Source organism: Labilibaculum manganireducens, assembly GCF_002843385.1.
In the GTDB taxonomy this organism is placed as follows: domain Bacteria; phylum Bacteroidota; class Bacteroidia; order Bacteroidales; family Marinifilaceae; genus Labilibaculum; species Labilibaculum manganireducens.
In genome coordinates this window covers 1-48,456 of record NZ_MVDE01000038.1, presented here as the reverse complement: position 1 = coordinate 48,456, position 48,456 = coordinate 1, and the positions used below count along the sequence as shown (strand labels likewise).

Sequence of the window (48,456 nt, the reverse complement as noted above, 5' to 3'; positions counted from 1 at the left end):
CTACTAGGTTTATTTTATTAGGAAAATGGAATATGGTCTATTTGGTTACTTACACGATGTAATCGTCACATATTGATTTATCGGTCATTTCGTTTACACCACCTTTGATGTTCTGTAATTCTTCCTGAGATACTATTTCAAAATTTTTCATTTTTATTTGGTTTTTAGTTAGAGTTCGAATTGTTTTAGTTTTTATGGATTACACCCCTTTATTCCCCTTTTTTGAAAAAGGTAACCCTGGAAACACAATTATTTTTTAAAAAAATAAAAAAAATGCCCTATATTTAGGTGTTTGTTAGCCTTGATGATTGGTTTAACTGATTATTAGTGAGAATATTACAAAACCAAACCTGAGCGTGAAAAATTTTCTAAAAAAGATTTTTATTTTTCTTCTTTTCCCTCCTTTTCTTCTCTTTCTTTTTAGTGGGAGCATGGTTTCTGAGTCAAATTTAGAATTAGAAAAGCATGAAACTTCTGAAATAGTCAACCCCGATTCTTTACTACAGAAGCAATTTGATCGGGCAGTTGATTTCTTACGAAAAGGTGAATTTGATTATTCAATTCAGTCTTTCGAAAATGCAATTTTGACTATTAATCAAGGAGGATTAGTAGATAAAAACCTTGTTTATCGAACCTATGTGAATTTTGGTGTCTTATTAAACAGAGTGGGAGATTGGAAAAAATCTTTAAATTTTTATGATATTGCCGAGAGTTTTACCATCACTGAGTTTGGGGATGATTCAAATAAATTGATTCCTATTTATGGGAATAAAGGAACTATTTTTAATAATTATGGAGATTTAGTTAAGGCACAAAATTATTACGAAAAAGCACTATCGTTATTGGAAGTAGAAGGTAACCCAAAATGGTTATCTCAAACATATAATAATTTAGGTGTGATTTTGTATAAAAAAGCTAATTATTCTGAGTCATTAAAATATTATTTAAGAACGTTAAATCTGAAAAAGGAAAGTAACTCACAATACTTTTCATCTACTTTCAATAACATTGCTAATTGTTATAAAAAGTTAAAGAGGTATGATGAAGCAGATTTATATTATAAAATGAGTATTGAGGAAATAATCAAAACAAATGGTACTGATTATTATTTATTAGGTGATTATTATTTAAACTATGCAGTTTTTCAGAATGAAATTCAAAATGATAAAAATGTTTTACCTTACCTAAATTTAGCTTTAGATATTTACAGGAAGAATTTTGGTGATAAACATCCGGATACAGCGCATTGTTTAAAGAATTTTGGTGATTACTATTTTAAGAAAAAAGATCATTTAAACGCACTACAATATTATCAAAAAGCACTTATTTCTGAATTGGATAATTTTAATAACAGTACGGTTTACATCAATCCTACCATGGATGAACTCGATCCGCAGCTTTCCATTTTAGAAATTTTAAAACCAAAGGCAGTCACTCTTCGCTATTTATACGATAAAACCAATAGTATTTCAGATTTGGATTTCAGTTTACAAACCTATGATCTTTGTTTGGATATTATTGATAAAATTAGAATTGCCTATCAGGACGAAGAAAGTAAATTTGCTCTTTCAAAAAATGAAAAAGAAACGTATAATCAGGCAATTGAGATAGCTGTAAAATTGTATCAACTTACAAAAGATGTAAAATACAAAGAGAAAGCTTTTATATATTCTGAGCGTTCAAAATCAGCTAGTTTACAGTCTTCACTAAACGATGTGAATGCAAAAAATTTCGGTGGTATTTCAACAGAATTGCAGGAGAAGGAAACAAATTTGAAGTTGAATATTGCTAAGTATCGTGAGTTGGTTCATGACGAAAGAAAAAAACAAACACCAGACCGGGATTCAATTAGCGGATGGCAAAATGTACTTTTTAATTTGAATGAGGAATACAATCAAATGGTTCTTCGTTTTGAGGAGGATTATCCGGAGTATTACGCACTGAAATACGATACCAAAACCATCGATATTGAAGAATTACAGAGCAGGTTAAGTGATAATGATTTACTGATTGAATACTCAATTTCTGATTCAGCACTTTTTTCTTTTGTAATTACAAAATCAAGTTTTGAAGTTGAGCGGGAGAAGATTGTCAAAGATAGTTTTGATTATCATTTGGAGGAGGTTCGTAATTGTTTGAAAACGAATGATTTTGCGAATAATAGTGTTGCTTATTATCAAAAATATACAAAATCAGCTTACTTACTGTATCAACATTTATTGAATGGTAAAGACAGCTTGTTGACCGGTAAAAGTCTTCTCATTGTTCCAGATGATAAAATGGCCTACATTCCATTTGGTGTGCTTTTGAAAAAGGAAGCGGATACTACGACGATGAATTATAGAAATCTTGAATATTTAATAAAATATAATTCAATTACTTACCACAATTCAGCGACTCTTGGTTTCAAAAATCATTCGAGCAGCTATGGATTTTCTTCAAACAAATCGATTTTAGCTTTTGCACCTTCCTATAACGATGTTAATGATTCGATATTATATACTGAAAGAGCTTACCGGGATAAATTATATCCTTTGCCTGGAGTAAAGGAGGAAGTTATTAATATATCAAAAGTGATTCATGGCGATTTGTTTATTGATGATATGGCGACGGAAGCTAATTTCAAGGCGAATTCGGGTGAATACGATGTACTTCATTTGGCAATGCACACTATCATTGATGATGAAAATCCGATGTATTCAAAACTTGTTTTTACACAAAATTCCGATTCTTTACAAGATGGCCTTCTAAATACGCATGAAATTTACAACATGAATTTTAATGCAAGAATGGTTGTTTTAAGTGCTTGTAACACTGGTGATGGTAAGTTATTGAAGGGAGAGGGAGTAATGAGTTTAGCACGTGGTTTCTTCTATGCAGGTTGTCCAAGTGTAATTATGACTTTATGGACAGTCGAAGACAAAACCGGATCAAATCTAATGAGTAATTTCTATACTTTTTTATCTCATGGATTAAAAAAGGATGATGCTCTTCGTCAGGCTAAATTGGAATATTTAAAAACAGCTGATGCATTAAAATCTCATCCTTATTTTTGGTCTGGATATGTTACTTTAGGAGACGTTGATCCTTTGTATGATGACGGTCTGATTCATAGGCTGATGTACTTTGCTTTTGGTTCTGTTGGAATAATTTTATTCTTATTTTTCCGTAAAAAATTCAAAGGTAAAGCAGTAGCCTAGGAGCAGGTTGTTTTAGTTATCTTCATTGTATAGTGATATCTGTTTGTTCTGTTGAGATATGAATTTTGGCTCTATAAATTTTAATTATTCTGTGCAATTTTAAAGTCAGAGAAAACAGCAATTATTTCTATTAGAACTATCATCGTTCCCAACCAGGGTTTTATTAGTTCTTGTTAAGAGTTTACTAAAAAGTTAAATACATAGGAAAAGCCACCCAATTTTATTGGATGGCTTACTTTATTTTGATGAATGATGAAGTGATCTATTCCAGCCTGTTAATGATTTCTAAAGCTTTTGTCTTATAGAAACTGTTTCCCTGGGCAATTACATGGAATTGCTTAAGAGCTTTTTCTTTCTCGTTGGTCATGAGGTAACAAAAACCCAGATACCATTCAGATTGCTCTATAAACAGGTTATTCTTATGCTTTAGTACTCTGCTAAAGTTTTTATTCGCTTTTGCGTACTCATTTATTTCGATATTTGAAATACCCGAATAAAAATTACCTGTGATGTTCGTGCTGTCTTTATCCAATATTTTTTTGAATAAAGTTAAAGCAGTTCGATAATCTTTAGTTTCATAGCTTTTTAGTGCGGTTACCAATAAATTATCAATCATGATATCCGACGAACGAGTGTTGATTACAACGTTGTATGGTTTATAGTAGTTGCTAAAAATTTTATCATTTGAGTAAGAAGACCGATTGTTCACGATGTACATTAAACTCCCTAAACCAATTATAAATGCAAGGGATGCCGCTGCAATATTCCACTTAGTCAAAAATTTCAACTTTCGCCTCTGAGTAGGATTAGAAGGTATTTCAATAGCTTCTAATTTGTTTCTAAGATCCATAACGTCTTGTTCCATTATGGCCTCATTAACCTCCATATGAAGGTCAAGTTCCATTTGAAGATCAGAATCTTCGAGTAATTCCTTCTCGAACTGCTTCAATTGGCTTTCTGTTAGATCACCGTCAAGAAAATCCTCGATACGGTCAAAATTCATTTCATTCATCATATACATCTTTAAATTCATTATCACTTTTAATACTATCCATCAATGCTTGCTTGCACTGATACTTTTTCTTTTTTGCATACTTTTCACCCTTGTATCCCATAATTTCGGATATTTCCTTTAAGGAAACTTTATCAAGAGTTAACTGAAGTACTTTCTTACAATCTGAGCCTAGAAGTTTGAAGTGTTTTTGATACAGCCTGTACCTTTCGGTTTGATAATAGGTCTGTGTTGCTTCATCCAATCTATTGTCCAAAATAGCTTCTGAACTAATTTCATTGCTGTTTTTTCTTTTCTCAAGTTGTTTTAACCATAAAAGCCTACAAACTGAATAGACATAGGTTTTAAAATTACAATTCAGAACCAGAGGCTCTTTTTTCATTTTACGGTAGATTACAATAATCGCTTCTTGAAAAAGATCTCTTGCATCTTCTTCGTTACCATTATTGTTCTCTATAAAATTCCGAATACTTGGGAAGAACTTTTTGTAGATGTAATTTAATACATCATTGTTGCTCATACTGATCCCCTCAAGTATCGCTTCCGTAGTGTAATCCATATTTCCTATCCCTTTATTCCTCTAATGGCCAAAAGGTAACCCACAAATAGTAAAAAAAAGTAAAAAAAAATGCACTTTACTATCTAAGTAGCTGATTTAGTGGCTAATAAAATTTAAATTAAATTGATGTTTTTTTAATAAAAAAATGATCTATTAACATAAACCGATCCAATATACAATATTCTCTTAAATTTGGAGGTTACTGAAAGTTATTTTTTTTGACCATATTAAATGAATATACGGTAGATGTCATAAAAAGATTTATGAATGCATAATTTATTGCAAAAAAAAAGATCAGACTTTCTTGTGAAAATCTGATCTTTCTGTGGGCGATATAGGATTCGAACCTATGACCCCTTGGGTGTAAACCAAGTGCTCTGAACCAACTGAGCTAATCGCCCGAATTATTGGGAATATATGCTTTTTATAGTGGGCGATATAGGATTCGAACCTATGACCCCTTGGGTGTAAACCAAGTGCTCTGAACCAACTGAGCTAATCGCCCTTGCCCTTAAAAGCGATGCAAATATAGGATGGAAATATTGTATCTGCAAGAGGAATAATTAAAAAAGTGAAAATATATTTTTTAAGAGGTTCTAAAGTACGCAGAAATCTTTACTTTTAACATTCATAAAAAATTGATACAATGGATAATAATTTGGAAAGAGACTGGAACAAACTTTTATATAAAATTTCTGAAGATTTTAATGTGGATGCCGATTTAAACGGCACATTACTGCTAATTGGGATACAGGAGCGCGGAAAAGGATTTCAGGAGAAGTATGAAAAAGATGAAAAAATGGATCACATCAATTTGGCAACATGTACGCTGTTGATGAAATGGAATTACTATCAAATTGATGGTTATGATGAAAATGATTGGCCGGTTTTCAAGAAAAATAAAATGGTTCCTCCTTTTTCTAAGGAAAAAGAAGAATTATTGCTTAAATCTTCGATAGTGGAATACTTTAAAGACAATGACTATTTAGAAATTGAGAACAAAAGCTAAATTCGAGATTTTAAAATTCAATATGCATCTATGAAAAATTTGATTTGTATTGCCATCGTTTTTCTATTTATATCCTGCCAGCAAAAATTGGAGTTGGGAAAAAAAGATAGAATTGTTCAGATTGAAACCGAGTATGGAAAATTAAAAATCCGTTTGTATGATGAAACACCGGCTCACCGGGATAATTTCGTGAAATTGGCACACGGAAAATATTTTGATGGCACTTTATTTCATCGTGTGATAGATGGATTCATGATTCAAGGTGGTGATCCGGATTCGAAAGGTGCAAAGTTGGGGCAGCGATTGGGAGAAGGGGGACCTGGATATGAAATTCCTGCAGAAATTAAAGAAGGATTATTTCACAAGCGTGGAGTTATTGCTGCCGCAAGAGAAGGAGATGATGTGAATCCTGAGAAGAAATCGGCTGGTTCTCAGTTTTATATTGCTCAAGGAAAGATATATACTCCAGGAGAATTGGATACTTTACAAATGAAAATGAATGGAAAATTGAAGAGTTCTATCTTCAAAAAGATTCAAGAACAAAAGGCTGAACTTCTTTCTAAATATCAAATGGAAGGTGAATTAGATAAGTTGACGGAGGAAATTGATCACATTAAATTGGAAGTAGACTCAATATTTAATAGTGAGAAGATTGTATTAAATAAAGAACAAATTGAAGCGTATACTACTGTTGGTGGAATTCCTCATTTGGATGGAAATTATACAGTTTTTGGTGAAGTTATCGAGGGAATGAATTTAATCGATTCGATTGCCGGTGTTGAAAAAGACAATTTTGATCGTCCTCTAAAAGACATATCAATGAAAATAAAAATCTTAAAATAGACAACATTACATGTTGTAAATAGAAGCTTCGTAATATATTGCGAAGCTTTTTTTTGGCTTTCAAACTCTGGCTATTTATCTTAGTCCAAATTTAAAAAGATATCGTTGAATGAAATTTGGTAAGAAAGTCCTATTTGGAATTACAATTCTGCTATTAACGAACCTGTCATTTGGACAAACCACCAACTCAATCATTTTAATAGAGACCAATATGGGCAATATTAAATTGATGTTGTATAAGGAAACCCCAAAACACCGGCAAAACTTTCTGCAACTGATAGAAAACGGTCATTTCGATGGCACGCTGTTTTATCGGGTGATTAAAGGTTTTGTGGCTCAGGGCGGATCGCAGGATTCCAGAAATGCACCGGCAGGAAAAATGATTGGTTACGGCAGTTCGAACAGAACCATCGAATCTGAATTTAATCCTAAATACTTTCATAAAAAGGGTGCAATTGCTGCACCAAGAAAGCCGGATAAGGTAAATATTTTTAAGGAATCGGATATTTCTCAGTTCTATATTGCTCATGGAAAGGTATTTACGGATGAGGAATTGACTCTGATGGAAAAAGAAGTGAATGTTCCTTTGCGAAAGCGAATCGTAAAAAGGTTTTTAACTTCAAGTAAAAGAGCTGTTTTGGATTCCTTAAAAAAGGCCGGTAAGGTAGAAGAGTTTAGAGTTATTGCGAAAACAATTAAGGAGTCGATAGAATTCGAATACAATAGTTCCAAAGAACGACTGGAATTCTCTGAGGCTCGTCGTAAAGCTTACACAACGGTCGGCGGAGTTCCGCATCTTGATGGTAATTACACTGTTTTTGGGGAAGTGATAGAAGGATTCGATGTTTTGGATAAGATTGTAGATTTGGAAACAGATGCAAATGACAGGCCTTTTCAGGATGTAGAAATGAAGGTGAAAATCTTAGAATACTAAATAATTTCAGGATCGATTTAAATTATTAAGGAATCTTAAGGCTAAAATAGAATCCTCAGTAACAAGGAGAAAAAACTTTTTGTAACTTTGCCGACTATCGGATTTCAAAAGATTAAAAATATGTTAGACAAAATAAAGAATTTACTGGAGGAGCTGAATTCATTTTCAGCAACTACAATAGAGGAAGTTGAACAATTTAGAATCAAACACCTTAGTAAAAAAGGGAGTATTGCAGTTTTGTTTGCAGATTTTAAAGATGTTCCAAACGATCAGAAAAAAGCTGTAGGACAAGCTCTTAATGAACTGAAGACAACTGCTTTGGATAAAGTAAATTCTTTGAAAGATAGTTTCACCAATCTTGATTTTGGAAAATCAGGTTTGGATTTGACTTTATCAGGTGATCCGGTTAAGTTGGGTTCGCGCCATCCGCTTTCTTTGGTGAAAAATGAAATCACAGAGATCTTCTCCCGTTTGGGATTTACTATTTCTGAAGGTCCGGAGATTGAAGATGACTGGCATAACTTTTCAGCTTTAAATTTCCCGGAAGAACATCCTGCCCGCGATATGCAGGATACTTTCTTTATTGAGAAAAACCCGGATGTAATTTTGCGTACTCATACCTCTTCGGTTCAGGCGCACGATATGTCTGAAATGGAATTGCCGATTCGTTGTTTAACGCCAGGCCGGGTTTTCCGTAACGAAGCTATTTCGGCGCGTGCTCATTGTATTTTCCATCAAATTGAGTGTTTGTACATCGATGAGAACGTTTCATTTGCCGATTTAAAACAAACACTGACTTATTTCGCAAAGGAATTTTTTGGAGAGAAAACGGAAATCAGATTAAGACCATCCTATTTCCCGTTTACCGAGCCATCGGCTGAGGTTGATGTTACTTGTTCACTTTGTGGCGGAAAGGGCTGTAATGTGTGCAAAGGAACTGGTTGGTTAGAGATTTTGGGTTGCGGTATGGTTGATCCGAATGTTTTGGAATTAAACGGAATCGACAATAAAAAATACACAGGCTTTGCATTGGGAATGGGAATTGAAAGAATCACCATGCTGAAATACGGCATTAAAGACCTTCGTTTGTTCTTTGAGAACGACATTCGCTTCCTTGAGCAGTTTTCAGCTGCAGGATTCTAGAAAATAGATATAAGATTTTAGATGTGAAACTTGAGATCGTCTAACACGATAAAAACAAAAAAGTGCCTTTCCTTGCGGGAGGCACTTTTTTTATTTTGTGGACTTTCCAGACTTTTTACTCTTCGACTCTTTGACCGTTTGACTTTTCGACTATTCCAGACTTTTCTAGACCTTTCCAGACTTTTTACTCTTCATGATAGATAATCTCTGATGTAACAGGAATCACCTGTTTGTACAAAGCACTTACTCCACATTGCGATTCTTCGGATATTTTAACCGCCCGCTCCAATTTTTTATGGGGAAGATCCTTACCAAAGAATTCGTAAGTAATGTGCATGTTTTTATAGTAGGTGGGTTGAGTTTCGGTTAGCTCTCCTTCTACTGATACTTTAATATCCCGGATGTCAAGCCTCATTTTTTTCGCAATTAACGCCGTATCAATGCCCGTACATCCCGCCAAAGCGGTCAGCATTAGCTTCTTTGGACGGAATCCTTTGTCTTCACCGCCCACTTCGGTACCGGCGTCGGTAATCATTTTATGACCATCCATATTGGTTTCGTAGGCGAGGTTTCCCAGCCACGATAGTTCAACTTTGTGTTTCATATGTTTATAATTTTAAGTTTTTGCCATATGTAACTTACCATATAATCATCTCCCTGTGTATGAAAAATTTTGTACATGGACGTTTCATAATTGCTGTGTATTTAGTCTTTTTACCTTTTGGATAAGTAAAACTTAAATTTGTATATTTGACCTGATTACAAATTGAAAGTGATTTGTAATAAAAGTAGGAAAAACCCTTCGAAACAAATAATTTTTTTAATGAGTTTGTCAGGTGTTGAAGTCCTGCCACAAGGAATTATTATTGAATTAGTAGTATTGATTTCAGTTTAATATGATTTTTTAATGAAGCAGAATCCAATTCTTCCAAATTGCAATCAATTAGCCGAGAAATTCGGTGAAAAATTTCAAAATTTGAAGGTAGAAGATATGAATCTTTTATTTTGGGGTGAAGATGTTCATTTCTATAAAAGAGGCAGTATTATTTATTCTGAGGGCGATTCCGCGAAAGGATGCTACTTTCTTTTTTCGGGTGTTTTAAAAGTATTTAAAACAGGTATGGAAGGGAAAGAGCAAATCATTCGTTTTGCGAAGCCTGGTGACTTAATCGGTTTTCGTTCTGTGTTGAGTCAGGAGCGGGCATGCACTTCTGCTAAAGTGATCGAAGATGCCATTGTATGTTTTATCCCAGGTAATGTTTTAACCAAACTAATTCAGGAAAACTCTAATTTTGCAATGGAATTAATTCAACTTACATGCAAAGAATTGGATGAAGCAAATGATTACATTACTGATATTGCTCAAAAAACGGTACGTGAACGCTTAGCAGAGATTTTAATTCAATTGGAAACAGCTTTTGGATTGACCGAGGATGGTACGCTTAAAATTGCTCTTACGCGCGAAGAATTGGCCAATATGGTAGGAACAGCAACCGAATCGGTGATCCGTTTGTTGTCCGAATTTAAATCCGATCAGTTAATAGAATTAAACGGACGAAAAATTAAAATACTAAATACCAAAGCACTTAAAAAAGTCGGCGGAATCTTGTAAAGTCTGCCTGCAATAATATTTCAACCCCATCTGGTTCGTCCGGATGGGGTTTTTTAATATTATTTTTTTAGAGAAGTATTTGGTATCCGGAAATATGATTAATACTGATTTTTCTGTCACTGTTAAACTATAACGGGCTGTTCAATTAACATTAATTTGCATTTTTATTTGGGTTATTTCGATAGGATGTTTACTTTCATAGGGCTTTCTACTATTAAATTAGTAAAATGAAAAAATTCCAAAACAAATACCGCATCCCCTCGGCCCGCGCCTTGTGATGGAATTATTCCAACGAAGGCAGCTATCTTGTGACCATTTGCAGCCATAACAGGCAGTGGTTTTTTGGTTCTATTACTGATCAGAAAATGGAATTGTCTGAAATTGGCAAGCTGGCTCAACAATTTTGGTTCGGGATTTCCAATCATTTCCCATTTGTAAAATGACACGCATTTGTGGTGATGCCCAATCATGTGCACGGCATTATCGAAATATCGAATGCCGTAGAGACGTTGCATGCAACGTCAGTACACAATGCCGGCAGAATCAATGTATGTACGTGATGAAATATTTATAATAGATAGGCATTTTACATTGTAGTTTAAGTAGTTGTGAACTGTTTCACATATTTTAACAATTTAAAGGGTTACCTTTTCTTTTTTTGCGGAATTAAGTAGTGAAGTAATTAACCGAATCACAGCCGAAATGAATATTACCCAAAATAAGGAATTAATGGAAAGAGTGATGCTGCTCGCAAAGAATAAATCAACAGGTACTCCAAATGAACTATCTGATAAACTGGGTGTTTCGGAGCGAAATCTGTATCGGATTTTAGATAGTATAAAGGACTTGGGTATTGCTATTTCGTATTCTAGAACGCTTCAAAGCTATATCTTAGAATGATTACAAATTAACAGTATTTTCAAAAAAGTGTAAATATTAAGAACTCCCTGCCATTTTTGGCAGGGAACTTATTTAATTTAGTACTGTTTAAATTAATAATGCGCATTATTAGTTAAGTCGCTCCGGAATAAGTAAACAAATATCCGTTCTCACCCGGAACGACTCTGGTAGCTAGGCTACATTTTGCAAGAGCAAAACTACCTAAACGAGATGACCTGTGCAATTGGCGCTTGTGGAGGGAATGGGCTATTGCCAATCTAATAAGTAGAAGTATGAATACTATTAAATTAACAGAACTTACAGTTAGGGAATTAGAAGATGTAAAAGGTGGCATACATGATCGTGATGCTTCACCTGATGATCATTGTTTATGTAATGGAAATGATATTGATGGTTGTATTAAAAGCGCTGATGCTTAGGATGTAATTAATTTTTATAAGAAGGCTGTTGGATTTGGATGTAGTATTCGGAACCAATAGCCTTTTTTCTCTAATTATGTATTTATGAATAATGTGGATGAGATTTTAATGAGAAAAACAATAAATTTTAATGGAAGAATTTCGAAAGAACAAATTAAAAGATCAATTGATAATACTTATCTGATTAATTTCGATGTAACCGAAAAATGCAATCTAAGGTGCGAATATTGTGGTTTTGGTCCATTATACAGTAATAAGGGTGAAAGAGAGCAAAGAAGTTTAAATGTAAACTATGCATATAAGCTAATTGATTTTGTATTTGAAAATTTTAGAAAAAACGAACGATTGGCTAAGGATAGAGTTGTATATATTGGTTTTTATGGGGGAGAACCTTTATTGTGCATGGATTTGATAAAGAAAATTGTTGAATATGCCGAAATTTCTCGTGATTTAAGTATCTCCTTGCGTTTCGCCCTAACTACTAATGGTACACTTCTAAAAAAGCATGCAGCGTATCTTGTGCAAAATAATTTTAGATTATTGCTTAGTCTGGATGGAAATAAGATTCATAATAGTTATAGGGTTTATCCAAATGGTAAGGAGTCTTTTGATGTAGTAAAATCAAATATCGATTTTCTTCAGAGGAACTACACAAGCTATTTTAAAAGCCAAGTACATTTCAATTCTGTTATTCATCGAAGAAATGATGTCTCTGCTGTAAAAGAATTTATATCAATCGAATATGATAAGATACCTGCAACACCATCTGTTAGTGAAACTGGGGTCGAAGAGTGTATGGTGAATGAGTTTAAAAATATTTGCAAAGAAAGTAGAAGTGATATCAGTATTAATAATGTTTATAAATATATTAAACAGATGGATGGTGTTGTCTATGCAAATTACTCAGATCTAATTTTTACAAAATCACAAAATGAAAGTCGTTATCCAACAGCTACTTGTATACCTTTTTCAAAAAAAATTCATATGAGTGTTGATGGATTGCTGTTTCCATGTGAGAAAACATCTCGAAATTATAAATTTGGATGTGTAACAGAAGAAGGAGTGCAAATTTTTTATGAAGATATAGTTAAAGAAGTCAATAAGAGGTATGATGAAATTCAAAAATTGTGCAATGCATGTGAACAAAAATTGTTTTGTCAATTGTGCATTTTTTCAGCGTTAGAACCGGCAGAATTAACCAAATGTCCAAATTTCTCGAAAGAGGTAATTTCAGAAGGTGTGTTTTTAGAAAAATTTAGAAACGATCCCAAGTTGTATAAATATTTAATTGACGAGTATTATGTGTTCTAAATATAGATTTTTTGTTTTGTTTCAGTTTATTTATGTAAAAAAAATCGAAAATAGAATATTTCTATATAATACCTTTACTAATAATAAGTATGAAATTTTAGAGCCAGAAATTATTAAGAATTTTGAAATTAGCCTAAAACTATATAATGCTGCTTTTCAGATTAATAAAATTAATACGGCTTATTGTCAAAATTTGGTTAATGAGGGATTTGGTGAAATTATTGAAGATGAAAAAGATTTATTTATTCCTCTTAGATCTTGTCTCAAAATTGAAAACAACAAATCAATTATTCAAAGAGATGAACCATTAATTATTTTGAAACAATTATTAAGCAACGTATTGGAGTTTTCTTTCATAATGAGTGACATTTACAATAAATCTCAGCATGAACGTCAATATTTTTTTAGTTGTGATAATTTAGAAGACGATAGTAATCGGATTTTTGATAAAATTAAATATCTCTTAAATAATGACAATTTATTCCCTCGTTTACAAAGTGTAAATATTTATACTAAAAAAATAGAGGAAATTGAACTTATTCTAGGACTAATAAAGAATAGGAATATTATTAGGTTTCATATACCGATAGAATTATATTTGTCTGCAAGGGTAGCTTTTAATGAGTATAATACTACGGTTTATTTAGAAAGAAAAGATGAATTGGAAAGTATAGGTGATTTGTTAAATAATCATAGATATGTTATTTGTATCGAGGACGTTAATTCGATAGTGCCATATAATAGCTTGATAACTTATAAGCCAAGATTTAAGGATAACTTGGTGTTTTTCCAGGATAATATTTTTCTAAGTGAATATGATATTGTTAATCAAAAACATAAGGTTCATGAAATTATTAAGAATGGAGTGATTAATTCCTATGATTTTGGTAAAATATTTATCGATATTAAAGGTAACTATGGGACAAATATGTTTTCTGAATCTATTGGTAACTTTTTTGAGAATGATATAAAGGATAATTTTCTTGAATGTTATAAATCAAATGAATCTACTTGGTTTTTGACTAGATCTAAAGTTGAGCCTTGTAGTAATTGCAATTATTGTGATTTATGTCCTCCTATTTCAGGATTGGAATTCATATTGGATAAATTCAATCTCTGTCAGGAAATTAATTAAGAATTTAAATATTATTTTTATGTGTAAAACTCTCAATATTTTTATTGTTTTTATAGTTCTTATAAATTTTAATTTTTCAGCTACTGCAACAAATAATAAGAAAATAATTAGTGGTAAGATATTAACTGATAAAAATTGGGCGATTGAATTTGCTAATATTGCTTTGTTTCGTGATTCATCTTTGGTAACAGGTACAGTGTCGGACTTTAATGGTAACTATAAGTTTGAAATAGATGAGTTTGGAGAGTACATTTTAAAAATATCCCATATAAATTATGCTCCGTATTCTGAATCTATAAATATCAATAGCAAACAATTAAATTCAATTGTACTTCTAGAAGTCAAAAATAATTTGGAGGAAGTAACAATAAAAGCGGATAAACCTATTCATGAAAAAGGTATTAGAGAAGATATTTTTAATATCTCCAAAAACATGCGCGATAGGTCTGGTAATGTTCGCGAATTGTTAATACAAATTCCTACGCTATATGCTGATCGAGAGAATAATATAACAGTAGAAGGAGACGGAAATGTTCTAGTAATGGTAAATGGCAGGCGGTATTATGATACAAACCCTCTTGATTTATTGGCACCAGAACAAATTAAAAAAATTACTGTAAGTACAACACCCGCGGTGGATATTGTGAACGAGGGATTTACTTCTGTTGTTAATATTTTATTGAAACAGGAGAAAAAGCATAGTATTAATGGAAATTTTGATTATGTTTTTCCTAATAAATTATTAAATCAAGTTAGTGGTGCAGTAAGTTTATATAAAGGGAAATGGCGTATGTTTGGTGGGTACAAATTGTATAGCCAAACTAGCCCATATACTAGCGAGCAATATATTAATGAGAAGGGAAGCCTCGACACTTTATATAAGCTTGCAAATAACACAATTGCCCCAAGACACCGACAACAATATTTCGGAGGTGCTGATTTATTTTTAAATGATAAAAATTCAATAGGAGTTGCTGCTAATTTGAAAAGCCTGCATCGACGGGAAATTTTTAATGAATGGAGTCATAAAAATAGTGATTTAGTATCAAACTCTATGGGGCAGGATCACACGGATTATTCAAATTTGCAAGTTTCTGGATTTTACCAGAATAAATCTCAGGATGATAAAAAACAAGTAATATTTGAGATTTTACATTCTCGGTTTTTTCAGGATAAGGACGCCAATTTTTCAGATTATTCTTATCCAACAAATAATGCTACTTTAAGATTTGATTCAACGTTGCTTGATAGAAATAGTGTAAATGCAAAGCTTAAATTTAGTTTGGAACTTGGAAACAGTGCTAAGTTTACTTTTGGAGCGAATTACTATAATGAGAATTCAGATAATGATATTCAAAGTTATAATTCCAAGCACAAAGTGGATTATTCTATTGGTAGAACAACTGTTTTTGCAGACTATTCAAACGAGAAAAACAAATTATCTTACTGGCTGGGCTTAGGCTATGAGTACAATAATAGAAAAGTTAATGAATACAACGAAGCAAATTATGAATTTTATCCAAATGCAGGTGTATCTTATTCATTTACAAAAAAATTATCTACAACCATTTCTTACCAAAAAATAATACAACATCCTACTATTTATCAGTTGGATCCTTTCGAATACATTAATGGTTTATCCAAAATATCAAAAGGTAATGCAAAGCTATCAGACTATTATTCTCACTCAATAAACCTAGCTACTCGTTATCGTTGGAAACGGAGTTACATAAAGGCTGATCTTTTTTATTGTAAAACGAAAGATGGAATTAGTTCTGTATCTACTCTTAGTAGCTACGATAATCAGGTTAATAGCTATGAAAATATTGCATCGTATAAAAAAATTGGGATTAAACTCAATTTATCTCTGCGCCCCTATGAATGGCTATTATTTGGAACAAGAACTGCCATTTATCGTGAAAAATTGGAAGATTTGGATTATAAAGACGATATTGTTACAGCAGATATTTTATCATATGTATCTTTGTATTTACCTAAAAACTTTGTGGTGTTTGTACACTATTTTAATCATCCTGATGAACTTATATATAATGGTAAGTTAGCAAATCCGGAATCTTTCAATTATGGCATTTCAAAATACTTTTTTAACAAGCGATTTGAGTTATGTGCAAATTTTTCGAACCAGTTTTTTCCTTATGAAACTACAAGAGAGTACCGAAGTGGTAATTCTTTAAGCAAAACGATTACAAAACGAGACATGCGGACTGTAATGTTTTCTTTATTTTATAATTTCTCAAGTAAAAAGCGAATGGAAAAAAAAGCAAGGAATCAAATAAAGTGGGAGGAACAGGGAAAAGAGGATGTGATTTAGTTTAAATATCCGAAAACGCAAGTAAGCTTATATATTAATTCATGTGAAGTTTTATTGGTTCTGTTTACTTGGACACTTTATGATGTATCGTTAAATATGAGATTTTATTCCTTTTAGTCCATTCCAACAATTTTCCCTATTTTTAGCTTGACGATAATAAATTGACTAACTACCATTCTGCCTTGAAGAAAAAATTTCCCCATTTCCGCCAATTGGATGCCATGGATTGTGGCCCGACTTGCCTGCGCATGATAGCCGCTCACTTTGGTAAAAACTTCAGTCTACAGTCCTTACGCGACAAATCGCACATTACCCGTGAGGGAGTTTCGATGCTGGGCATTGCCGATGCGGCTGAAAGTATTGGTTTGCGAACCATGGGCGTTCGCATTAGCTACGAGCAGTTACAGGATGATGCTACGCTTCCGGCTATTTGCCATTGGGGGCAAAATCATTTTGTGGTAGTGCACAAAATCGAGGTGAAAAAGAAGACAACTACGGTTCATGTTGCCGATCCGGCATCCGGTTTGCTAAAATTTACCAAAGAGGAATTTATAAAGTCGTGGGCAAGTACACAAAGTCAGGGGGAATTGAAAGGATTGTGTTTGTTGGTGGAAACCACACCCGATTTTTACGCTCAGGGCGACGAGGATCTTTCTCATAAAAAGAGTTTCACTTTTTTGCTTCAATATTTGAGACCTTACAAGAAATTTTTGGTGCAGTTGGCATTGGGTATGTTGTTTGGCAGTATGCTGCAATTAATTTTTCCATTCCTTACCCAATCCATTGTCGATGTAGGTATCAATACGCAAAATCTGAGTTTTATCTATTTGGTTTTAATTGCCCAATTGGTACTGTTCATATCCCGAATGTCGGTGGAATTCATCCGAAGCTGGATACTTTTACACATCTCAACACGAATAAACATTTCACTAATATCCGACTTTTTAATCAAGTTAATGAAGTTGCCCATTGGCTTTTTCGATATTAAAATGATCGGTGATTTATTGCAGCGGATACAGGATCATACCCGAATCGAAAGTTTCCTGACATCATCAACCTTAAGCATCCTGTTTTCGATGGTCAATCTGGTGATTTTTGGAATTATTTTGGCGATTTATGACATACAAATCTTTTTTGTTTTTGCAGTGGGATCGGTTTTGTATCTAATATGGGTGAATCTTTTTCTACGAAAACGAAGAGAATTGGATGGAAAACGATTCGCTCAGTTATCGAACAATCAAAATTCATTGGTTCAGTTAATTACCGGAATGCAGGAAATTAAGCTGAACAACTGCGAGAAACAAAAGCGTTGGGAGTGGGAGCAAATACAGGCTGAATTGTTTAAGGTGAGAACCAAAGGTCTGGCTTTGAATCAGTATCAGGTATCAGGTTCCATTTTCTTCAACGAAACAAAGAACATTATCATCACTTTTTTGGCGGCCAAATCGGTATTGGATGGAGGCATGACCTTGGGTATGATGTTGGCTGTGTCTTACATTATTGGTCAATTGAATTCCCCGCTCGACAATCTGGTTCAGTTCATTCATTCGTGGCAGGATGCTAAAATTTCTCTCGAGCGATTGGGTGAAATTCACGAGATGAAAGAGGAAGAAATGCCAAATGAGGATCGTTTAACAGAAATTCCTGAAGAAAAGGCGATTGATATTGAAAAGGTATTCTTTCAGTACGAAGGGCCACATTCCGAAATGGTTTTGGATGATGTTAATTTGAAGATAGAGGATGGAAAAACAACAGCAATAGTAGGTGCATCGGGTAGTGGAAAAACGACTTTAATTAAGCTGATGCTGGGATTTTATCCCACTACAAAAGGACGGATTTCCTTGGGTGGAGTTACTCTCGAAAATTACAGTTCATCGATGTGGCGGCAAAATTGCGGGGTGGTGATGCAGGATGGGTTTATTTTTTCGGATACCATCGCCAGAAATATTGCCGTTGGTGATGAGTTCATCGATAAAAAGAGATTGTTGTATGCGGTTCAGGTTGCCTGCATCGATATGTTTATAGAAAGTTTGCCATTGCGCTACAACACGCGGATTGGCGCCAATGGTCACGGTTTAAGTCAAGGACAAAAGCAACGTGTTTTAATTGCACGGGCAGTTTATAAAAACCCTGAATTTTTGTTCTTTGATGAGGCAACCAATGCCTTGGATGCCAACAACGAAAAGGCAATCATGAACAATTTGGAGGAATTCAATAAGGGAAGAACTGTAGTAGTTGTTGCCCACCGATTGAGTACAGTTCGAAGTGCCGACAAAATTATTGTTCTGGATAAAGGAAAGATTGTTGAGGAAGGAACTCATGCTGATTTAACAAAATTGAAGGGAGCTTATTATCAGTTGGTGAAAAATCAGCTGGAACTCGGCAATTAATGGACGCAGATAAATATGATATTTATGATTTGCACTGATTTTCATTAAAAAGAAATGAATTATATACATTCGGAAATAACGGGACTTATCTTAAAGGCATTTTTTAATGTTTACAATGAGTTGGGTTATGGTTTTTTAGAAAAAGTTTATGAGCGGGCAATGGTACTAGAACTAGAACACCTAGACTTGGAAGTGGAAGAGCAAAAGAGAATTACAGTTTTTTATAAAGATGAAAAGGTAGGTGATTATTTTGCTGATTTGATTATTAATGACCAAGTAATTATTGAACTAAAAGCAGTGGAGAGAATTGCCCCAGAGCATGAGGTTCAGCTAGTAAATTACTTAAAAGCGACTAATATTGAGGTGGGCTTACTTCTTAATTTTGGTGCAAAACCACAATATAAAAGAAAAGTGTTCACAAAAAATTATCATATTTAATCATATTTTTCAGCGCAATCAGCGTCTAGTCTTATGGATAAGGATACAAACATAGAATTACGGTCAGATGAAGTAAAGGAGATTTTGCAGCGAATGCCCAATTGGATCATTCGAAGCGGAACAACGCTTTTCTTTGTCGTTATTTTTGCTCTGCTGATTGGCAGTTGGTTCTTTCGTTATCCGGATATTATTCATTCCAAATTGGTTCTTACTACCTTAAATCCGCCTGCCGAATTGGTTGCCCGATCATCGGGACAAATTCAAAATCTGTATGTTTCAGATAATCAGGAAGTGAAAAAGGGAGAGCTTTTGGCCATTATCGAAAATCCTGCAGTTAATGATGATGTGTTCGTTTTAAAAACAAAAATGAACGAGTTTCATGAACATCTTACAGGTGTGGATGGCATTAAATCAAATTTGTTGGAAGGTAATTTTCGTTTGGGAGAAATTCAATCGTACTACAATGGGTTTTTAAAATCATATGCTGATTATCAGCGTTTTTTCGATTTGGATTATTACGATCGAAAAATAGAATCTTACAAGGATAAAATCAGTAAATACAATTTGTATTATGACCGGCAGTATCAACAAAAAGTAATTTCTGAAAGTGAATTAGCGATATCAAAAAAGCAATTTCTTCGCGATTCATCTTTATTTATCCGGGGTGTAATTTCGCAGTCCGATTTCCAAAATGCACGTAAAAAATTTCTGGAACAGAGCTATGCTTTTCATGGTACCCGTTCTTCACTTGCGTCTACACAAATTAGTATCTCAGAAGTAAATCAGCAAATTATAGATTTGGAATTAAAAAAGGAGAATGAACGAAAGGACTTACAGAATCTGCTTGTTCAATCATTCGATAATCTAAAGGCTCAAATCAACATTTGGGAACAAAAGTATGTATTAATCACGCCTATTGATGGAAAGGTTAGTTTCAACCGGTTTTACAGCTCCAATCAAAATGTTAAGACTGGAGAAAGGGTTTTCACTGTTTTGCCTTCAGATTCCACTAAAATTATTGCCAGAGTTGAATTAGGAGTGCAGGGAGCGGGCAAGGTTAAAATAGGACAGCGGGTGAATATAAAACTTGATAATTATCCTTATCTTGAATACGGGATGTTGGAAGGTACCATTCGATCCATATCAAAAGTGCCGGAGGATCAGAAATACAGTTTGGACGTTGATTTTCCTAAAGGCTTGGTTACCAATTATGGAATTGAGTTGGATTTTGCACAGCAGATTGAAGGTCAGGCTGAAATAATTACAGAAGATCTTCGTCTGTTGCAACGTATTTTTAATCCGATTCGATCATTAATTAAAGACCGTTTGTAACTTCATTAAAGAAAATTGATCCGGTACGGATTGGTTTTTTTCCCATGCAATACATTTTGATACAAAAACAATTGATATGCAAAAGCTGGCTGTTGGTATAGATATTGGCGGAACAAATACGGTTTTTGGTTTGGTCGATAAAAAAGGAAATATTCTTGCTGAAGATTTCATTTTCACAAAGAAATATTTAATATTTCAAGCATTTATAGATGAATTATGTGATAGAATTCAGTCTCTTGCTGAGAAATTGAATTGTGAGTTGGTAGGAATAGGAGTAGGTGCTCCAAATGCGAATTATTTGGATCAATGCATTCAGAATGCCTCGAACCTGCCATGGAAAGGGAAGTTTGAACTCGGTAAACTTTTGAGTCAAAAAATTAGAGTTCCTGTTTTTGTTACAAATGATGCCAATGCATCTGCCATGGCTGAGATGTTGTTTGGAGGTGCTGTTGGTATGAAAAACTTTATGGTTTTAACATTAGGAACAGGATTAGGATCGGGCATCGTTGTTAACGGGGAGTTGGTGCATGGCCATTCTGGTTTAGCCGGAGAAATGGGACATATGATTGTACGTCCTGAAGGTCGGCATTGCGGTTGCGGAAGATTGGGTTGTCTGGAGACTTATGTATCTGCAACAGGAATTAAAAGAACTGTGAGTAAATTATTCGCAAAATTTTCTTATTCAAGTGAATTGAGAAATATTCCCTTCAATAGAATGAGTGCCAGAAGATTAGCTTCGGAAGCTTATTCTGGGGATCAAATTGCAATTGAAGCCTTTGAATTTACGGGTAAAATTCTTGGAATTGCTTTGGCGAATGTAATTGCTTTGAACAATCCGGAAGCCATATTTTTGTCTGGAGGATTATCTAAAGCCGGCAATTTAATTTTAAAGCCAACACAATACCATATGGAACAGAATTTATTATCTGTTTTTCAAGAAAAAACGCAGTTAAAGCTGTCCTCTGTTGAAGGAAATTCAGGTGTATTGGGTTCAGCAGCACTCGTATGGAAAGTTGTTGAATAATTTGTAGATTTGATCCAGTTGATCAAATTAATCAGGCCGGGAATATTCATGAGAAGCTTAGCAGTATTTTTTTTTGAAATTGTTTTACTTACTAATTGCGCTCTTGGTCAGAAATTGGTGAAACCTTTTCAAACTCATAACCAAAGCCCTTTGGTTCATTTTTTCGGGATTCCGACCAACCCAGGAGGCTCAATTCCAGAGAAAAATTCTTTTTGGTTCGGTAACTATTTTAGTATTGCTAATAATGCTACAAGTGGTCAAATCAATGAAGAAGCCATTTATCTGGATGGAGAGATGTATAGAAATGAACTATTTCTAAATTACGGTCTGCTTTCTAAACTGGAAGTCGGTATCGTTATTCCGGTAGTTAAACATTCGAGTGGAGTTATGGATTCTTTTATTAGTAATTGGCACGATGCGTTTAACTTACCAGGGAAATCAAGGGAAGTTATGCCAGCATACAATTTAAATTACTTTTTCATGGAAGAAGAGGAGATAGTTTTCGAAATGAATGAAAGTAAACTTAGTTTTGGAGATATTAGTTTTTCTTTGGGAACACCCATTATACAAAGTCCAAACCACGATCTCTCTTTTCGCACTTTCGTGAAGTTACCAACCGGAAATAAAACAAATTTAGTAGGTAGTGGAACCAGTGATTTTGGATTCCAAATAACAGGAATGCTTAATTCAACTCCTAAAAGGAAAGAGTTTTCCTTTTACTATTCAGGAGGTTATTTAAGAATTGGCAAAGGTGCATTACTGGAAAACAAAGTAACCCGCAATGTTGGTTTTGGAAGTTTTGGTCTGGCTTTTAATGCGAATGATAATTGGTATTTCAAGTCTCAACTCGATTTTCACACAAGTTTGTATGAAAAATCATATACTAAACAATTAGGGAAAGCATCTGCACAATTAGTTCTCGGACTGGATTATTTTGTTGCAAAAGATGTAGCTGTTTCGCTTGGCTTTGTTGAGGATATCATTGTTAATACAGCACCTGATTTTGTTCTTCAGATGGGAGTATCATATCAGTTTTAATATTTATAAAGCAAATATTTATGAGTTTAATTGGCAATATTATTTGGATAATTTTCGGAGGAATTTTCATTTTCCTGGAATATATTATCAGTGGTTTACTAATGTGCTTAACGATTGTTGGAATACCATTTGGCTTGAAAATCATACAGTTATCTGTATTGGGATTGGCTCCATTCGGGCAAAAGGTGGTGTACAACGAGCATGCCGGGGGATGCTTAAGTATTCTTTTAAATGTAATCTGGATTTTTATTGGGGGATTGTGGATTGCTGTAACTCATTTGTTATTTGCGCTGTTATTTGCCATCACAATAATTGGGATTCCATTTGCAGTTCAGCATGTTAAGCTAGCAGGTTTTGCATTAACTCCATTTGGGAAAAGTATTCGTTAGTGCCTGCTAAAAATACAAACGCCTATAAAAAAGAAGAATCCTGACCGAGAGGTCAGGATTTTCACAAAATACTTAAACAACAAACACTAACATAAACGTTCCTTAACGCGTATGTCAACAAAAGTGGAAAAAATATTCGGGATAAAAAAGTATTTGGTAAGCTTATAAGACTCAAATTATCAAATATTTCCATCGAAATCGTTTGTGTGCCCCTTATTTATTTTTGATATAAATACCGAACGATCTTTTTCTCCCCAAATAAACAAATTGCTCCACGTGGAACATCTATGAATTCATTTTCAGATACTTTAGGAAAATGAAAAATAAAATTATCATATATTTGCCAATTCTAATACACTAATTTACTTGATTTGAATCCTCTTAAAAAGCTTGCCGGAGAAACAGTCATTTATGGAGTAAGTTCCATCTTGGGCCGATTGCTTAATTGGTTGCTTGTGCCGCTGTATACCAGTTTATTTATTCCCGAAGATTATGGGATTGTTACGAATCTTATGTCGTATGTTGCAATATTACTGGTTGTTTTAACCTATGGCATGGAAACAGGGTACTTTCGGTTCGCAAGTCAAGAGAAGGAGGGCGATAGTACCTTTTCAACGGGTTTTATTTCTTTAATTGCAACAAGTATTTTGTTCTTGATTATTATTGCGTGTTTTTTAAATCCGCTCGCTGTTTTTTTCGAAATTCCTGCAAACAAGAGCTTTATTATACTACTTGCACTTACATTGGGGTTTGATGCTACAACAGCTTTGCCATTTGCAAAATTACGCAAGGAGAACCGAGCGGTTCGTTATGCGGGACTAAAGCTGATCAATATTGGAGTTAATTTGGGAATAAACCTCTTCTTTTTACTCTTGTGTCCATGGATTTATAATAACTATCCTCAAATTCCAATCACTATAATATGGAATTCTGAATTTGGAATAGGTTATATTTTTCTGGCCATATTTGTTTCCAGCTTCATAAATTTGCTGTTACTGCTTCCAGACATATTAAAGGTTCAATTAAAGTTAGATCGAAAATTACTCATTAAAATTCTAATCTATTCTTCACCTATCTTAGTGGTAAGCATATGTGGAACACTCAATATTAATTTAGATAAAATGATAATGCCGGAGTTGATTCCGGAATCACAAAATCCTTTGTATCAAACAGGAATTTACGGAGCAAATTACAAGCTGGCAGTTATCATGACTCTATTTATACAGGCTTTTCGATATTCTTTCGAGCCATTTTTCTTTTCTCAGGCAAAAGAGCAGAACTCAAAGCAGGTGTATGCCGATGTGTTAAAATACTTCGTAATACTTGGTCTTATCATTTTTCTTGGAGTGATGTTCTATCTTGATATTGTTAAGATCTTAATTGATTCCCGTTATCATGAAGGACTGGGAATTGTACCGTACGTACTTCTGGCAAATTTATTTTTTGGAATATTTTTCTCTTTATCTTTGTGGTACAAGCTAACCGACAACACTCGGTTTGGTGCCTACATAGCTATTATAGGCGTTGTAATTACTATAGTTTTGAATATTCTGCTTGTTCCAATATTCGGGTATATGGGGGCGGCATATTCAGTTCTTGCCTGCTTTTTAGTAATAACTGTAATATCCTATATCGCAGGTCAGAAATACTATCCTGTGCCATACGATTTAAAGGGAATACTTTTTTATCTGTTGCTTGCAACAACTATTTTTGCAATCAGTACTTATTTTAACCCAGAAAACCAATGGCTGAAAATGGCTGAAAAAACTCCATTGTTATTGCTTTTTATGATTGTATTTATTCAAAAAGAGCGATTGTGGAGTTCTTTGGGAAGGATAGTTGGTATAAACAGGAAAAGGAAGTAATCAAGATCTATTATCAACCTTTCATAAGAGTTTTGAAAAATGTATCTTAGCCACTCGAAAAAAAAATGAAATATTCTTCAAGCAATTGTCATTTATATGGAACGCCCATGACAAGGAATTTTGAGACACAGGAGGATGATTATTCCAGCATGGTAAGTTCCATCTGACTATAAAATAAAAAATATAAACAGATGAAAGTAAAAATAGTTAACAAATCGAAGCACGACTTACCTAAATACAGTACAGAATTATCTGCAGGTATGGATCTTAGAGCAAATCTGGACGAACCGGTATTATTAGAATCACTGGAACGTAAATTAATAAAAACAGGATTGTTTATTGAATTACCTGCCGGATACGAAGCTCAAATTCGGCCTCGTTCAGGTATGGCTCTAAAAGAAGGGATTACTGTGTTAAATACACCAGGAACTATTGATGCTGATTACCGTGGTGAAATAGGAGTAATTCTTGCAAATCTTTCGAATCGTGTGGTGGAGATTAAAGATGGAGATAGAATTTGTCAGATGGTTGTTGCGGCTCATGAAACAGTAAGGTGGGAACCGGTTGAGGATTTAGAAACATCAGAAAGAGGTGCCGGAGGATTCGGACATACAGGAAAATCCTAATGCGTTAAAAATTATTAATTTGGATCAAAACAAATTGTAAAAGGGTACATTTGATCCGTTTTTTAGTTATTTTACAATTCACTACTACTAGATATTTTAACAGATGAAAATAATTGTTCCAATGGCAGGAATGGGGAAACGCATGCGTCCTCATACTTTAACGGTTCCAAAACCTTTAATTCCAATTGCAGGCAAGCCTATTGTTCAGCGTCTTGTCGAGGAAATTGCAAAAGTTTCTGACGAAGCAATTGATGAAATAGCATTCATCATTGGCGATTTTGGCAAGGAAGTTGAAGAAAGATTATGCGGCATTGCTAAAAATATTGGTGCTAAAGCTAGCATTTACTATCAGGAAGAAGCATTGGGTACTGCTCATGCCATTTATTGCGCAGCACCTTCTTTATCCGACAAGGTTGTAGTTGCTTTCGCAGATACTTTGTTTAAAGCAGATTTTGTTTTGGATGCTGAGGCAGACAGTGTGATATGGGTACAAAAAGTTGAGGATCCTTCTGCTTTTGGGGTTGTTAAAATTGATGATGAGAATAACATTACGGATTTTATAGAGAAGCCAAAAAATTTCGTATCTGATTTAGCAATCATTGGGATTTACTATTTTAAAGATGGTGATAATCTGCGGGATGAATTGGAATACCTGCTGAAAAATAAGGTGCTGGTAAATGGGGAATATCAGCTTACAGATGCCTTGGAAAACATGAAGAACAAAGGACTTTCTTTTAAACCAGGGCAAGTTATAGAATGGATGGATTGTGGAAATAAAGATGCAACCGTTCATACAAATCAAAGAATACTGGAATACCACAAGAATGATGATTTGGTTTGTCCTTCGTCTTCAGCTGAAAATTCCATTATTATTCCTCCATGTTACATTGGAGAAAATGTAAAAATTAAGAATTCGGTAATTGGACCTCATGTTTCGGTGGGTGCAAATACAACAGTAAGTAATACTTTGGTTCGCAACTCAATCATTCAGCGCAACTCAAATCTTGAAAACTTAAACCTTGAAAATTCCATGATAGGTAATTATGTTGATGTTCAGGGTGAGGTTTCGGAATGGAATGTTGGAGATTTTGCGACCTTCTCAAAATAAAGATAGATGAAGGTGGGATGTAAATTTTGGATGGCAGTTCTTATCGGTTGTTTGGTGTCAGGCTCTGTTTTTGCAGGGGAAATTGTGCCAATGCTTAAAAAAGAGATAGTACAGAAAGAAGTAAAGTTAACAGAGGCGCAAAAATTAGAGTTCGATTTTGCTTTTGCGGAGGCAACGAAGGCTGTTTTGCTGCAGGAGTTGGATAAAGGGCTTTCTTTGTATGCAACTTGCCTTAAAATTGACCCGTCGAGTGCTGTTGTTCGTTACGAATTGGCGAATATTTATATGAGTCAGGAAGATTTGGGTAGTGCACTGGAGCTTTCCAGAGCAGCTGTTTCATTGCAGCCATTAAATATTTGGTATCAAATTCAGCTTGCAAATATTTACCAAAAAAAGGGGATGATGGATCAAGCTTGTGCTGTGTATGATGACTTGGTAAAATTACATCCGGAACGAAACGACTTTTATTATCTACAAGCCGCGATATTTGCTTCAGTAGAAAAATTTGATGAAGCCATAGAAGTCTATAATCGTTTAGAGAAAAAGGAGGGAATCCAGGAAGGGATCTCGTTGGAAAAAGAGCGCTTGTATCTTGCTGCAGGCAACAGAAAAATGGCCTATTCCGAAATTCAGAAGCTGATAAAAAAGAATCCTTACCGGGCTGATTTCTATGGAATGTTAGCCGATCTGTATACAGAGGACAAAGAAGAAGATAAAGCTTTTGAACAGTACGAAAAGATATTGAAAATTGATCCGGAAAATGGTTTGGTTCATTTTTATTTAGCGGATTTTTATCGAAGAAAAGGCGAAATTGAAAAAAGTAACGCTTCGCTTACAAAGGCTTTCAGAAATCCAGAAATTGAAGCGGATCAGAAAATTCAATTTTTAATTTCCATTCTGATGAATGGAAATAAAGAAGGCATGTCTGATGAGTATTTGAAAGAATTATTGGACATATTGGTTGAAGTTCATCCGGGACAAGTAAGAGTACATGCACTTTATGCTGATTTTCTTAGGAAAAGAAAAGATAATGAAGGCGCACGATATCACCTAAGGAAAGTGCTTGAAGAGGAAAAAACAAATTATGTAGTTTGGGAAGAATTGCTTTTAATAGATAATGAAATGTTGGATTTTGAAAGTATGTTTAATGAAAGCTCTGATGCATTAAAATATTTTCCGACCCAACCTCTTTTATACATCTTTAAAGGTGTTGCAGCAGCTCAAAAACAAGAGTACAAAACAGCTGTTGAAACATTGGAGGAGGGATTTTCTTATATTGGTGAAAATGTAAAGTTACGGGTTCAGTTTAAGACTTATTTAGGCGATGCATACTATCAAATGGGCGATGCGCAAAAAGCATTTAAAGCGTATGATGAGGTATTGTTGTTTGAGCCGCAAAATGTAATCGTGTTAAATAATTACAGCTATTATTTATCAGTTAAAGGGCAGGAACTTGAAAAAGCTAAAAAAATGAGTTCTCTTTGCATCAAAATTGAGGCCGAAAACTCTACTTATCTGGATACTCATGGATGGGTTTTATATCGAATGGGAGAATTTAAGGATGCTAAAAGTGTTTTGGAAAAAGCTTTGAAATTTGGAGGGGGAGAATCTGCTGTAATTGTGGAGCATTATGGTGATATTCTTTTTCGTTTAGGAGAGAATGAAAAGGCTCTTGAAGAGTGGAAAAAAGCAATTGAAATTGGTGAAGGTTCAGTGTATCTGGCCGAAAAAATAAAGACAGGTAGTATTCCTGAAGAGAAGGAACAAAATGAGCAATAGAAAATATTCAAAAACTGTTGTAAGGGCTCTGATCGTTATCATTGCCCTTTTTCAGTTTTCCTGTAAATCATTTTATGAGTTAGGTGTTGAGAAGGCAAAACCAATCTCCGACAATAGGCTGTATAATGGACTAATAGATAGTAGTTTAAATTATAAAAGTATATATGTAAAACGTTTTTCGGCAAGCTTTTCAGTTGATGGCATAAGCAAAAGTTTTAAAGGTTCTATTAAAATAGAAAAGGATAGTATTATTTGGATCGATATTACTGCTTCGGTTGGGATACCGGTAGCGCGGCTACTCATTACACCTGATTCTGTAAAGATGATCGATAGACTTAAGAAAACCTATTTCATTGATGACTTTGGGTTCTTTTCGGACAAACTAAATATGGATTTGGATTTTTATTCTTTCCAAAGTATACTTACCAATTCAATTTTTAGAGTCGACAATGAAGAGAAGGAAAAAGCTTTTATTCGATCCTTTGATGGAAAAATAATTGACAACAAGTATGTTTTTATATCTGATAAAGCGAGAAAGATTGATCGAAAATTAAAAAAGGATAAGCTGGAAAAATTAAATAGGTTTAATTATCAAAGAGTAGATATCGATCCTTCTTTAATGAGAATTACAGATATATTGGTAAAAGAATTTGATGCTGCAAGGGATATTACGATTAAGTATCGGGATTTCACTGTTTTTGAAAACAGGAAGTTTCCTCAACGATTGGCTTTTGAAGTAAAGGATCCAAAACATTTATTATCTTGTAATATTAAATTTAATAAGGTGACATTTAGTGAAGATCTGCGCTTTTCGTTTACAATACCGGACAAATACGATCAAATTTATCCATAAAACCACTATGGGAATTAACAAATTAACGTGTAATAAAATATTTTATTTAGTAATTGCTCTTCTGTTTTTATCATCAGTAGATGCTTTTTCTCAGCATGATATTTCTACTCTTAAAAAACGAAAAGAGCAAAATTCTAAAGATATAGCGTATACCAATAGTCTTCTTTCCAACACTTTGAAGAATAAGAATGTAACGTTGGGGCAATTAAACCTTCTAAACCAAAGAATAAAGTCCAGACAAGCTTTGATTCAGTCCATTGAAAATGAAATTTCTTACATCAATTCTCAGATAAGTAAAATTAATGCTGATGTTAAGGATTTGGAAGATGAATTGAATAAGCTGAAGCAACAGTACGCAAAGGTGATTCAATACGCATACAAGCAAAGAAATTCACACGAAAAACTGATGTTTTTATTGTCATCGAAAGATTTTAACCAAGCTTATAAACGATATAAGTATCTTCAGCAATTTTCGGAATACAGCAAAGAACAAGGCAAGCAGATTGGTTCCAGGAAAGATTCTCTGAATGCAAACATGCTTCGTTTAAAAACGGCAAAGAGTGAAAAAGTTGTTTTGCTATCCGATAAAACAAAGGAAAGTCAAAGTTTAGCTCAAGAGAAATCTCAACAATCTGAGATTATTTCAAAATTGAAAAAGCGTGAGAAACAACTTAGGGATGATTTAAGGAAACAACAGCAGTATACTAAAAAGCTGGAAAAAGAAATTCAGAAAATCATCGAAAATCAGGCTAAACTGGCCGCCAGGAAAAACAGCGGAGGAGGCAAATATGGTTTAACTCCAGAGGAAAAAGTTCTTTCAGAATCATTTGATCAAAATAAGGGAAAGCTTCCCTGGCCAACACAAACTGGTTTTATATCTGAAAAATTCGGAGAGCACAAACATGCAGTACTTAAGCATGTTAATGTTCGAAACGATGGTGTAAATATAACGACTGACAGCAATGCCGAATGTCGCTCAATTTTTAAAGGGGAAGTCACACACATTCTTTCAATGCCTGGTCTTAATAATGTAATCATTATTCGTCATGGTGAGTTTTTCTCAGTTTATTCAAACCTTTCTTCAGTTACTGTGAAAAAAGGTGACACAGTTACTTCAAAAGAGAAAATTGGTGTGGTGTATACCGATCAGGCACAAAGCCAAACTGTTCTTAAATTCCAATTATGGAAAGGGAGTACGAAATTGGATCCTTCTTTGTGGTTGTATCGGAATTAACTCTTTTACGTAGTAGTTGATATGGGTTCTAAGCAGGAAATTTTTATCGAAAAATTAGATCGGTTTATTCGAAAATACTACCAAAATCAGCTTCTAAGAGGTTTGCTTTTGAGTATTGTTCTGATTTTGTCTTATTTCTTGATTGTCTCGTATACAGAATACTTGCTGTATTTTTCTGTTTCGGTTCGAACATTTCTCGCTATTTTTTCTGTACTGTTTTTTTCGTTAATGATCGTGAAACTAATTATTTTGCCCATAATTGGTTTGTTGCAGATTGGAAAAAGAATAAGCTACAGGCAAGCAATTAGTATTATTACACAATATTTTCCGGATTTGCAGGACCGGTTGATTAATACATTGGAATTAACCGAACTGTCAGCTAAAAGTAATTCATCCGGCGACTCTCTTTTAATGGCCAGCATCAATCAAAGAATGGAATCCATTCAATTGATTCCTTTTAGAAAAGCGATATCATTCAAATCGAATCTTAGCTATTTAAAATACCTTATTATCGTATTTATTGCAATTATTGGAACTTACATTGCTTTGCCGGATATGTACTCCAGTAGTGCGAATCGTTTGGTCCATTTTAGGAAGGAATACATCGCCCCAGCCGACTTTAAATTTGTAGTAAATCAAGATGCCATGAAAGCAGTTCGAGGCTCGGATTTCTATCTGGAAGTGCAAACAGAAGGTAAATATGTGCCGGCTGATGTCTATCTGGTTTCTGAAGGGAATCAGTTCCTGTTAAAAAAGAAAGGAAGTAATCGTTTCAGTTATCTTTTCAGGAATGTAAATAGAGAAGTAAGCTTCTTTTTAAAGGCCGGTAAAATAACATCATTAACCTATCAGCTGGAGATTTTATTAAAACCGGGAATTAAATCTTTTGAACTTACGGTAAAGCCACCATCTTACACAAAATTACCAGAAAGAAAAGAGCAAAATTTGGGAGATATTAGTGTGCCCGAAGGATCTTTATTGGAATGGACGATTGAGGGGGAAGACACCAATTCTGTTCAAGTTGTTTTCAATGATTCTCTAAACCGGGCCGATTCACAAGATAAAGACAATACCTTCTTATTTTCAAAAAACATCTTTCAGAAAAATAACTACCAAATTTATGTTAGTAATGAGCAATTTGAAAAACAGCTTTTTGCCAATTATACCATTGATATAATACCTGATCTTTATCCGCAAATTCAAGTGTCAGTTGTACAAGATACTTTATTGCCTACGGCCTACTATTTTAAAGGTATATTGAAGGATGATTATGGATTTTCGAAATTACGGTTTTGTTATTTTATCAATGATCAGTTACCTGTTTACATTCCTCTAAGCTTGAATCGAAATCTTAGTTCTCAGGAGTTTTATTATGCCTTCGATTTTGCAAATGTTGATGTAAGCGAAGGAAGTCATGTACAATATTATTTTGAAGTTTTCGATAATGATGGAATAAATAAACCGAAAATGTCTCGTTCCCGGCAATTTTCTTTATTAGTTCCGGATTCGAAACAGTTGTACGATTTAAATACAAGTATTCAGGATAGTATTTCGAATCGAATCGAAAAAGGAATAGATCTGAGTCAATCCATACAGGAAGATATAAAGCGTCTGCAGAAAAATATGTTGGATGGCACCGGAGACAAATGGCAGCAACAGCAAATGTTTCAGCAAATCGATTCTAAAAAGAAACAATTGGATGAGTTGCTAAATAATATCAAGCAAGAGAATGCAAAAAAAAATCAGTTGTCAAATTCTTTGGGACAAAAAGATTCTTTACTAATCGAAAAGCAAAAACAAATTGAAAAGCTTCTTGAAAATGTAATGGATGATGAGTTGCAAAAATTGTTTGAAGAATTTAACAAATTGGCTGAAGATTTTAAATCGGAAGATTTAAATAAGCTAGGAAACCAAATAAACATGTCGTTTGATGATTTTCAGAAACAAATGGATCGCAACCTGAGTTTGTTGGAACGATATGATATTGAGGCTCGTATGAATCAAATTGTCGATAGAATTGATAAAATTGCAGATAGTCAGGAGGAAATTAGTGACCTGGGGCACAAGCAGGAGGAAAAAATGAATTCTCAGCAGGTTGAGGAAAGTCAAAAATGGGATGATTTGAAAAAAGATCTGCAAAATCTTCTCGAAAAAAATTCCGGCATTAGTGACCCGTATCAATTTCAAAATCCTTCCGAAGATCTTGAGTCTATTTCTGATATGATGAAAGAATCAAAAAACTTTTTAGAAGAAGGTAAAAACTCTAAGGCTTCAAAAAATATGAAAGCAACTTCTAAAAAACAAAAATCACTTGCTCAGAAGTTGAATAGTAATCTTTCAAAAAGTGTAAGTGCTCAGCTTACCGTTGATATTGATAATTTAATTCGCCTGATGAATAACCTGATGGAATTTTCATTTCAGCAGGAGGCCGTATTGACCGATTACAAAACTGTGGATTATCGAAATCCTTTATTTGTAAAAATGATAGAAGAACAGGGGGGATTAAAAGAGGAGTATTTATTAATTCAGGATTCATTGCTTTCTCTTTCATCTCACTCACCTCAGGTTGCAGCTTTAATTGGAAATAGAATTTTTGATATAGGTAACTATCTCGATCAGGTTCTCGAAGAAGCTAACAGCAGAAGAAAAATTCAAGCCAATGTCACACAACAAAAAGTCTTAACTGAAGTTAATGAATTATCACTATTTCTTTCCGAGGCATTAAAACAACTCATGGAACAAATGGCGAATGCTATGCCTGGCGATCAAATTGGTGATCAAAAAGGAGGAAAACCATCATTTGCAGGTATGCAATCGGAGCAGCAATCCTTAAAAAAGATGTTGGAGGAGATGATTCAGGAAATGAAATCAGGAAATGGTAAAAATAATTCGAAAGAAAAATTGGGAAAGTTTTTACAAAGGCAGGAAATGTTTCAACAAAATTTGAGTGAAATTCTTCAGAAGGGTGGCGTTGGAGATGAGACAGAGAATATATTACGTGAAATAATGAAAATGATTGACCAAACGCAATCAGACATATCTAATTTTTCCATAAATTCGAATACAATTAATAGGCAAAATAGAATAATTTCTCGTTTGTTGGAAGCTGAAAACGCTCAGAGAGAGAAAGATTTTGATAAAAAAAGAGAAAGTAATTCTGGAAATATTATTAAATTGAGTAACCCTACAGAAATATTTGAGTATAAAAGAATACGAACAGATTTTGAAGGTGTTTTCGATGACTCTTATGTAAAAATGATCGACTACTATAATAAATTGTATTTGGATTACATGATCAAAATAAATAATGACTAAATCAGAAAAATTGCTAATCTTTCCATCCGAATTAGAGAATATAAGCAGAGTTGAAAGACTCATAGATGAGATTTCTTCATCTCATAACCTTAGTTCTGAAATTTACGGAAAAATTTCAGTTGCCCTTATTGAAGCTGTCAATAATGCGATTTTGCATGGCAACCAGCTAGACGTAACTAAAAAGGTGAAAGTTAAATACAATATTGATGACGAATCTATTAGTTTCATTGTGTGGGATGAAGGTAAAGGATTCGATTTTTCGAATATTCCTGACCCAACGCTTCCTGAAAATTTGGAGAAGACACATGGACGGGGAGTTTTTCTAATGAATCACTTGGCTGATGATATTGAATTTGGAGAGAATGGTGCTATAGTAGAAATGAAATTTATTTTTGGATAAAAAATGTTGATTACTTACGATACGTGTGAAGCTAGTATTCCCGCGATTGATCAGAAGCGCTTAAGCGAATGGATCAATCGCGTTGTTGTTAATAATAGTTTCGAAATTGGAGAGATAAATTACTATTTCTGCTCTGATAATTACCTGCTTGAAATGAATCGTGAACACTTAAATCACGATTACTTTACGGATATAATTACTTTTGATTATACTGTTGCTGATATTGTATCAGGAGATTTATTTATAAGTGTTGATACTGTTCTTGATAATGCAAAAGAATACGGATGCGAGTATCTTCAGGAATTGCATCGTGTAATGATTCATGGAGTCCTTCATTTAATGGGAATTGATGATAAAACTGATGAAGATCAGGAAATAATGACCCAAAAGGAGGACGAATCATTAGCATTACTTTCCGATATTGATTAAATTTGTAAAATTTTTTTTATTTATTGATCTGAATTCTAGATAATTAGCAAGGGTGTGTCCATTGCAGTTGATTGGTTTTCAGTTTTTTAGATAAAATAATTACCTTTGCAAGAATAAGAATAACGAATATAAATATCTTTTATTATATGTTGCCAAAGTATGATGTTATAGTAGTAGGTGCCGGTCATGCAGGATGTGAGGCGGCAACAGCTGCGGCAAACCTTGGATCTTCGGTTCTTTTGGTTACCATGGATATGAATAAAATTGCTCAAATGTCATGTAATCCAGCTATTGGTGGAATTGCAAAAGGGCAAATTGTTCGTGAATTAGATGCCTTGGGCGGTTTTACAGGAATAGTTACCGACCGGTCATCCATTCAATTCCGTATGCTTAATCGCTCTAAAGGACCTGCAATGTGGAGTCCAAGATCACAATGCGATAGAATGATTTTCTCTTCGGAATGGAGAAAAATTGTTGAGAATACAGATAATTTGGACATGTGGCAGGATGCCGTTGTTCAAGTAATTATAGAAGATGGCAAAGCAGTTGGTGTGACTACTAAATTGGGAATCAACATTACTGCAAAATCGGTAATATTAACCAATGGAACTTTCCTTAACGGATTAATGCACATTGGGCGTAAGCAGGAAAAAGGGGGGAGAACAGCAGAACCTGCATCTGTAGGAATTAGTGAACAATTAAAAAATATTGGCTTTGAAGTTGGGAGAATGAAAACCGGAACTCCTGCACGTTTAGATGGCAGAAGTATTGATTTTTCAGTAATGAAAAGACAGGATGGGGAAGAAGGATTTTATCAATTTTCTTATTTGACAGATCATGTAGATCGTATTCTTACTCAGAGACCATGTTATATAACGTATACAAATCTGGATGTTCACGATAGTCTTAGAGAAGGGTTTAAAGAATCTCCAATGTATAATGGAACAATTCAGAGTACAGGTCCAAGATATTGTCCGAGTATAGAATCTAAGCTGTCAACTTTTGCTGAGAAGCAGGAGCATTTGCTTTTTTTAGAACCTGAAGGAGAGCACACTCACGAATATTATATCAACGGATTTTCATCGAGTCTTCCTTGGGATGTTCAGTTAAAAGCACTTCAAAAAGTTCCGGGATTGGAAAATGTGAAAATGTACCGTCCGGGATATGCAATTGAATATGACTATTTTGATCCTACTCAACTTCATCATACTTTGGAAACAAAATTGGTTTCGAACTTATTTTTTGCCGGCCAGATTAATGGCACAACCGGATATGAAGAAGCAGGAGCTCAGGGAATGATGGCAGGAATAAATGCGAGTTTATTGGTGCAAGGAAAAGAGGCTTTCACACTGAATAGAGACGAAGCTTATATTGGTGTTTTAATTGACGATTTGGTAACAAAAGGTGTTGATGAACCTTACCGAATGTTTACATCAAGAGCCGAATACCGAATTTTATTAAGACAGGATGATGCAGATTTACGCTTAAGTCCTAAGGCTTTTAAATTAGGATTAGTGGGACAAAAGCGAATTGACTTACTGGAAGAGAAAATTGAGTTTAGAGATAAATTGGTTACCTTTTGTAAAGAGTTTAGCTGCAAACCAAAATTCTTAAATCCGGTTCTGGAAAAATTAAGAACGGCTCCATTAAAACAGGGCGTTAAATTGTATGATATTATTCTTCGTCCGCAGGTTCAGATTAATGATTTGCTGGAAGATATTATCCCATTAAAAGAAGTGGTGGATTCAATACCAAACAGGCGGGAAGAAATTATTGAAGCAGCTGAGGTTTTAATAAAATATTCGGGCTATATAAATAGGGAAAAATTGATCGCAGAAAAATTAACCCGCCTGGAGAATATTAATATAAAAGGCAGATTTGAGTATACAAGTTTGCAATCTATTTCGACTGAGGCAAGACAAAAATTGGATAAAATTCAGCCTCAAACTATTGGTCAGGCATCGCGGATATCGGGTGTTTCTCCTAGCGATATTAACGTTCTTTTGGTACTCATGGGACGATAACGTTCCACGTGGAACTAAGGAGTATTTTAAAATAGTTTACTCCTTAAAACGCCCGAAATTGCCTTTTTGCATGTCGAAAAGTTAATTTCGGGCGTTTTTGAAGGCAATGTTGAGCTATTTTAGGAATTAAATTTAGAGATTACCATTATCAAATGATAATAGATTAGATATGACAAGTAATAGATTTTCGATATCAGGTAAAGTCGTGGATGTTGTTTCACGTGAAATAATCAATGCAGAGGTGTATGTTGAAGAGGGAAGAATCACTTCCATTACTAAAAGAGATTCTGTTCCTGATCAATATATCTTGCCGGGACTTGTTGATGCACACATGCACATTGAAAGTACCTTATTAATACCAAGTCGATTTGCAAGTTTAGTTGTACAGTTTGGTACATTAGGTTTGGTTACAGACCCGCACGAAATAGCAAATGTGTTGGGTGAGATTGGTGTCGATTTCATGATTAATGATGCCGGTAAAGTTCCTTTGGAAATTCGCTTTGGTGTTCCTTCATGTGTGCCGGCAACCAAACACGAAACTTCAGGTTTTGTTTTGGATAGTAATATTGTGGAAAGCTTACTGAAAAGAGAAGAAGTTGTTTGTCTTGCCGAAGTAATGGATTTTGTTGGTGTGATTGAAGACGATCTTGAGGTACTCAAAAAAATAGTAGCGTGTAAGAATCTTGGAAAAAAAATTGACGGTCATGCTCCAGGTTTAAAAGGGAGGGATTTGAAAAAATATGTGGCATCTGGAATTTCTGCGGACCATGAATGTTCAACTTTGGAGGAAGCTCTTGAAAAGATTTCTTTAGGGATGATGATTCAAATACGGGAGGGTAGTGCTGCTAAAGATTTTGAGGCGCTGTATTCTTTATTGGAAACACACCCGGATAGAATCATGTTGTGTACAGATGATTTGCATCCCGATGATTTAATTGAAAATGGGCATATAAATTTTCTGATTAAACGTGGATTGAAAAAGGGACTTAATTTATTTTCATTGCTTCGTGCTGCCAGTTACAATCCAATTCATCATTATGGATTAAACTTGGGATTGTTGCAGGTTGGCGATTCTGCAGATTTTATTGTAATTGATCATCCGGAATCATTTGTTGTAGAGCAGGCATTTCGAAAAGGTATTTGTATTTATAAAAATAAGGAGGTTTTGTTTAATGTAAGTAATGAAATCATATTGAATAATTTTAGTCGAAAACCAATTCAATTGGCAGATTTGGCTGTTAAGCCTCAAAATGGTTCATTGCGGGCAATGGTTGTTAAGGATGGTGATCTGATAACTGATTCGATTTTGTGTACACCAAAGCTAATTGATTCAAATGTTGTATCTGACGTTGATAATGATTTATTGAAAATGGTTGTGATGAGTCGATACGACAATGGAAAACCTGTAATGGGATTTGCCAAAGGATTCGGTTTTAAAAAGGGAGCTATTGCCGAAAGTATCGCTCACGATAGCCACAATATTATTGCAGTAGGAACAAGTGATGAAGATTTGCTTCATGCAATTAATACTCTAATTGAAATGAAAGGTGGTATTGTTGCCGTTAACAACGGAGAAAGTGAGTCGGTTGAATTGGAAGTTGCGGGATTAATGTCGAACAAGACTGGAGAGGATTTGGTAAGGGAATATGCAAAATTGAGTGATTTTGCTTCCGATTTGGGGTCAAATTTTCAGTCTCCGTTCATGACTCTTGCATTTATGTCTTTACTGGTAATTCCAAAACTAAAATTATCAGATAAAGGTCTTTTTGATGTTAAAGAATTTAGAGTAATAGACCTTTTTAAAGAAGAGTAAGCTATATTAGTGGAAAATTATAATAAGTGATAAAAAATAAAAACATAGATCATTTAAAATTTTTGGTTTCCGCCTTGCCGGAAGAGCCAGGAGTTTATCAGTTCTTTGATGAGAACGATACAATTATATATGTAGGAAAAGCAAAGCGACTCAAAAGAAGAGTTGCTTCCTATTTTAACAAAGTTCACGATTCGGCAAAAACCAATATAATGGTTCGCAAAATTGTGGATATTCGGCACATTGTTGTTGAATCGGAAGAGGATGCCCTGTTATTGGAAAATAACTTAATAAAAAAACATCAGCCTCGGTACAATGTTCTTTTGAAAGACGATAAATCTTTTCCCTGGATTTGCATTAAAAGCGAAAACTTTCCCAGAGTGCAAGTCACCCGTCATTTGATTAAAGATGGTTCGGAATATTTTGGACCCTATACGAGTGTAAAAATGGTTCGGATTTTAATGGATATGATTCGGTCTTTGTATCAACTGCGAACATGTAATTTAAGTTTATCGGAAGAGGGGATTAGAGATCAGAAATTCAAAGTTTGTTTGGAGTATCATATTGGAAATTGCAAAGCACCTTGTGTTGGGAAGGAGAGTAAGGAGGAGTATGAACAAACAATACAGGATATTCGGAATATATTGAAAGGAAATATTGGTTCGGTAACTTCTCATTTGAAAGAAAAAATTCAGGAACTGGCCAATGATTTTAAATTCGAAGAAGCACACCTTATTAAAGAGAAATTAGATTTACTGGCAAAGTATCAAAGTAAGTCAACAATCGTAAATCCTTCCATCAATAACATTGATGTTTATTCTATTGTTGATGATGAAGATTCAGCTTATGTGAATTTTCTAAAAGTGGTAAATGGAGCCATTATTCAGGCACACACCATTGAAATGAAAAAGAAAATTTACGAAAGTAAAGAGGATTTACTTTTGCTTGCTATTACAGAGATCCGGCAGAAGATTTTTAGTACGGCAAAAGAAATTTTGATTCCTTTTGAGCTTGAATTATCCATTCAAAATGTTCGGTTTGTTGTACCTCAACGTGGCGACAAAAAGAAATTATTGGATTTATCTGAACGCAACGTTAAATATTACCGTCTCGAAAAGTTAAAGAAAGGGGATAAGTCTCTAAAACAATCGCATTCCGAACGTATTGTAGAAACCATGCGCACCGATTTAAGATTAAAAGATGCACCGGTTCATATTGAATGTTTTGACAATTCGAACATACAAGGAACGAATCCTGTTGCTTCTTGTGTTGTATTTAGGAATGCAAGACCTTATAAAAAAGATTATCGGCATTTCAATATAAAGACAGTAGTTGGAGCAAATGATTTTGCTTCTATGGAAGAAATAATTTACCGGCGTTATAAAAGATTGCTGGATGAGGGAAAGAGTTTACCACAATTGATTTTAATTGATGGGGGAAAAGGACAATTGGGTGCAGCTTTAAATAGTTTGGATAAATTAGAATTGCGAGGAAAGATTTCTGTAATAGGAATCGCCAAAAAACTGGAAGAAATCTATTTTCCCGGTGATCCTTACCCATTGTATTTGGATAAGAATTCAGAAACCCTTAAAACTATTCAGCACTTGCGAAATGAATCGCATCGCTTTGCAATAACCTTTCATAGGCAGAAGCGATCAAAAGCATTTATTGTCTCTGAATTGGATAAAATTGAAGGCATTGGAAAAAAATCAGTTGAAAAGTTAATTAAAAAATTTAAGTCGGTAGAGAATGTGAAAAATGCCGCACTTGCTGATTTGGAATCTGAATTAGGAAATTCAAAAGCTTTAATAGTCTGGAAATATTTCAATTAGAGATTTTATTTGAGAAGTTACTTGAATATTTATTCAGCGCAGTTTTAATTCTATAATAATTCAAACCGTTAAAAAAATGCCGACAAAATCTCTTTTTGTGTGATATGTTTAAAGTATAGGTTTGTATTTAGATTGTTAAGGTATTTATATACAGTGTCTTTGTCGTGATATTGACCGATCATTAAGCTTTTAAAGTCCAAAATGTGGTTTTCTACCAGGCAATTACCTAATAAATTAAGGTTTTTAATTATTCCTTTCTCTACTGTCATGCTAACCTCTAATATAATTCCCCCCGAAAAATTACTGAGTTTTTCAAAGATGTAGTTGGGAGAGTAGCCATAATTCCATTCCCAGTTGTTGTATTTCTCTGCCATTAAAGCTTCTATCTTTTCAATATCAATTGCCGATAGTTCAAATTCCTTGGCATCTGGAAATTTCGTTGTCAAATCTGTTAAAATTAATTGAGCAAAGTTGTCGATACTCATGGAATGGGAAAGATATTCAGAGATGTTTGTTACCTTACTTCTAATGGATCTTATGCCTCGATCTTTAAACTTGAGAGGGTTTACTTTCAACAACTGGTTTAGGCGCTTTAAATCGCTTGAGAATAGCATTGTGCCATGCTGCATAAGCTTGTTCTTAAAAATGTGTGAAGCATTCCCTGAAAATTTCTTTCCATCGATCGTTAAATCGCTTTTTCCTTCAAATTTAGCGTTTACGTGCAGCTTTTGAAGAGTATCGATAATTGGCTGACTGTATTTTTGAAAATCAACCAATTTGCTTTTTTCTCCACTCTTGATAAAGCAGTAATTTAGATTTCCTTTATCGTGAAAAACGGTTCCTCCACCTGACATTCGCCTAACAACAGGTATATTTTCCTGTTCAGCTTTGTCGAGATTGATTTCAGCCAGAGTATTTTGATGTTTTCCTACAATTAATGCAGGAGTATTGGTATACAGGAAGAAAAAATCATCTTCATGGTTTTTTAGCAAATACTCTTCGCAGGCAATGTTAAAAACGGGATTGGTAGATGAACTGATGAAATACAACATGCTTTACTTTTTTTTGTAACGAATTACAAATATCATTATTAATTGGGAAATATCTTAATTTAGAATCAATTTTAATAGTGTAGAGGTCTGAAAAAACGGCTTTAGCAATATCTTTTTTACATGAATATGATGTGTTATATTTGAGAGGAACAATTAATTTTAACATTTAATAAATATATTGATATGCGAGTTGTGGTTCAGCGGGTTACTCAAGCTTCTGTGCGTGTAGATTCTGAAATAATCGGTCAGATATCGAAAGGATTGCTGGTGTTGGTGGGAATAGAGAAAGCTGATACGGAAGAGGATTCAGAATGGTTGAGTAAAAAAATCTGTCATCTTCGAATTTTTGACGATGAGGAAGGAGTAATGAATAAATCTTTACTTGAAGTGGATGGAAATATTTTGGTAATCAGTCAGTTTACTTTGCATGCTAAAACCAGAAAAGGGAACAGACCATCTTATATTACAGCCGCAAAACCTGATATTTCAATTCCTCTGTACGAGGATTTTGTTGCTCGTTTGCAGAAAGAATCAGGAAAGAAGGTGGAAACGGGAAAATTTGGTGCCGAAATGCAGGTTTCATTGGTTAACGATGGTCCGGTTACCATTGTAATGGATACTAAAAACAAGGAATAGATGATGAATCAGATAGGAATTAAGGAAGCCCAGGAGAAAGTTGATCAATGGATCAAAAAATATGGAGTTCGTTATTTTAATGAATTGACCAACATGGCTATTTTGACCGAAGAGGTAGGAGAGGTGGCTCGAATTATCTCCAGAAAATATGGTGAACAATCTTTCAAAGAAAGCGACAAGAAAGTTGATTTGGCTGATGAAATGGCTGATGTTCTGTGGGTTTTAATGTGCCTGGCAAATCAGACAGGAGTCGATTTAAACGAAGCATTTCAGAAGAATCTGGAAAAGAAAACTCACAGGGATATGAACAGGCATCTGGCAAATGATAAGCTAAAATAGGATTATTACCTGTTAGTGGATTATTTTCGCATGTGACTTACAGTCTTTTTTCTGATACTTTGTTGTGTCTCAGTATCGCTCCCAAAAACGCCATGCAATCTTTTATTTTAAACAGCTCAGCTAATTTTAAAAAGCCAATTCATTTTTGGTTTGATTAATTCTTATACCCCCTCCATTCAAAATCTTTTTTTACAAAAATCTTGATTCTATAAGATTTTGTGTTTCCAAGTTACTATCATATTTTTTTATAGGAATATGCATTTTCCTGCAAACGTCAGTATTTAGAAGTGTTTGATTCTATATTTAGTATTTCTGAATATAAAAATAGTTTATTAGGATAAATACTTCTGAAGTCTTTGTTTTTATTAAGTTTATTCGTGTTTTTCTTTGTTTTTTTTATTAGTGGCACGTAAAAGTGGTTTAATAATATTTTTGCAAATGTTAATGGAATTAATTAAATTAATAAATCAAATGATAATGTTGCGTTATGATACACTGGAAATCGCAAATAATAAGTTCATTTTCTTAGGAGATAGCATGAAATTATTGGAGATAAGGAATTGTTTTCCAATTAAGTTTTAAGAAGATTATACTTATCATAAATATTATTTAACGGTGTTTTAACTATTTTAATTCTTCTCTTTTAACTCACTTGTGATAATGAAAATATTAGTTTGTTGTAATTCGGATTTATTAGCTTTTCCTACTATTCTACAACTTAAAAAGATGGGAGTATTAGTTGGCGTTTGTATTCCTGAAAAGAGCAAGCGTTTTTTATTGCCTCCATTAGAGATGATGGATTTAAATGTAGAATTAATCTGTTTATCACGAAATAGTTGGGTAAATACTATTGAAAATTTTCTTAAGAACAATCAGGTTGATAGTGTTTGGGTTTTAACTTTTCCTTGGTTTTTTCCTAAGAGTGTATTGGAATTATTAGATTATGGATTTGTTAATTTTCATTTTGGGCTTTTACCTCAATATAAGGGGAATGATCCTATTTTCTGGCAATTTAAAAATAAGGAAGTTAATGGGGGGGTAACCATTCACTACATAAATGAGGATATAGATGAAGGTCCAGTGATATTGCAGGAGAAAATTCCAATTATACCTGGAGAGACTTACGGCTTGCACAGTCAGCGTCTTGGTTTACACAATACAACTTTAATAAATAAGGTAATAAGGAAGCAAGTAGCAGAAGAGTTTTCTTCACTAGTATTAGAGTTTGATGGCATTGTTTACTCAAAAAAACCAGATGAGAAGGATTTAATAATTGACTGGGAAAATCAAACATCAGATGATATCGAGTATTTGGTAAATGCTTCAAATCCTAAATATGGAGGTGCAAAGACTACAATTAATGGTCTTGAACTGTTCATTTTAGAGGTTGCCCCTGTTGATATGGAACAAAAGATTATAGCAAATCCCGGACAAATTATACATGCGGATGCAATTTATGGACTGATTGTTTATTGTTCTGATGACAGATGCATTAGGATCACAGTTACTCATACAAGAGAGGGCTTTTTGTCTGGAGTAAAACTATTCAATATGGGAATAAGAACGGGAAATGCTTTCGGAAGACCAGTTGATCGTTTAGAAACAATTGATTTAATATAGGAATGGAATATTAATCTTAAAACTTAAATTATGGATGACGGATATTTAGGAGAAATCAGACTATTTGCGGGGAACTTTGCACCTCGTGGATGGCATTATTGCGATGGTTCTTTGTTACCAATAGCTGACAATGATGCTCTTTTCTCACTTTTGGGAACAGTTTACGGAGGAGATGGGAGATCAACTTTTGGTTTGCCTGATTTTCGTGGGCGTATTCCTGTAGGAGTAGGAACTGGGCCAGGCCTTACAGAACGTTGGCTTGGACAAATATCAGGTATGGAAATATCAACCTTAACAGTTGATAGCTTGCCCAGTCATACCCATTCATTAAAAGCTGTTGGAACAGAAGGAAATGAACAACAACCTGAAGATGCCGTATTTGCATTGTCTTATGGACAGTTCCAGCAAGAAGGTAGTACTTATACCGGACAAAATACAAATTTCACAAAAAGCACAACTAATTTAGAACCAATGAACCCAAAATCTGTAGGGAATGCAGGTGGTAGTACACAACATTATAATGTACAGCCTTTTTTGGGGATAAATTATGTTATTTGTTTACAGGGACTTTACCCCTCAAGAAATACTTGATATAAATCCTAAGTCCTTAGCAGATTCAGGAAATGATTGGGACATAGCAATATGCACTCTTATTTCAGTATTAATTATATTATTTGTTTAGATCAATAATACCAACAAGAAATTAATTAAAAAGAAACAATATGGATGATGGATATTTAGGTGAAATCAGATTTTTTGCAGGAAGTTTTGCACCTCGTAATTGGGAGTATTGCACGGGACAGCTACTGCCTATAGCACAAAATCAGGCACTTTATTCTCTTTTAGGTACTTATTATGGAGGTGATGGCAGAGCTAATTTTGCATTGCCAGACTTTAGGGGAAGAACAGGCATAAGTCCTGACAGTAGAGTAGGACTGGATGTGGGAGACATGGGAGGACAGGAAGCCGTAATTCTTGCTACAGAAAATATTCCGGAGCATACTCACGATCTTTATGTTTATAATCAGGAAGGTAATGAAATTGTTCCACAAGATATGGTGATTGCACAACCAATTGGAAGTGTAACTGTAGGAAGAGATACTTATCCAGTTAATTCAGTTTCATATTCCGAAAATATGCAAACTACTATAGATATGAACCAAGGAACTCTTTCCTCTGAAGGTGGCGGGAAACCACATAATAATATGCAGCCTTATATAGGAATGAACTATATAATATGTGTTAAAGGCTTATTTCCATCAAGAAATTAAAAAAATAAAATTATGGAAGGATATATAGGAGAAATTAGGTTTTTTGCAGGCAATTTTGCTCCAAGAGGATGGATGTTTTGCGATGGAGAAATGTTAACCATACAAGAGTATACACCTTTATTTGCCATCATTAGTTCTTACTATGGAGGAGATGCAAGAACAAATTTTGCTTTGCCGGATCTTAGGCAAAAAGTTGCAATAGGTACAGGAAGAGGGCCTGGACTAAGTTATTATCAACTGTCTCAAAGAGGTGGTGCTTCTCAGTTGACTCTATCAGAGCAGCAAATGCCTCAACATTCACATACAATGAAAGCAGCTCAGGGAAATGGAGATCTTAATTCTCCTTCAGGGGCTTATCCGGCAGCTTCAAACGGTGTGATTACAGCAGGTAGAGATAGTTATACTTATCAAAATGCAGCGTATTCAAATCAAACGCCTAATACTCAAATGAATGGCGCAGCTATTGGAGAGGCAGGTCAAAGTATACCTCATAATAACATGCAACCATATTTGGCATGTAATTATATTATATGTGTTAATGGTTTATTTCCATCAAGAAATTAATAGTCATTATTTTATGATGTAATTCACATATAGTAAAGAACTTATGAAGTAAGGTCTTAAGGCTGTTTAGCTTTAAGACCTGCTCTGTTGAAATGAGTATTAAAGATTAAAATCCAGGGGTTATGAAAAATTTATACAAAAGATTTATTGTTTTTTTTGCCATTTTGACTTCTTTTCTGGAGTATGGCCAATATATTTATGCTTCTACTGAGCAAAAAAACAAATCAGAGGTCGTCTTTGTCTTTACCTCAGTAGTTGATTACCAAACCTTAGTTGAGGGAATAAGTGATCAGGCGGAGGTACTGCTAATTGATTCAAATTTGAATGGTTTGGATCAAATGGCCGAATTTCTGAAAGGAAAGAGTGGTGTGAATGCAATTCATATTATTTCTCACGGAAATAAAGGGGTAGTTAATTTGGGAGCAGTTTCCTTAAATAACAATAATATTGATAATTATTCTGATCAACTGTTAACTATAGGAAATACTCTTTCTGAAACCGGTGATATTTTAATTTATGGATGTAATGTTGCTGGCGGAAGCTCAGGAAATAAATTTATACAGCATTTAAGTGAATTGACAAAAGCAGATATTGCTGCTTCAAATGATTTAACAGGGAATGTAAATTTGGGAGGAAATTGGGATCTGGAGGTACAAACAGGACCATTGAACAATAATAAATATTTATTGGATGAAGTTCAAAAAACATATAACTGGGTATTAACCACAACTGGTACAGCAGATGGAACTTATGATTTTGGTACTTTAGGAGCTGCTGACTCGGGTGGTTCAGGTTTTAAAACACAGGGAGATAAATTTAAGGTTAGTAATGCTTTTGCGTCTTGGAGTACAGTTATCTATTTGGAAGATACTAAAACTGCAACGGTTGTGATCAAAGCGGAGGGAGGCACAACAATGAAGACAGCGACAGTTAAAGATTTAACAGTTGGCTCAGCAGGGCTTACATGGACCGTATCACAATTTGATATAACTCTTAAAGACTATTCGGGAAGTGTGATTGCTACTCACTCTTTGTCAGGAAGTGAGTCTATTGGTACGGGAATCGATTATAAAATAAGTGATTTTGGTTTTTCATCAGCATGGCCAGCGGCAGGTTATGCTAATGTAGCAGAAATAAGTATTACATATGATCTTAATAGTTCAAGTTCAAACTTTGAATTTAGAAGTATTACCCTTGCTGATATATCAAATACAGCCAGCTTAAATACAAAACCTACAGCTTCTTCTTTCACAGCTTCGCTAATTTATGAAAATACAGCTTATGCTTTTTCAACTTCAGATTTTAGTTATTCTGATGGTGATGGTGATCCTCTTGATCATGTTAGGATTACAGCAGTTCCAAGTAATGGAACTTTATGGATTGATAGTGATGGAAGTGGAACTGTGAATGGAGGTGAATCGGCTTTAAGCAACAACGTAACAGTTTCAAAAGCTGATTTAGATGCAGGAAAATTAAAATATTTGAATACAAACGGAACATCATCGAGTTTTACATTTGATGTAAACGATGGAACAGACTATAGCGCTTCGACATATACAGCAACATTAACGGTTACTCCAGAGCCAATAGTTATCTTAAGTTTGGATCCTTCTTCTTCTATTTCAGAGAACGGAGGAAGTACTTCTGTTAAAGCTACCCTTTCAAATACATTTAATAAGACTGTAAGTGTAAATTTATTAAAATCTGGGACTACATCAGGGACGGATTATTCCTTGTCTTCTACAACCATATCTATAACTACCGGAAATACTACAGGTACTGCTACAATAACCGGAGTGAATGATGATTTGGATGAAAATAATGAAACTGTAATTATCGATATTTCTTCTGTGACAAATGGTACTGAACCGGGTACACAACAGGTTACCTGTACTTTAATAGATGATGATAATACTCCAGTTGTAACAGCCTCTCAGAGTTTTAGCATTGCAGAAAATATTGCAAACTCAGGAGCCGTAGGAACAGTACTTGCAACAGACGGCGATGCAGGAACATCTTTCTCATCCTGGACAGAAACCGGAGGAACCGGCGCATCCATTTTTGAGATCAATGCCTCCAGCGGCGCAATCACCGTAACCGATAACTCAGGTATAGATTATGAAACAACAACCTCATACACATACACCGTAACAGTTTCCGACGGAACCAACACTTCAGCCGCAGAGACGATAACAATCAATATCACAGATATAAACGACAACACTCCAGTTGTAACAGCCTCACAGAGTTTTAGCATTGCAGAAAATATCGCAAACTCAGGAGCCGTAGGAACAGTACTTGCAACAGACGGCGATGCAGGAACATCTTTCTCATCCTGGACAGAAACCGGAGGAACCGGCGCCTCCATTTTTGAGATCAACGCATCAAGCGGCGCAATCACCGTAACCGATAACTCAGGTATAGATTATGAAACAACAACCTCATACACATACACCGTAACAGTTTCCGACGGAACCAACACTTCAGCCGCAGAAACGATAACAATCAATATCACAGATATAAATGATGTCACTCCAGTTGTAACAGCCTCCCAGAGTTTTAGCATTGCAGAAAATATTGCAAACTCAGGAGCCGTAGGAACAGTACTTGCAACAGACGGCGATGCAGGAACATCTTTCTCATCCTGGACAGAAACCGGAGGAACCGGCGCATCCATTT

Annotated in this window: 42 protein-coding genes and 2 tRNA genes; 36 read left to right on the top strand and 8 right to left on the bottom strand. The window is 34.4% G+C overall.

Features of this window, described 5'->3' with window-relative positions; genetic code table 11:
* Positions 1-49: 49 nt before the first annotated feature.
* Positions 50-151, bottom strand: a complete 102-nt coding sequence (locus BZG01_RS21460; protein ID WP_143470947.1) for a bacteriocin — start codon at positions 149-151, stop codon at positions 50-52.
* A gap of 205 nt (positions 152-356) precedes the next feature.
* On the opposite strand from BZG01_RS21460, the gene BZG01_RS18190 reads away from it, so the two are divergent.
* On the top strand, positions 357-3,200 hold the full coding sequence (locus tag BZG01_RS18190) for a CHAT domain-containing protein (RefSeq protein WP_143470946.1): 2,844 nt from the start codon (positions 357-359) through the stop codon (positions 3,198-3,200).
* A 262-nt stretch (positions 3,201-3,462) separates the two neighbouring features.
* On the opposite strand, the gene BZG01_RS18185 is transcribed toward BZG01_RS18190, so the two are convergent.
* From BZG01_RS18185 to BZG01_RS18170, 4 genes are all read right to left on the bottom strand, one after another.
* Entirely contained in the window at positions 3,463-4,212 is a 750-nt protein-coding gene (locus BZG01_RS18185; RefSeq protein WP_143470945.1) for a tetratricopeptide repeat protein, read from the bottom strand.
* Entirely contained in the window at positions 4,205-4,771 is a 567-nt protein-coding gene (locus BZG01_RS18180) for an RNA polymerase sigma factor (RefSeq protein WP_101311267.1), read from the bottom strand. The genes BZG01_RS18185 and BZG01_RS18180 overlap by 8 nt, the downstream gene beginning before the upstream one ends.
* Before the next feature lie 326 nt (positions 4,772-5,097).
* Positions 5,098-5,172 (bottom strand) — tRNA-Val (locus BZG01_RS18175).
* A gap of 29 nt (positions 5,173-5,201) precedes the next feature.
* A tRNA-Val gene (locus tag BZG01_RS18170) sits at positions 5,202-5,276 on the bottom strand.
* A 141-nt stretch (positions 5,277-5,417) separates the two neighbouring features.
* Here BZG01_RS18170 and BZG01_RS18165 point away from each other — a divergent pair.
* The 4 genes from BZG01_RS18165 (at position 5,418) to pheS (ending at position 8,700) form a co-directional block, all read left to right on the top strand.
* Positions 5,418-5,780, top strand: a complete 363-nt coding sequence (locus BZG01_RS18165) for a hypothetical protein (RefSeq protein WP_101311266.1) — start codon at positions 5,418-5,420, stop codon at positions 5,778-5,780.
* Between the two features lie 30 nt (positions 5,781-5,810).
* On the top strand, positions 5,811-6,623 hold the full coding sequence (locus BZG01_RS18160; RefSeq protein ID WP_101311265.1) for a peptidylprolyl isomerase: 813 nt from the start codon (positions 5,811-5,813) through the stop codon (positions 6,621-6,623).
* 109 nt (positions 6,624-6,732) lie between these two features.
* On the top strand, positions 6,733-7,557 hold the full coding sequence (locus BZG01_RS18155) for a peptidylprolyl isomerase (protein WP_101311264.1): 825 nt from the start codon (positions 6,733-6,735) through the stop codon (positions 7,555-7,557).
* A gap of 120 nt (positions 7,558-7,677) precedes the next feature.
* Positions 7,678-8,700: a phenylalanine--tRNA ligase subunit alpha gene (gene pheS, locus BZG01_RS18150; RefSeq protein WP_101311263.1), complete on the top strand. Its 1,023-nt coding sequence runs from the start codon at positions 7,678-7,680 to the stop codon at positions 8,698-8,700.
* Positions 8,701-8,884: 184 nt separating this feature from the next.
* Here pheS and BZG01_RS18145 read toward each other — a convergent pair whose 3' ends face one another.
* The gene (locus BZG01_RS18145; RefSeq protein ID WP_101311262.1) at positions 8,885-9,304 is read right to left on the bottom strand and encodes an OsmC family protein; all 420 of its coding nucleotides are present in this window, start codon (positions 9,302-9,304) and stop codon (positions 8,885-8,887) included.
* Between the two features lie 303 nt (positions 9,305-9,607).
* Between BZG01_RS18145 and BZG01_RS18140 the strand changes: the two genes are divergently transcribed.
* Positions 9,608-10,312, top strand: coding sequence for a Crp/Fnr family transcriptional regulator (locus tag BZG01_RS18140; protein ID WP_101311261.1), 705 nt, complete (start codon positions 9,608-9,610; stop codon positions 10,310-10,312).
* Between the two features lie 173 nt (positions 10,313-10,485).
* On the opposite strand, the gene BZG01_RS18135 is transcribed toward BZG01_RS18140, so the two are convergent.
* Positions 10,486-10,827 (bottom strand): hypothetical protein, encoded by a 342-nt coding sequence (locus BZG01_RS18135; protein WP_101311260.1) that lies wholly within the window; start codon positions 10,825-10,827, stop codon positions 10,486-10,488.
* Between the two features lie 187 nt (positions 10,828-11,014).
* On the opposite strand from BZG01_RS18135, the gene BZG01_RS18130 reads away from it, so the two are divergent.
* From BZG01_RS18130 to uvrC, 23 genes are all read left to right on the top strand, one after another.
* The gene (locus BZG01_RS18130; RefSeq protein WP_101311259.1) at positions 11,015-11,212 is read left to right on the top strand and encodes an HTH domain-containing protein; all 198 of its coding nucleotides are present in this window, start codon (positions 11,015-11,017) and stop codon (positions 11,210-11,212) included.
* A 272-nt stretch (positions 11,213-11,484) separates the two neighbouring features.
* The gene (locus BZG01_RS21640; RefSeq protein ID WP_180327384.1) at positions 11,485-11,631 is read left to right on the top strand and encodes a hypothetical protein; all 147 of its coding nucleotides are present in this window, start codon (positions 11,485-11,487) and stop codon (positions 11,629-11,631) included.
* A gap of 84 nt (positions 11,632-11,715) precedes the next feature.
* On the top strand, positions 11,716-12,942 hold the full coding sequence (locus tag BZG01_RS18125; RefSeq protein ID WP_101311258.1) for a radical SAM peptide maturase: 1,227 nt from the start codon (positions 11,716-11,718) through the stop codon (positions 12,940-12,942).
* Complete coding sequence (locus BZG01_RS18120; RefSeq protein WP_101311257.1) at positions 12,932-14,077, top strand: hypothetical protein; 1,146 nt, start codon at positions 12,932-12,934, stop codon at positions 14,075-14,077. Before BZG01_RS18125 ends, BZG01_RS18120 begins: the two co-directional genes overlap by 11 nt.
* Before the next feature lie 19 nt (positions 14,078-14,096).
* A complete protein-coding gene (locus tag BZG01_RS18115; RefSeq protein WP_101311256.1) occupies positions 14,097-16,409 on the top strand; it encodes a TonB-dependent receptor in 2,313 nt (770 codons plus the stop codon).
* A gap of 182 nt (positions 16,410-16,591) precedes the next feature.
* Entirely contained in the window at positions 16,592-18,799 is a 2,208-nt protein-coding gene (locus BZG01_RS18110) for a peptidase domain-containing ABC transporter (RefSeq protein ID WP_101311272.1), read from the top strand.
* 54 nt (positions 18,800-18,853) lie between these two features.
* A complete protein-coding gene (locus tag BZG01_RS18105) occupies positions 18,854-19,237 on the top strand; it encodes a GxxExxY protein (protein ID WP_101311255.1) in 384 nt (127 codons plus the stop codon).
* Positions 19,238-19,270: 33 nt separating this feature from the next.
* Positions 19,271-20,569 carry an HlyD family secretion protein gene (locus BZG01_RS18100; protein ID WP_101311254.1) on the top strand — a complete coding sequence of 433 codons (1,299 nt, stop codon included), beginning with the start codon at positions 19,271-19,273 and terminating at the stop codon, positions 20,567-20,569.
* Positions 20,570-20,645: 76 nt separating this feature from the next.
* Positions 20,646-21,593 (top strand): ROK family protein, encoded by a 948-nt coding sequence (locus BZG01_RS18095; RefSeq protein WP_101311253.1) that lies wholly within the window; start codon positions 20,646-20,648, stop codon positions 21,591-21,593.
* 48 nt (positions 21,594-21,641) lie between these two features.
* Positions 21,642-22,631 carry a DUF3187 family protein gene (locus BZG01_RS18090; RefSeq protein ID WP_101311252.1) on the top strand — a complete coding sequence of 330 codons (990 nt, stop codon included), beginning with the start codon at positions 21,642-21,644 and terminating at the stop codon, positions 22,629-22,631.
* A 20-nt stretch (positions 22,632-22,651) separates the two neighbouring features.
* Positions 22,652-23,020 carry a YccF domain-containing protein gene (locus BZG01_RS18085; RefSeq protein WP_101311251.1) on the top strand — a complete coding sequence of 123 codons (369 nt, stop codon included), beginning with the start codon at positions 22,652-22,654 and terminating at the stop codon, positions 23,018-23,020.
* A 371-nt stretch (positions 23,021-23,391) separates the two neighbouring features.
* Positions 23,392-24,885, top strand: coding sequence for a lipopolysaccharide biosynthesis protein (locus BZG01_RS18080; RefSeq protein ID WP_101311250.1), 1,494 nt, complete (start codon positions 23,392-23,394; stop codon positions 24,883-24,885).
* A 191-nt stretch (positions 24,886-25,076) separates the two neighbouring features.
* Positions 25,077-25,511 (top strand): dUTP diphosphatase, encoded by a 435-nt coding sequence (dut, locus tag BZG01_RS18075; protein ID WP_101311249.1) that lies wholly within the window; start codon positions 25,077-25,079, stop codon positions 25,509-25,511.
* Between the two features lie 103 nt (positions 25,512-25,614).
* Positions 25,615-26,619 (top strand): sugar phosphate nucleotidyltransferase, encoded by a 1,005-nt coding sequence (locus BZG01_RS18070; protein WP_101311248.1) that lies wholly within the window; start codon positions 25,615-25,617, stop codon positions 26,617-26,619.
* Positions 26,620-26,625: 6 nt separating this feature from the next.
* Positions 26,626-28,398, top strand: a complete 1,773-nt coding sequence (locus BZG01_RS18065) for a tetratricopeptide repeat protein (RefSeq protein WP_101311247.1) — start codon at positions 26,626-26,628, stop codon at positions 28,396-28,398.
* Positions 28,388-29,251 carry a lipoprotein insertase outer membrane protein LolB1 gene (gene lolB1, locus BZG01_RS18060; protein ID WP_101311246.1) on the top strand — a complete coding sequence of 288 codons (864 nt, stop codon included), beginning with the start codon at positions 28,388-28,390 and terminating at the stop codon, positions 29,249-29,251. The genes BZG01_RS18065 and lolB1 overlap by 11 nt, the downstream gene beginning before the upstream one ends.
* A 7-nt stretch (positions 29,252-29,258) precedes the next feature.
* On the top strand, positions 29,259-30,485 hold the full coding sequence (locus BZG01_RS18055; protein WP_101311245.1) for a murein hydrolase activator EnvC family protein: 1,227 nt from the start codon (positions 29,259-29,261) through the stop codon (positions 30,483-30,485).
* A 21-nt stretch (positions 30,486-30,506) separates the two neighbouring features.
* Positions 30,507-33,800 carry a DUF4175 family protein gene (locus BZG01_RS18050; RefSeq protein ID WP_101311244.1) on the top strand — a complete coding sequence of 1,098 codons (3,294 nt, stop codon included), beginning with the start codon at positions 30,507-30,509 and terminating at the stop codon, positions 33,798-33,800.
* A complete protein-coding gene (locus BZG01_RS18045) occupies positions 33,793-34,200 on the top strand; it encodes an ATP-binding protein (protein WP_101311243.1) in 408 nt (135 codons plus the stop codon). The genes BZG01_RS18050 and BZG01_RS18045 overlap by 8 nt, the downstream gene beginning before the upstream one ends.
* Before the next feature lie 3 nt (positions 34,201-34,203).
* Positions 34,204-34,629 (top strand): rRNA maturation RNase YbeY, encoded by a 426-nt coding sequence (gene ybeY, locus BZG01_RS18040; protein WP_101311242.1) that lies wholly within the window; start codon positions 34,204-34,206, stop codon positions 34,627-34,629.
* Between the two features lie 146 nt (positions 34,630-34,775).
* Positions 34,776-36,653: a tRNA uridine-5-carboxymethylaminomethyl(34) synthesis enzyme MnmG gene (gene mnmG, locus BZG01_RS18035; protein ID WP_101311241.1), complete on the top strand. Its 1,878-nt coding sequence runs from the start codon at positions 34,776-34,778 to the stop codon at positions 36,651-36,653.
* A gap of 169 nt (positions 36,654-36,822) precedes the next feature.
* Positions 36,823-38,466, top strand: a complete 1,644-nt coding sequence (gene ade, locus BZG01_RS18030) for an adenine deaminase (protein ID WP_101311240.1) — start codon at positions 36,823-36,825, stop codon at positions 38,464-38,466.
* A gap of 26 nt (positions 38,467-38,492) precedes the next feature.
* On the top strand, positions 38,493-40,295 hold the full coding sequence (gene uvrC / locus BZG01_RS18025) for an excinuclease ABC subunit UvrC (protein ID WP_218973160.1): 1,803 nt from the start codon (positions 38,493-38,495) through the stop codon (positions 40,293-40,295).
* A 68-nt stretch (positions 40,296-40,363) separates the two neighbouring features.
* Here the strand turns inward: uvrC and lplA are convergent, their stop codons facing one another.
* A complete protein-coding gene (gene lplA / locus BZG01_RS18020; RefSeq protein WP_101311239.1) occupies positions 40,364-41,347 on the bottom strand; it encodes a lipoate--protein ligase in 984 nt (327 codons plus the stop codon).
* A 183-nt stretch (positions 41,348-41,530) separates the two neighbouring features.
* Here lplA and dtd point away from each other — a divergent pair, with 183 nt between their 5' ends.
* From dtd to BZG01_RS17985, 7 genes are all read left to right on the top strand, one after another.
* A complete protein-coding gene (gene dtd / locus BZG01_RS18015; protein WP_101311238.1) occupies positions 41,531-41,983 on the top strand; it encodes a D-aminoacyl-tRNA deacylase in 453 nt (150 codons plus the stop codon).
* The gene (locus BZG01_RS18010; RefSeq protein ID WP_245870421.1) at positions 41,984-42,322 is read left to right on the top strand and encodes a nucleotide pyrophosphohydrolase; all 339 of its coding nucleotides are present in this window, start codon (positions 41,984-41,986) and stop codon (positions 42,320-42,322) included. It abuts the gene before it with no gap.
* A 660-nt stretch (positions 42,323-42,982) separates the two neighbouring features.
* Positions 42,983-43,942: a methionyl-tRNA formyltransferase gene (locus BZG01_RS18005; protein ID WP_101311237.1), complete on the top strand. Its 960-nt coding sequence runs from the start codon at positions 42,983-42,985 to the stop codon at positions 43,940-43,942.
* Between the two features lie 30 nt (positions 43,943-43,972).
* Positions 43,973-44,533: a phage tail protein gene (locus BZG01_RS18000; RefSeq protein ID WP_101311236.1), complete on the top strand. Its 561-nt coding sequence runs from the start codon at positions 43,973-43,975 to the stop codon at positions 44,531-44,533.
* Positions 44,534-44,664: 131 nt separating this feature from the next.
* Entirely contained in the window at positions 44,665-45,213 is a 549-nt protein-coding gene (locus tag BZG01_RS17995) for a phage tail protein (RefSeq protein ID WP_101311235.1), read from the top strand.
* A gap of 12 nt (positions 45,214-45,225) precedes the next feature.
* Positions 45,226-45,777 carry a phage tail protein gene (locus BZG01_RS17990; protein ID WP_218973159.1) on the top strand — a complete coding sequence of 184 codons (552 nt, stop codon included), beginning with the start codon at positions 45,226-45,228 and terminating at the stop codon, positions 45,775-45,777.
* A 122-nt stretch (positions 45,778-45,899) separates the two neighbouring features.
* Positions 45,900-48,456 (top strand): DUF4347 domain-containing protein (locus BZG01_RS17985; RefSeq protein ID WP_143470944.1); only part of this gene is annotated, 2,557 nt, incomplete at its 3' end.

What these genes read in the sequence shown, in the direction of transcription:
- BZG01_RS21460 (WP_143470947.1), bottom strand. Translation starts at nt 151, where the DNA reads ATGAAAAATTTTGAAATAGTATCTCAGGAAGAATTACAGAACATCAAA.
- BZG01_RS18185 (WP_143470945.1), bottom strand. Translation starts at nt 4,212, where the DNA reads ATGAATGAAATGAATTTTGACCGTATCGAGGATTTTCTTGACGGTGAT.
- BZG01_RS18180 (WP_101311267.1), bottom strand. Translation starts at nt 4,771, where the DNA reads ATGGATTACACTACGGAAGCGATACTTGAGGGGATCAGTATGAGCAAC.
- BZG01_RS18165 (WP_101311266.1), top strand. Translation starts at nt 5,418, where the DNA reads ATGGATAATAATTTGGAAAGAGACTGGAACAAACTTTTATATAAAATT.
- BZG01_RS18160 (WP_101311265.1), top strand. Translation starts at nt 5,811, where the DNA reads ATGAAAAATTTGATTTGTATTGCCATCGTTTTTCTATTTATATCCTGC.
- BZG01_RS18155 (WP_101311264.1), top strand. Translation starts at nt 6,733, where the DNA reads ATGAAATTTGGTAAGAAAGTCCTATTTGGAATTACAATTCTGCTATTA.
- pheS (WP_101311263.1), top strand. Translation starts at nt 7,678, where the DNA reads ATGTTAGACAAAATAAAGAATTTACTGGAGGAGCTGAATTCATTTTCA.
- BZG01_RS18145 (WP_101311262.1), bottom strand. Translation starts at nt 9,304, where the DNA reads ATGAAACACAAAGTTGAACTATCGTGGCTGGGAAACCTCGCCTACGAA.
- BZG01_RS18140 (WP_101311261.1), top strand. Translation starts at nt 9,608, where the DNA reads ATGAAGCAGAATCCAATTCTTCCAAATTGCAATCAATTAGCCGAGAAA.
- BZG01_RS18135 (WP_101311260.1), bottom strand. Translation starts at nt 10,827, where the DNA reads ATGCAACGTCTCTACGGCATTCGATATTTCGATAATGCCGTGCACATG.
- BZG01_RS18130 (WP_101311259.1), top strand. Translation starts at nt 11,015, where the DNA reads ATGAATATTACCCAAAATAAGGAATTAATGGAAAGAGTGATGCTGCTC.
- BZG01_RS21640 (WP_180327384.1), top strand. Translation starts at nt 11,485, where the DNA reads ATGAATACTATTAAATTAACAGAACTTACAGTTAGGGAATTAGAAGAT.
- BZG01_RS18125 (WP_101311258.1), top strand. Translation starts at nt 11,716, where the DNA reads ATGAATAATGTGGATGAGATTTTAATGAGAAAAACAATAAATTTTAAT.
- BZG01_RS18120 (WP_101311257.1), top strand. Translation starts at nt 12,932, where the DNA reads ATGTGTTCTAAATATAGATTTTTTGTTTTGTTTCAGTTTATTTATGTA.
- BZG01_RS18115 (WP_101311256.1), top strand. Translation starts at nt 14,097, where the DNA reads ATGTGTAAAACTCTCAATATTTTTATTGTTTTTATAGTTCTTATAAAT.
- BZG01_RS18105 (WP_101311255.1), top strand. Translation starts at nt 18,854, where the DNA reads ATGAATTATATACATTCGGAAATAACGGGACTTATCTTAAAGGCATTT.
- BZG01_RS18100 (WP_101311254.1), top strand. Translation starts at nt 19,271, where the DNA reads ATGGATAAGGATACAAACATAGAATTACGGTCAGATGAAGTAAAGGAG.
- BZG01_RS18095 (WP_101311253.1), top strand. Translation starts at nt 20,646, where the DNA reads ATGCAAAAGCTGGCTGTTGGTATAGATATTGGCGGAACAAATACGGTT.
- BZG01_RS18090 (WP_101311252.1), top strand. Translation starts at nt 21,642, where the DNA reads ATGAGAAGCTTAGCAGTATTTTTTTTTGAAATTGTTTTACTTACTAAT.
- BZG01_RS18085 (WP_101311251.1), top strand. Translation starts at nt 22,652, where the DNA reads ATGAGTTTAATTGGCAATATTATTTGGATAATTTTCGGAGGAATTTTC.
- dut (WP_101311249.1), top strand. Translation starts at nt 25,077, where the DNA reads ATGAAAGTAAAAATAGTTAACAAATCGAAGCACGACTTACCTAAATAC.
- BZG01_RS18070 (WP_101311248.1), top strand. Translation starts at nt 25,615, where the DNA reads ATGAAAATAATTGTTCCAATGGCAGGAATGGGGAAACGCATGCGTCCT.
- BZG01_RS18065 (WP_101311247.1), top strand. Translation starts at nt 26,626, where the DNA reads ATGAAGGTGGGATGTAAATTTTGGATGGCAGTTCTTATCGGTTGTTTG.
- lolB1 (WP_101311246.1), top strand. Translation starts at nt 28,388, where the DNA reads ATGAGCAATAGAAAATATTCAAAAACTGTTGTAAGGGCTCTGATCGTT.
- BZG01_RS18055 (WP_101311245.1), top strand. Translation starts at nt 29,259, where the DNA reads ATGGGAATTAACAAATTAACGTGTAATAAAATATTTTATTTAGTAATT.
- BZG01_RS18050 (WP_101311244.1), top strand. Translation starts at nt 30,507, where the DNA reads ATGGGTTCTAAGCAGGAAATTTTTATCGAAAAATTAGATCGGTTTATT.
- BZG01_RS18045 (WP_101311243.1), top strand. Translation starts at nt 33,793, where the DNA reads ATGACTAAATCAGAAAAATTGCTAATCTTTCCATCCGAATTAGAGAAT.
- ybeY (WP_101311242.1), top strand. Translation starts at nt 34,204, where the DNA reads ATGTTGATTACTTACGATACGTGTGAAGCTAGTATTCCCGCGATTGAT.
- mnmG (WP_101311241.1), top strand. Translation starts at nt 34,776, where the DNA reads ATGTTGCCAAAGTATGATGTTATAGTAGTAGGTGCCGGTCATGCAGGA.
- ade (WP_101311240.1), top strand. Translation starts at nt 36,823, where the DNA reads ATGACAAGTAATAGATTTTCGATATCAGGTAAAGTCGTGGATGTTGTT.
- lplA (WP_101311239.1), bottom strand. Translation starts at nt 41,347, where the DNA reads ATGTTGTATTTCATCAGTTCATCTACCAATCCCGTTTTTAACATTGCC.
- dtd (WP_101311238.1), top strand. Translation starts at nt 41,531, where the DNA reads ATGCGAGTTGTGGTTCAGCGGGTTACTCAAGCTTCTGTGCGTGTAGAT.
- BZG01_RS18010 (WP_245870421.1), top strand. Translation starts at nt 41,984, where the DNA reads ATGATGAATCAGATAGGAATTAAGGAAGCCCAGGAGAAAGTTGATCAA.
- BZG01_RS18005 (WP_101311237.1), top strand. Translation starts at nt 42,983, where the DNA reads ATGAAAATATTAGTTTGTTGTAATTCGGATTTATTAGCTTTTCCTACT.
- BZG01_RS18000 (WP_101311236.1), top strand. Translation starts at nt 43,973, where the DNA reads ATGGATGACGGATATTTAGGAGAAATCAGACTATTTGCGGGGAACTTT.
- BZG01_RS17995 (WP_101311235.1), top strand. Translation starts at nt 44,665, where the DNA reads ATGGATGATGGATATTTAGGTGAAATCAGATTTTTTGCAGGAAGTTTT.
- BZG01_RS17990 (WP_218973159.1), top strand. Translation starts at nt 45,226, where the DNA reads ATGGAAGGATATATAGGAGAAATTAGGTTTTTTGCAGGCAATTTTGCT.